The sequence below is a fragment of the Pseudomonadota bacterium genome (genome assembly GCA_023229365.1).
Taxonomy (GTDB): Bacteria; Myxococcota_A; Polyangia; order JAAYKL01; family JAAYKL01; genus JALNZK01.
In genome coordinates, this window is sequence record JALNZK010000008.1 from 1 (window position 1) to 57,671 (window position 57,671).

General features: G+C 69.4%; 45 protein-coding genes. 25 read left to right on the forward strand and 20 right to left on the reverse strand.

Annotated features, from left to right (window positions below):
* Positions 1-79: 79 nt before the first annotated feature.
* Positions 80-661 (reverse strand): DUF3782 domain-containing protein, encoded by a 582-nt coding sequence (locus M0R80_06500; protein ID MCK9459272.1) that lies wholly within the window; start codon positions 659-661, stop codon positions 80-82.
* Between the two features lie 167 nt (positions 662-828).
* Positions 829-3,306, reverse strand: coding sequence for a hypothetical protein (locus tag M0R80_06505; GenBank protein MCK9459273.1), 2,478 nt, complete (start codon positions 3,304-3,306; stop codon positions 829-831).
* Positions 3,307-3,502: 196 nt separating this feature from the next.
* Here M0R80_06505 and M0R80_06510 point away from each other — a divergent pair, with 196 nt between their 5' ends.
* The gene (locus tag M0R80_06510; GenBank protein MCK9459274.1) at positions 3,503-5,050 is read left to right on the forward strand and encodes an amino acid permease; all 1,548 of its coding nucleotides are present in this window, start codon (positions 3,503-3,505) and stop codon (positions 5,048-5,050) included.
* Between the two features lie 58 nt (positions 5,051-5,108).
* Here the strand turns inward: M0R80_06510 and M0R80_06515 are convergent, their stop codons facing one another.
* Both M0R80_06515 and M0R80_06520 read right to left on the reverse strand, forming a co-directional pair.
* A complete protein-coding gene (locus tag M0R80_06515) occupies positions 5,109-6,968 on the reverse strand; it encodes a HEAT repeat domain-containing protein (GenBank protein MCK9459275.1) in 1,860 nt (619 codons plus the stop codon).
* Between the two features lie 58 nt (positions 6,969-7,026).
* Positions 7,027-8,190 (reverse strand): hypothetical protein, encoded by a 1,164-nt coding sequence (locus M0R80_06520; protein MCK9459276.1) that lies wholly within the window; start codon positions 8,188-8,190, stop codon positions 7,027-7,029.
* 216 nt (positions 8,191-8,406) lie between these two features.
* Here M0R80_06520 and M0R80_06525 point away from each other — a divergent pair, with 216 nt between their 5' ends.
* The 6 genes from M0R80_06525 (at position 8,407) to M0R80_06550 (ending at position 17,231) form a co-directional block, all read left to right on the forward strand.
* Complete coding sequence (locus M0R80_06525) at positions 8,407-10,491, forward strand: ATP-binding protein (GenBank protein ID MCK9459277.1); 2,085 nt, start codon at positions 8,407-8,409, stop codon at positions 10,489-10,491.
* A 53-nt stretch (positions 10,492-10,544) separates the two neighbouring features.
* The gene (gene mutS, locus M0R80_06530) at positions 10,545-13,181 is read left to right on the forward strand and encodes a DNA mismatch repair protein MutS (GenBank protein MCK9459278.1); all 2,637 of its coding nucleotides are present in this window, start codon (positions 10,545-10,547) and stop codon (positions 13,179-13,181) included.
* Positions 13,182-13,366: 185 nt separating this feature from the next.
* Positions 13,367-14,983 carry a CTP synthase gene (locus M0R80_06535; GenBank protein MCK9459279.1) on the forward strand — a complete coding sequence of 539 codons (1,617 nt, stop codon included), beginning with the start codon at positions 13,367-13,369 and terminating at the stop codon, positions 14,981-14,983.
* Positions 14,984-15,198: 215 nt separating this feature from the next.
* The gene (locus M0R80_06540; protein ID MCK9459280.1) at positions 15,199-15,666 is read left to right on the forward strand and encodes a hypothetical protein; all 468 of its coding nucleotides are present in this window, start codon (positions 15,199-15,201) and stop codon (positions 15,664-15,666) included.
* A 21-nt stretch (positions 15,667-15,687) separates the two neighbouring features.
* The gene (locus M0R80_06545; GenBank protein MCK9459281.1) at positions 15,688-16,881 is read left to right on the forward strand and encodes a hypothetical protein; all 1,194 of its coding nucleotides are present in this window, start codon (positions 15,688-15,690) and stop codon (positions 16,879-16,881) included.
* 113 nt (positions 16,882-16,994) lie between these two features.
* Entirely contained in the window at positions 16,995-17,231 is a 237-nt protein-coding gene (locus M0R80_06550) for a ribbon-helix-helix protein, CopG family (GenBank protein ID MCK9459282.1), read from the forward strand.
* A gap of 7 nt (positions 17,232-17,238) precedes the next feature.
* Here M0R80_06550 and mltG read toward each other — a convergent pair whose 3' ends face one another.
* The 4 genes from mltG to M0R80_06570 all read right to left on the reverse strand — a co-directional run bounded on the left by mltG (position 17,239) and on the right by M0R80_06570 (position 20,249).
* Positions 17,239-18,309, reverse strand: coding sequence for an endolytic transglycosylase MltG (gene mltG / locus M0R80_06555; protein MCK9459283.1), 1,071 nt, complete (start codon positions 18,307-18,309; stop codon positions 17,239-17,241).
* Positions 18,299-18,709: a Holliday junction resolvase RuvX gene (gene ruvX / locus M0R80_06560; protein MCK9459284.1), complete on the reverse strand. Its 411-nt coding sequence runs from the start codon at positions 18,707-18,709 to the stop codon at positions 18,299-18,301. The genes mltG and ruvX overlap by 11 nt, the downstream gene beginning before the upstream one ends.
* A 7-nt stretch (positions 18,710-18,716) precedes the next feature.
* A complete protein-coding gene (gene tsaD, locus M0R80_06565; protein MCK9459285.1) occupies positions 18,717-19,721 on the reverse strand; it encodes a tRNA (adenosine(37)-N6)-threonylcarbamoyltransferase complex transferase subunit TsaD in 1,005 nt (334 codons plus the stop codon).
* Between the two features lie 69 nt (positions 19,722-19,790).
* Positions 19,791-20,249: a PilZ domain-containing protein gene (locus tag M0R80_06570; protein ID MCK9459286.1), complete on the reverse strand. Its 459-nt coding sequence runs from the start codon at positions 20,247-20,249 to the stop codon at positions 19,791-19,793.
* Positions 20,250-20,386: 137 nt separating this feature from the next.
* Between M0R80_06570 and M0R80_06575 the strand changes: the two genes are divergently transcribed.
* Complete coding sequence (locus M0R80_06575; GenBank protein MCK9459287.1) at positions 20,387-20,656, forward strand: DUF2934 domain-containing protein; 270 nt, start codon at positions 20,387-20,389, stop codon at positions 20,654-20,656.
* 25 nt (positions 20,657-20,681) lie between these two features.
* Positions 20,682-21,485: a hypothetical protein gene (locus M0R80_06580; protein ID MCK9459288.1), complete on the forward strand. Its 804-nt coding sequence runs from the start codon at positions 20,682-20,684 to the stop codon at positions 21,483-21,485.
* Positions 21,486-21,493: 8 nt separating this feature from the next.
* Here the strand turns inward: M0R80_06580 and M0R80_06585 are convergent, their stop codons facing one another.
* Positions 21,494-23,554: a sulfatase gene (locus M0R80_06585; GenBank protein MCK9459289.1), complete on the reverse strand. Its 2,061-nt coding sequence runs from the start codon at positions 23,552-23,554 to the stop codon at positions 21,494-21,496.
* A 24-nt stretch (positions 23,555-23,578) separates the two neighbouring features.
* Positions 23,579-24,853 carry a sigma-70 family RNA polymerase sigma factor gene (locus M0R80_06590; GenBank protein MCK9459290.1) on the reverse strand — a complete coding sequence of 425 codons (1,275 nt, stop codon included), beginning with the start codon at positions 24,851-24,853 and terminating at the stop codon, positions 23,579-23,581.
* Between the two features lie 160 nt (positions 24,854-25,013).
* On the opposite strand from M0R80_06590, the gene M0R80_06595 reads away from it, so the two are divergent.
* Positions 25,014-26,864: an ABC transporter ATP-binding protein/permease gene (locus M0R80_06595; GenBank protein ID MCK9459291.1), complete on the forward strand. Its 1,851-nt coding sequence runs from the start codon at positions 25,014-25,016 to the stop codon at positions 26,862-26,864.
* Positions 26,857-29,310: a hypothetical protein gene (locus M0R80_06600; GenBank protein MCK9459292.1), complete on the forward strand. Its 2,454-nt coding sequence runs from the start codon at positions 26,857-26,859 to the stop codon at positions 29,308-29,310. The genes M0R80_06595 and M0R80_06600 overlap by 8 nt, the downstream gene beginning before the upstream one ends.
* Here M0R80_06600 and M0R80_06605 read toward each other — a convergent pair.
* The 4 genes from M0R80_06605 to M0R80_06620 all read right to left on the reverse strand — a co-directional run bounded on the left by M0R80_06605 (position 29,304) and on the right by M0R80_06620 (position 32,946).
* Positions 29,304-29,939, reverse strand: coding sequence for a hypothetical protein (locus M0R80_06605; GenBank protein MCK9459293.1), 636 nt, complete (start codon positions 29,937-29,939; stop codon positions 29,304-29,306). The two genes, M0R80_06600 and M0R80_06605, sit on opposite strands and share 7 nt — an antisense overlap.
* A 64-nt stretch (positions 29,940-30,003) precedes the next feature.
* Positions 30,004-30,612, reverse strand: coding sequence for a hypothetical protein (locus M0R80_06610; protein MCK9459294.1), 609 nt, complete (start codon positions 30,610-30,612; stop codon positions 30,004-30,006).
* Between the two features lie 127 nt (positions 30,613-30,739).
* Positions 30,740-32,578 (reverse strand): excinuclease ABC subunit UvrC, encoded by a 1,839-nt coding sequence (uvrC, locus tag M0R80_06615; GenBank protein ID MCK9459295.1) that lies wholly within the window; start codon positions 32,576-32,578, stop codon positions 30,740-30,742.
* A 53-nt stretch (positions 32,579-32,631) separates the two neighbouring features.
* Positions 32,632-32,946 carry an integration host factor subunit beta gene (locus M0R80_06620; protein ID MCK9459296.1) on the reverse strand — a complete coding sequence of 105 codons (315 nt, stop codon included), beginning with the start codon at positions 32,944-32,946 and terminating at the stop codon, positions 32,632-32,634.
* 189 nt (positions 32,947-33,135) lie between these two features.
* Between M0R80_06620 and M0R80_06625 the strand changes: the two genes are divergently transcribed.
* The 11 genes from M0R80_06625 (at position 33,136) to M0R80_06675 (ending at position 45,435) form a co-directional block, all read left to right on the forward strand.
* On the forward strand, positions 33,136-35,649 hold the full coding sequence (locus M0R80_06625) for a HEAT repeat domain-containing protein (GenBank protein ID MCK9459297.1): 2,514 nt from the start codon (positions 33,136-33,138) through the stop codon (positions 35,647-35,649).
* Positions 35,650-35,677: 28 nt separating this feature from the next.
* Entirely contained in the window at positions 35,678-37,192 is a 1,515-nt protein-coding gene (locus M0R80_06630; GenBank protein MCK9459298.1) for a glycosyltransferase 87 family protein, read from the forward strand.
* A gap of 62 nt (positions 37,193-37,254) precedes the next feature.
* Positions 37,255-38,211 carry a hypothetical protein gene (locus M0R80_06635; protein ID MCK9459299.1) on the forward strand — a complete coding sequence of 319 codons (957 nt, stop codon included), beginning with the start codon at positions 37,255-37,257 and terminating at the stop codon, positions 38,209-38,211.
* An 18-nt stretch (positions 38,212-38,229) separates the two neighbouring features.
* Positions 38,230-38,991, forward strand: a complete 762-nt coding sequence (locus tag M0R80_06640) for a Stp1/IreP family PP2C-type Ser/Thr phosphatase (protein MCK9459300.1) — start codon at positions 38,230-38,232, stop codon at positions 38,989-38,991.
* A 15-nt stretch (positions 38,992-39,006) separates the two neighbouring features.
* Positions 39,007-40,701, forward strand: coding sequence for an AarF/UbiB family protein (locus M0R80_06645; protein MCK9459301.1), 1,695 nt, complete (start codon positions 39,007-39,009; stop codon positions 40,699-40,701).
* A 168-nt stretch (positions 40,702-40,869) separates the two neighbouring features.
* The gene (locus M0R80_06650; GenBank protein ID MCK9459302.1) at positions 40,870-41,352 is read left to right on the forward strand and encodes a roadblock/LC7 domain-containing protein; all 483 of its coding nucleotides are present in this window, start codon (positions 40,870-40,872) and stop codon (positions 41,350-41,352) included.
* 17 nt (positions 41,353-41,369) lie between these two features.
* Positions 41,370-41,957, forward strand: a complete 588-nt coding sequence (locus M0R80_06655; protein ID MCK9459303.1) for a GTPase domain-containing protein — start codon at positions 41,370-41,372, stop codon at positions 41,955-41,957.
* Positions 41,958-41,971: 14 nt separating this feature from the next.
* Positions 41,972-42,796 (forward strand): OmpA family protein, encoded by an 825-nt coding sequence (locus M0R80_06660; GenBank protein ID MCK9459304.1) that lies wholly within the window; start codon positions 41,972-41,974, stop codon positions 42,794-42,796.
* 4 nt (positions 42,797-42,800) lie between these two features.
* On the forward strand, positions 42,801-43,721 hold the full coding sequence (locus M0R80_06665; GenBank protein ID MCK9459305.1) for a hypothetical protein: 921 nt from the start codon (positions 42,801-42,803) through the stop codon (positions 43,719-43,721).
* Between the two features lie 4 nt (positions 43,722-43,725).
* Complete coding sequence (locus M0R80_06670; GenBank protein ID MCK9459306.1) at positions 43,726-44,517, forward strand: SDR family oxidoreductase; 792 nt, start codon at positions 43,726-43,728, stop codon at positions 44,515-44,517.
* A gap of 9 nt (positions 44,518-44,526) precedes the next feature.
* Positions 44,527-45,435 (forward strand): hypothetical protein, encoded by a 909-nt coding sequence (locus tag M0R80_06675; GenBank protein ID MCK9459307.1) that lies wholly within the window; start codon positions 44,527-44,529, stop codon positions 45,433-45,435.
* Positions 45,436-45,439: 4 nt separating this feature from the next.
* Here the strand turns inward: M0R80_06675 and M0R80_06680 are convergent, their stop codons facing one another.
* The 3 genes from M0R80_06680 to M0R80_06690 are packed head-to-tail and all read right to left on the reverse strand — an operon-like array spanning position 45,440 to position 49,340.
* A complete protein-coding gene (locus tag M0R80_06680) occupies positions 45,440-46,012 on the reverse strand; it encodes a hypothetical protein (protein ID MCK9459308.1) in 573 nt (190 codons plus the stop codon).
* 30 nt (positions 46,013-46,042) lie between these two features.
* Entirely contained in the window at positions 46,043-46,366 is a 324-nt protein-coding gene (locus M0R80_06685) for a DUF3467 domain-containing protein (GenBank protein ID MCK9459309.1), read from the reverse strand.
* Between the two features lie 16 nt (positions 46,367-46,382).
* Positions 46,383-49,340 (reverse strand): tetratricopeptide repeat protein, encoded by a 2,958-nt coding sequence (locus M0R80_06690; GenBank protein ID MCK9459310.1) that lies wholly within the window; start codon positions 49,338-49,340, stop codon positions 46,383-46,385.
* An 89-nt stretch (positions 49,341-49,429) separates the two neighbouring features.
* Here M0R80_06690 and M0R80_06695 point away from each other — a divergent pair, with 89 nt between their 5' ends.
* Positions 49,430-50,470 carry a hypothetical protein gene (locus tag M0R80_06695; protein MCK9459311.1) on the forward strand — a complete coding sequence of 347 codons (1,041 nt, stop codon included), beginning with the start codon at positions 49,430-49,432 and terminating at the stop codon, positions 50,468-50,470.
* Positions 50,471-50,497: 27 nt separating this feature from the next.
* Here the strand turns inward: M0R80_06695 and M0R80_06700 are convergent, their stop codons facing one another.
* Positions 50,498-51,901: a hypothetical protein gene (locus M0R80_06700; protein ID MCK9459312.1), complete on the reverse strand. Its 1,404-nt coding sequence runs from the start codon at positions 51,899-51,901 to the stop codon at positions 50,498-50,500.
* A 75-nt stretch (positions 51,902-51,976) separates the two neighbouring features.
* Here M0R80_06700 and M0R80_06705 point away from each other — a divergent pair, with 75 nt between their 5' ends.
* Complete coding sequence (locus M0R80_06705; protein MCK9459313.1) at positions 51,977-52,396, forward strand: secondary thiamine-phosphate synthase enzyme YjbQ; 420 nt, start codon at positions 51,977-51,979, stop codon at positions 52,394-52,396.
* 45 nt (positions 52,397-52,441) lie between these two features.
* Entirely contained in the window at positions 52,442-53,221 is a 780-nt protein-coding gene (locus tag M0R80_06710; protein ID MCK9459314.1) for a hypothetical protein, read from the forward strand.
* Here the strand turns inward: M0R80_06710 and M0R80_06715 are convergent, their stop codons facing one another.
* Both M0R80_06715 and M0R80_06720 read right to left on the reverse strand, forming a co-directional pair.
* A complete protein-coding gene (locus M0R80_06715; GenBank protein MCK9459315.1) occupies positions 53,222-55,444 on the reverse strand; it encodes an ATP-binding protein in 2,223 nt (740 codons plus the stop codon).
* Positions 55,444-57,654: an ATP-binding protein gene (locus tag M0R80_06720; protein ID MCK9459316.1), complete on the reverse strand. Its 2,211-nt coding sequence runs from the start codon at positions 57,652-57,654 to the stop codon at positions 55,444-55,446. The genes M0R80_06715 and M0R80_06720 overlap by 1 nt, the downstream gene beginning before the upstream one ends.
* Positions 57,655-57,671: the final 17 nt, after the last annotated feature.

A 57,671-nucleotide genomic window follows, 5' to 3' on the forward strand; every position in this document is an offset into this window, starting at 1 on the left:
GGAGTTTCTTCGGCGCCGCCAAGAAGAGCCTCGAAGAGGCGTACCGCGTCCTGACCGCGTAACGCGACACTCGCCTTTTTTACCACGCCTTGGGCTGAAAATCGGCGGAGTTGAGGAATACGGCATCGTCGCCGGTCTGGCCGATCACGAACATGCCGCGTCTTTCGGCGTAGCGTGCCGCGTCTTCGGGAATCACCATCGCGGCCACTGCGGCGAGGAGGCGCGTGTCCCTGTACTGCGGGAACAGGAACTTGAACCTCTCGAGCCGCTCGACGTGCTCGTCGACGTCGTTCGTCGCGAGCTTCGATTTCACCTCGACCACAACGGCATGGTCGTCATCGACGACCAGGAGATCGATCTGCCCGGCGACCCCGTCGCGCTTCCCCTCGAGGTCGCGCAGCGTCTGGTGCACTTCGATCCCCTTTTCCTGGAACATGCGCACGAGGCCGGGCCGCACGATGCCCTCGACGAACTCGCCGAGCCGATTGCCGAGACCGCCGATCTGCTGACCGAGCGCGTGGAGGCGTCTGTCGATTTCGGCGCGCGAGGCCGCCATGCTCCTGTCCGTTTCGGCGCGCGAGGCCGCCATCTGCTCCGCGAGCCGCCGGTCCGTCTCCCTGAACAGCTGCTTGATGTCCTCGAACGAAACTTGGCTCTCCATCCGCGTCCTCCCCGGTCAGTATATCGCCCGGCACCACGCCGCGCACGGTTGATATCGGACGCTCGCGGCAAAGGTTGCAGGAAATCGACGCGGCGCGCGCGGATCGGGGCGGGAAGGGTCCGGAAGAGGCCTACCGATCGCTGACCGCGTAGCCTGTTCGCGACAGACTACAGCTTGGGTTTCTTTTTCGCGCCGCTCGCCGAGATCTCCAGGAGCTTCGGCGATTCTCTACGGAACTTATCGATCTCCTCGTCCGTCACCGGCGCGGACGGGTAGAGCCAGATTTCGAAGGGGGCGCGTAGCTCCGCGCGAGCGCGCACGGGGAGCATCTCCAACGAGAAGTTGACGCCGCCTACTTTGGGAACGATGTGAGCATCTCGATCGCGCCACGGCGTCTCGAGCGGCGCGGGCTCCGCACTGAGTTCGGCGAGCCGCTGCGCGATCAACGCCTGATCGGTGGGTTTCCCGGCGCTGCCGAAGTACCAGAACAGCCAACGCGCCCAGTCCCCGCTGTCCAGGTTCTCGTCGAACGGGATCCAATCGCCGGCCGCGCGCCGCACGTCTCCGACCGCATCCGCCGTCGTCCCGCGTGCGAGATGCATAGCGGCCAGGTTCGCCGCGATTTTCCAGGCGTCATCGATGGTCGGCGCGCTCGCGCCCTCCCATGCGGAGATCGCCGCGCCGACCTGATTGGCACGGGCGCTACAGTACGCCCAATTCGAGACGAACCTCGCGCGCTCGGCATCGGTCAGCTCCGCCTCGAGGCAGGTGTCTATGGCATCAACGGCGCGCAGCCACGCGCTCTCGCCGCCGCGCAGCACCGCCTTCAGGGTGGCGGCGTCCGCGCGCGGGCAGACGAGCGCGGCGCGGGCTCGGAGAGAGGACGTGGAAACCTCCTCCATCCGGCGCTCCGCCTCGTTGAGAAGCGGCTCGTCTCCTGCGACCGCTGCGAGGTACAGGAGCGCCTTCGCCTGCCACCCTGCGACGATCGACTCGTCTTCGGTCGACACGGGCGCGTCGCGCCGCATCAGCGCTTTCCACGCCTCCCTATCCTCGCCGAGCCACGCGAGCGCCGCCGCGAGCTTCCACGCGTCCGTCTGCTCGGGATGCTCCTCCACGAGCGCGAGCACCCTCGGCGCTGCCTCTCGCAGCACGGGCACAATCTGCTCCACAGACTTGCTGTCCAGCGCTGCCATCACGAGAAGGAGGTCCGCTTCCTCAGAGAGGACCGCGGCGCGCCCGGGCGAGATCGCGCGGTACTCCTCGACCAATCGCCGGATCTCTCCCAAGTCCATGAGCGACAAGATTGTTTGCGCGTCCGCCTTCAGCTCGCCCGATGAGCTGAAACGCGCACTGCGCCACGTCCGTTCCGCCGTCACGGCCTGGCCCGCCCACTCGAGCCAGATCGCGGTCTCGTAGAAATCGGCGTCGCGGTGTGCGTAGTTCGACGCGCGCTCGATCGTCTGCAGGAGCGCCGGAGGCATCTTCTCGGATTCCGAGAGCTGCGCCGTTGCGAATGCGGAGATTGCGCCGAGCGACATCTCGAGCGTCGCCACCCGCGCGTCATTCGGGAATGCGCCACGAAGCTTTCCCACGAGCGCGGCGGCGCGCTCTGGGCGCTCGAGCCGCAGGAGCAGCCAGGCTCTCCGGATGTCGCGCTCCGCGGGCTTGTCGAAAGGGGGCATGGCGGCGAGCTCGACCGCCGCAGCGCGCAGGTTCGCGGCGCCTCCCAGATGATCGACCATAGCGGTGCCGAGCAGATTGGACTGCGGAGAAGTCGGGTCCACGCCGCCGCGGCGCATCGCGGCGTCGCCGCGGGGAACGTCGAGGCCGAGGTAGTAGAAGCACGAGAGCCAGACCCACCATGAGGTGTCCGCCCCGTCGCCGAGGAATCGAATCTCCGCCTCGGCCCAGGACAACGCATCCTCGAGCTTCCTTTCCTGATAGGCGCGTTCCGCGCGATCATAAAGCACGTTCCGAACCGAATCTCCGGGCTCACCGGCGCGCAAGATTTCGGCGGCGGCCGCGTCGCGCAGCTCCCCCGCGCGACTCCAGAGCCTCAGTACGAGCGCGAGGACCGCAGTCCCTTTCGCGTCCATCCCGCCGTCTCGCTTTTCCTCGTCGGCGTGTCGCGAGTCCATGATGAATCCCGGCGCAGCCAACACGGCATCGTAGAAGTTCAGCAATCGCACGATGGCGGCCGCGCGCAATTCGGGCGCCGACTCTTTGTCGAAGGCGATCTCTTCCACGGCGGAAAATGCGCCCAACCCTCTGGACCACGGCAGGAAATCGTTGGGCGTCGTTTCGAAGCGTTGCGCGAATTCAGAAAGCCCCGCGGTGGCGCGCCGAAACCGCTCGTCGGCGGTCGTGCCCCCGACCGGTTCCACGTGGATGTTGCTGCCGACAATCCCTTGGATCTCCGGCCAGAACGGATCAAGACGCTCTTTGCTCACGCGGCCGGCGAGCGCGCTGAGGTCGAGGCTCCCCGCGCGCGGGACGTCGTCGCCCGGTGGGGAATCCGGAGTCGCCGAAGCAGCTGCCGAGGTCGCCGTGCCGCCACCGCACGCGGCGATCAGCCAAGGGACGAAAAGGACGGAAGCGACCAAAGGGATAGAAGCCAGACGAAACCGTTTCTTCATGTTCATCGTGTCCACGCCACTCCGTCGGAGACTCGGTGGACAGTATCATGATCACCTTACGGACGCAGCGCCTTGAGCTCGCGAAGGCCCGCTCGGTGCGTGCCGATCGAGATCGCATCTTCGACGCGTCCTGATCCCGGACGCGCGAATTTGTGATACCGTCCGCCAACGACAACAGCCGGCGACCAAGGGAGGACAACGGATGAGCGGTCTTTTCCGAAAGAAGTCGATCACCGATCTGCAACACGAGGCCGAGGGCGACACCGGCATGCGCCGCGTGCTCGGCCCCGTGAACCTGACCGCCATCGGCATCGGCGGCATCATCGGCGCCGGCATCTTCGTCCTCACGGGCCACGCCGCGGCGGCGTACGCGGGCCCCGGGATCGTGTTCTCGTTCATGATCGCGGGCATCGCGTGCGGGTTCGCCGGGCTCTGCTACGCGGAGTTCGCCTCGATGATCCCGATCGCCGGCAGCGCGTACACCTACTCGTACGCGACGCTCGGCGAGTTCTTCGCCTGGTTCATCGGCTGGGATCTCGTGCTCGAGTACGCGATGGGAGCGGCCACGGTCGCCGTTGGCTGGTCGGGCTACGTGTGCAGCTTCCTGCGCAACTTCGGGATCCACGTGCCGCCCGAGATCATGGCGTCGCCCGGAACGGAGTTCGTCTTCCTGAGGCCCGAGGTGATCGAGAAGGCGAACCTCCACATGCCGTCCGGCTGGCAGGCGCTCGACTCGGTGCAGGCCGACCTCGCGAACGCCGGGATCGGCCTCGCGAGCGTCGACCACGCGACGGCGTTCTTCAACCTCCCGGCGGTGTTCGTCATCGCCTTGGTGACGCTCATCCTCGTCATCGGGATCAAGGAGTCCGCGAGCATCAACGCCGCGATCGTCGTGCTCAAGCTGGCGATCATCATCACCGTGATCGGCGTCGGCGCCTGCTACGTGAACGCCGACAACTGGGAGCCCTTCGTCCCGGAGAATTCGGGGAAGCTCGGCGAGTTCGGTTGGACCGGCGTCCTGCGCGCGTCGGGGGTGATCTTCTTCGCCTACATCGGGTTCGACGCGGTCTCGACCGCGGCGCAGGAGGCGAAGAACCCCAAGCGGGACATGCCGATCGGCATCCTGGGGTCGCTGGTCGTTTGCACGATCTTGTACATCCTCGTGTCGCTGGTCCTCACCGGCGTGGTTCACTACTCCAAGCTGAACGTGGCGGATCCGATCGCGGTCGCGATCGACGCGATGGGGATCCCGTGGCTCGCCAAGGTGGTGAAGCTCGGCGCCATCGCGGGGCTCACCTCGGTCATCCTCGTCCTGCTCCTCGGCCAGCCGCGCATCTTCTACTCCATGGCGAAGGACGGGCTCCTGCCCAAGGCGTTCGGAAAGCTCCACCCGAAGTTCGGCACGCCGTACATCACGACGATCGTAGCCGGGTTCGTCGTCGCCATCGTCGCGGCGCTCGTGCCGATGAGCATCGTCGGAGAGCTCGTCTCCATCGGCACGCTCGCGGCGTTCGTGGTCGTGTGCGCCGGGACGCTGGTCCTGCGCTACAAGCAGCCGGACCTGCCCCGGGCGTTCAGGACGCCGTTCGTCCCGGTGGTGCCGATCCTCGGGATCCTCTGCTGCCTCACGATGATGGTCTTCCTGCCCGCGGACACATGGCTCCGGCTCCTCGGCTGGCTCGCCATCGGGATGGTGATCTTCTTCGGCTACAGCCGCCGGCACAGCAAGCTCGGCAGGACGAAGAACTGAATCGAGGGGAGGGCGGGGTGCGGGAAACGGCGCGGGCGGGGCGCGGGAACCGGCGCCCCTACTTCGTGCGGGCCTTGACGTGGCCGCCGAACGCCTCGACGAGGCGGGCGCGATCCTTGTAGGCCTGCTGGGACGCGAACTTGTGCCGGACCTCGTCGGCGCGCTTGACGAGCGCGGCGTCGCCGTTCGGCGTCAGCCTGTCGAGCGCGAAGATGTTCGCCTCGAGGGCGGCCATCACCGGGTTGTCGAGCTCCTTGGAGAGCGTCTCGACGACCTGCTTCGACTTGGCCTCGTCCCCGCGCGCCAGGCGGTACGCGGTGTAGATCGCGACCTCGATGCTCGGGTTGCTCCGCTCCGTCGCGGCCTTGAGGAAGCAGTCGAGGTCCTGGCCGCACGCCTTCGCGAACTTGATGCCGTCCATGTACGTCACGATGCGGGTCTTCAAGGTCTCGCAGTCGGCCTTCGCCTTGGTCTTCTCGGCCTCATCCACGTCGTCCGGGATGCGCTCGCGCACGATCTTGACGCAGTCGATCTTGTCGTGCTCCTCCTTCATGATCGGCAGGAACTCCTCGCCGCACATGAGGGCCGCGTAGTAGTAGGTCTTGTCGCGCATCGCCTCGCCGCGGGTCTTGGCGACGTCGAGCAGGATCGGGCAGGCCACCTTCGGCGGCTGGAGGTAACCGAACGCGCGGAAGTAGCCGACCGCCTCCTCCATCGTGATCCCGAGCTCGGGCACGGCGTCCTTGCCCTTGCCGGGCTTGATCACGAAGCGCTCCTTGATGATGTCGAGCACCGGGTCGTGGCCGACCTGCGACAGCGCCACGATCGCCCAGTTGCGCCGCCACGTGGCCCACTGCTCCGCGTTGAACCCCTGCGCCTCCGCGGCGTTCTCGGCCGACTTCTTGTCGAGATCGTCCGGCTTCATGTGGTTGGCCTCGGCCATGAGGAACTCGACCACCTTGGGCGACGAGTAGTTCATGATGCCGAGGAAGTCGATCGCCTGCTGGATGTACCACACCGGGACCTTCAGGTTCGGGTCGGTCTTCCGCTCCTCGGCGAAGTAGTCGTTGAACGCGGAGTCCTGCCCGTGGCCGAACTTGATGATCGCTTCCGCCACGGCCTCGCGGTCCAGGATCTGCTGGAGCGACACGAAGGCGAACGGGCCGAGGCCGACCTTCTGGACCTCGCCCATCATGGCGATCGCGCGGATGAGCGTCGGGATCGCCGCCGCGTCGCCGATCTGCCCGAGCGCCTTGACCGCCTTCATGTTGATCCGGAGATCCTGCTGCGTGTCGCGGGTGTCCACGACCTTGCACAACGCCTCGATGATCTTGGCGCGATCCGGAACGTCGGGATGCTTGAGGATGATCTGGATCAGCGCCGAGACGCAAGCGTCGTCGAGCTCGTTCTCGCGGTTCGAGAACGGCGTGCCGCCGCGCAGGAGCCGATCATTGACCATCGCCTCGTGCGTCGAGAGGAGCTTGGGTACCGCTTCCACGACGCCGTATTTCGCCAGCGTCTGGGCGCACACGACGAAGATCGCCTGCTCCTTCGTCACATCGACGTCGAGACCTTCGAGGAAATAGGCGTTGACCTTCGGATCGTCCATCGACGCGAGGATCTTGATGATCTCGAGGCGGTTGGCCCGATCTCTCTTGAACTCCTTGAACGCCTCGCCGAGCGGCTGCGCGATCTTGTCGGCGAACGCTCGGACCGGCGGTGCGTTGACGTCGTTGTTGTTGGCCTGCCGCAGGGTGCTGAACATCTCCGAGATGCGCTTGAGGGCGTGCTCACGTTCCGGGCGGTCGTACAACTTGTCGACCCAGTACATGGGATCCGTGTCGTCCCCGCAGCCGAAAATCCCGAAGCCGCCGGCGGCCAATGCCAATACGAGCAGAATGCCAGAGAAACTCTTCATGCACCGACCCTCGCTGTTGGGCGCGCCGAAAGCGCCGGTTGCAAAAACTCAGAGCGGTTCACTTCGCCTTCTCGGCGCCAGCGGCCTCGGCCGCCGGCGCGCCCTTCTGATCCTGGATGACGTAGTCCTTGAACTCGGCCTCGGAGTCCGGCGGCGCCACGGCCGCCGGCTCCTGGGACGCGAGCTCGTTGATCATGCGCGTCAGGCTCGTCTGCTCGTCGCGCATCATCTTCGCCTTTCCGCGCAAGTCTTCCAGGCGCACCACGTACTCGTTGAAGGCCGCCTTCCCCTGCCCGGTGAGCAGCCCGGTCTTCGCCTGCGGAGCGATGACCACGACGTACTTCTCCGGGTCCTTGGTCAGCGCGCCTTCGTCGCCCTCGGGCGGCGGCGCGTAGACCTCGCGCGTTTCGCCGTCCTTCGGGTTCGGGCTCGAGCCGACGGGGAGGGTCACCTTGCCGTCCTTCTCCGCCGGCTTGCCGCCGATGTAGGTGACGCTCGCGACGAGATCCTTGCCGCTCCTCTTGAACAGGATGCCGTAGTTGGCGGCGATGTTCCCCATCAGCTTGTCCTTGAAGCCCTTGAGGACCGCCTCGTCGGCGAGCGTCCGCTCGCGGTGCGCGCTCAGCGCGTGGAAGAGCATCGACCACTTGACGCCGTAGTTCGACAAGCTCGCCGCGGCCTTCTTGCCGAAGTTCCGGTAGGCGCGCTCGGTGAAGATCTGCGGCTTGATCGGGTTGGTCTTGAAGTTCGCGTTCAAGTACTCGATGTGCTTCGGATCGTACTCCCACTTGCCGGCCTTGTGGATCGCGCCGTTGATCACCGCGTCGAGCTCGTCGAACAGCTTGGCCGAGCGGTCGATCTCGTACTGGACGATGAGGCTGTCCCGCAGCGACTCGTTCAGCTGGACGCGGTTGTTCCAGGCCTTGCCCATGTTGAACCCGACGAACACCAGGCCCAGCAGGACCAGGACGAGGACGACTATCCGCGGCACCCGCGACGAAGCGCCGGGCATGCCCGCGGCCGCGCCGTCGGAGTAGTCGTACTGCAGGGCGAACTCGACGACCTGCTGCGGCGCCGCGGACGGCCTCGCCTGGCCGGGGAGCGGGACGGAGGCCCCCATGCCCGGGAGCCCGGCACCGCCCGGCTTGCCCATCCCAGGGAGCGGGGCGCCGCCCGGCTTCCCGACTCCGGGTAGGGGCGCCGATCCCGGTTTCGGGCCCATCCCAGGGAGCGGCCCGGGGAGATTGGGTTTGCCTTGGGGTATCTTTTGGTCGCTCAAAGTGTACCTCCGTGCGCCGATTGCTGCGATTGTAGGACCACGAAGACACGAGAGATTACAGATAGTCGTTTGCCGATGTCAAGGGACCACGCGGGCCGCGCGCGCGGTCGCGCGTATGGTATCATCGACCATCCGGAAGCCCGAGAGGGGGGGGCGGCCATGGACAGCGCCGAAAGGCTCGAGCGCGAGCTCGCAGAGGCCGAGGAGCGGTACTCCCGCCTCGCGCAGGCCGTCACCGATTACATCTATTTCGTTCGGGTCGAGCGAGGTCGCCCGGTTGCGACGCGCCACGGGCCGGGGTGCGTCGGCGTGACCGGCTACGCGAGCGAGGACTTCGCCGCCGATCCGCACCTGTGGATCCGGATGGTCCCCCGCGGGGATCGCGCCAGGATCCTGGATCAGGTGCGCGGGCTCCTCCGGGGATCGCAGGAGGAGGAGATCGAGCACCGCATCGTCCGCAAGGACGGCGCCGTGCGCTGGGTGAGCAACACGCCCGTGCCGCACCGCGACCCGGACGGCGTCCTCGTCGGCTACGACGGCCTCATCCGCGACGTCACGGAGCGCAAGCGCGCCGAGGCGCTGATCTCGGCGGAGCGCGATCTCGGGCTGGCGATCGGCGAGGCGGCGTCGCTGCGCGAGGCGCTCGACAGGTGCCTCTCCACCGCGATCGAGGTCTCGGGCGGGGATTGCGGCGGCGTGTACGTCGTCCGACAGGACGGCGGGCTCGATCTCGTGGTGCATCGCGGGCTGTCCGAGGCGTTCATCCAGTCCGTCACCAGCTTCGCGCCCGAGTCGAAGAACGCCCGCATCGCGCACGCCGGCACGCCGGTGTACGTTCCCTGGAAGGAGCTCTCCACCGAGATCAAGGAGGACAAGGTCGGGGAGGGGCTCCGGGCCCTCGCCGTCGTTCCGATCCGTGATCGCGGCGAGATCGTCGCGTGCCTGAACGTGTCCTCCCACGTTTTCGAGATCGTCCCCCGCTGGGCACGCGCCGCGCTCGAGGACGTCGCCGGGCGCATCGGCTCCGCGATCGGGCGTGCCCGCGCCGAGGAGCTGCACCGGCTCGCCGAGAAAGAGCGGAAGACCCTCGAGGAGCGGTACCACCACGCGCAGAAGATGGAGGCTGTCGGGAGGCTCGCGGGCGGCGTGGCGCACGACCTGAACAACATGCTCACGCCGATCCTCGCGTACACCGAGCTGCTGGAGGGCGCCTTCGAGCCGGACGACTCGCGGCTCCAGCCGATCCGCGAGGTGCACGCCGCGGGCGTGCGCGCCAAGAACCTGGTCCGCCAGCTCCTCGCGTTCAGCCGCAAGCAGACGCTGCGGTTCAAGGTGATAGAGCTCAACGATGTCATCGCCGGCCTCGAGCCGCTCCTGCGGCACACGGTGCGCGAGAACGTCGCGCTGCGCGTCGACCTCGCGCCTTCGCTCCCCGTCATCAACGGCGACGTCGGTCAGATCGAGCAGGCGATCATGAACCTCGTGATCAACGCGCAGGACGCGATGCCCGGCGGCGGCGAGCTCTCGATCGAGACGCGGGGCGTCGATCACGACGGCGCGGGCTTCGCGGCGCGCGCCGATGTCCCGCCGGGCCGCTACGTGCAGATGGCGATCGCGGACACGGGGATCGGGATCGACGCCGCGGTGATGGAGCGCCTGTTCGAGCCGTTCTTCACGACCAAGGCCGTGGGGAAGGGGACCGGTCTCGGCCTCTCGACCGTCTACGGCATCGTCAAGCAGCACGGCGGCACCGTGGTGGTCCGCAGCGATCCGGGAAGGGGGGCGACGTTCACGCTGTACTTCCCGGCGCTCGAGGACGTCCCGCCCGCGCCGCCCGCCGCGGACGCCTCGCCCGCCGAGCCCCGCGGCCCGCGGGTCGAGACCGTGATGGTGGCCGAGGACGACGCCATGGTCCGCGATCTCGCGGCGGGCGTCCTCTCGCGGGAGGGCTACACGGTGCTCACCGCGGCCGACGCCGGGGAGTGCATGCGGATCCTGGCGGCGCGCGACGGGGCGCTCCACCTCCTGCTGACGGACGTCGTCATGCCGGACATGAACGGCAAGGCGCTCTTCGAAGTCGCGGCGACGATCTCCCCGGGGCTCCGCGTGATCTACATGTCGGGCTACTCCAACGAGGTGATCTCCGAGCACGGCGTGCTGCTCGAGGACATCGACTTCCTCCAGAAGCCGTTCACGGTCAGGCAGCTCGTGGAGCTGGTCCGCGAGGTGCTCGACCGGAGGTAGCGGCCCGCGGGGCGAGTATACGCCCGACCCCGGCGCGTTATACAAACGCCGCCATGGCCGCCCCGTCGAAGTCGAAGGACCCGTCCGCGACGCCCTCGATGCGCCAGTACCTGGCGGTGAAGGAGCAGTACCCGGACGCGATCCTGTTCTTCCGCATCGGCGACTTCTACGAGATGTTCTTCGAGGACGCCGTGCTGGCGTCCGCCGCGCTCGATCTCACGCTCACGAGCCGCAACAAGAACGACCCGGATCCGATCCCGATGGCCGGGGTGCCGCACCACGCGGCGCTCGCGTACGTCTCGCGCCTGATCGAGCAGGGGCACAAGGTGGCCATCTGCGATCAGCTCGAGGATCCGTCGAAGGTCAAGGGGCTCGTCAAGCGCGAGGTGGTCCGCCTGATCACGCCCGGCGTCGTGCTCGACGAGGAGAACCTGGACGCCAAGGCGAACAACTTCCTCGCGGCGGTGGTCCCGCTCGACGACGAGGCCGGGCCGCTCGCGGCGGCGGCGGTGGCGGTGATCGACGCCTCGACGTTCGACTTCCGCGGCACCCGCGTGATCGGGCTCGGCGCGCTCGCCGGCGAGCTGTGCCGGCTCGAGCCGCGGGAGATCCTGGCGCCGAAGGCCGCGGCGGAGGGGATGCGGGATCTCGGCGCGCTCATCCCGCGGTGCTTCGTCACGCCCGGCGACGACGCGCTGTTCGAGCCCGCGCGGGCGTTCGAGGCGCTCGCGGAGCTCGTCGGCGCCGACGAGGCGGCCCGCATCCGCGCCGAGGATCCGCTCCTCGCGCGCGCCGCGGGCGCCGCCGCGGCGTATGTTCGGGCCACGAGGCCGCGGGACGCGCTGCCGTCGGTGCGGTTCGCGTCGTATAAGGTCTCGGATCACATGGTGATCGACGAGGCGACCAAGTCGCACCTCGAGCTCGTGCGCGCCGCGGACGGCGAGAAGAAAGGGTCGCTCCTGTGGCTGCTCGACAGGACGCGGACCGCCATGGGCGGCCGGCTGCTCCGCCGCTGGACCAACTACCCGCTCACGGACGTGGCCGCGATCCGGCGGCGGCTCGATCGGGTGGAACTCCTGTTCCACGGCGCGGCGTTCCGCGGCGACGTGATCGAGGCGCTCGGCGCGATCGGCGATCTCGAGCGGATCGCGGCGCGCATCGGCATGCGCGTCGCCACGCCGCGGGATCTCGGCGCGCTGCGGGCGTCGCTCGCGGCGATCGCGGACCTGGACGACCTGGTCACGTCGTGCCCGGCGCAGGACGCGGACGAGGTGCTCGGCGGCCCGCTCGATCGCGCCCCGGATCTGATCGGGGCCCTCTCGGGCGCGCTCGTCGACGAGCCGCCCGTGTCGACGCGCGACGGCGGCGTCTTCCGCGAGGGGTTCGACCCGGCGCTCGACGAGCTCGTGCGCACGGCGCGGGACGCCAAGGAGCTGATAGCGGGGCTCGAGGCCAAGGAGCGGGCGCGCACCGGGATCGGCTCGCTGAAGATCCAGTACAACCGCGTGTTCGGCTACTACATCCTCGTCACCAAGGCGCACCTCAAGGGCGTGCCGCCGGACTACGTGCGCAAGCAGACCGTCGTCGGCGGCGAGCGGTTCGTGACCGCCGAGCTCGAGGAGTGGGAGTCGAAGGTGCTCTACGCCGACGAGCGGCGCAAGGAGCTCGAGCAGGAGCTGTACGCCCGGCTCGTCGACGATCTCGGCGCGCACATCCCGCGGCTGTTCGCCCTCGCGCGCCGGGTGGCGGAGCTCGACTGCGCGGCCGCGCTCGCGGACGTCGCGCGGGCGCGGGACTTCGTGCGGCCGGAGGTGGACGCGGGCGACGTCGTCGAGATCGCGGACGGGCGCCACCCCCTCGTCGAGGCGATCGCGCCGGAGACGCCGTTCGTGCCCAACGACGTGCGGCTCGATCCGGACGGCGAGCGGCTGCTCGTGATCACCGGCCCCAACATGGCCGGCAAGTCCACGGTGATGCGGCAGGTGGCGCTCACCGTCGTGCTCGCCCAGATGGGATCGTTCGTCCCCGCGGCGCGCGCCCGGGTGGGCGTCTGCGATCGCCTGTTCACGCGGGTCGGCGCGTCGGACAACATCGCCCGCGGCGCGTCGACGTTCATGGTCGAGATGCGCGAGACCGCCGCCATCCTGCGCGGCGCGACGAAGGCGAGCCTCGTGATCCTCGACGAGGTGGGGCGCGGCACGAGCACGTACGACGGGCTCTCCATCGCGTGGGCCGTGGGCGAGTACCTGCACGACGCCGTGCGCTGCAAGGTGATGTTCGCGACGCACTACCACGAGCTCGTGGAGCTCGCCGAGCTCAAGGAGCACGCGGCCAACTACCACGTCGCGGCGCGCGAGTACGGCGAGGACGTCGTCTTCCTGCGCAAGCTCGTCCAGGGCGGCACGTCGCACTCCTTCGGCATCCAGGTGGCGCGCATGGCCGGGCTCCCCGAGACCGTCGTCCAGCGGGCGCGCGACGTCCTGCGCGGCCTCGAGGCGGATCGCCCGGCGCCGGCCGGGATGCCCGAGACCGTGCGCCAGGGGGGGGGGGCGCCGCAGCTGGATCTGTTCGCCGCGGCCAAGCCGTCGGAGGTGGAGCGGGCGCTCGGCGACATCGACCTCGATCGCGTCACGCCGCTCGAGGCGCTCGCGCTGCTCGCGTCGCTGAAGAAAATGATCGCGCCGAAGTAGCCCTCACCCCGGCCCTCCCCCGAAGGACATCCGGACGCCGGGGGAGGGAGCGATTTGATTTCGATCGCACATGGCATTGACAGACCGAACAATTGTTCAGTAGTCTCTAATCCCGTGTTTCACACGGGCCCGCCAACCATTTTTTTCGACAACGCCGCCGCCTCGACGGAGGAAAGGGATCCCCGATGAGCCCATCCCGTAAATCGACCAAGATGATCTTCGTGACCGGCGGCGTCGTGTCGTCGATCGGAAAGGGGCTCGCGGCGGCGTCGCTCGGCGCGCTCCTGGAGAACCGCGGCCTCAAGATCACGCTCATGAAGCTCGACCCGTACATCAACGTGGATCCGGGCACGATGAGCCCGTTCCAGCACGGCGAGGTGTTCGTCACCGACGACGGCGCCGAGACCGATCTCGACCTCGGCCACTACGAGCGGTTCACCACCGTGCGGATGTCGCGCAACAACAACCTGACCACGGGCCGCGTCTATTTCAACGTCATCAGCAAGGAGCGGCGCGGCGAGTACCTCGGCCGGACCGTGCAGGTGATCCCGCACATCACGGACGAGATCAAGCGCTTCGTCCAGGAGCGGGCGCAGGGCGTGGATCTCACGATCGTCGAGATCGGCGGCACGGTCGGCGACATCGAGTCGCTGCCGTTCCTCGAGGCGATCCGCCAGCTCAAGGTCGAGCTCGGGGTCGGCAACGCGATCTGCATGCACGTGACGCTCGTGCCGTACATCGCGGCGGCGGGCGAGCTCAAGACCAAGCCGACGCAGCACTCGGTGAAGGCGCTGCAGGAGATCGGCATCCAGCCCGACATCCTGATCTGCCGGACGGAGAAGCCGCTCGAGCCCGATCACCGCCGCAAGATTGGCCTCTACTGCAACCTGCCGCAGGAGGCGGTGATCGAGGCGCGCGACGTGTCGTGCATCTACGAGCTGCCGATCGCGCTCAAGCGGGAGGGGCTCGACGATCTCGTCGCGCGGCTCCTGAACATCTGGTCGCGCGCGTCGGACCTCGACGAGTGGGAGGCGGTCGTCCGGCGGATCACGAGCCCCAGGTCCGAGGTGACGATCGGCGTGGTCGGCAAGTACGTGCACCTGCGCGACTCGTACAAGAGCCTGAACGAGGCGCTCGTCCACGGTGGCATCGCGAACGACTGCCGCGTGAGCCTCGTGCACGTCGACGCCGAGGCCGTGGAGAAGGACGGGGCCGCGGCGCACTTCGCGGGTGTCGACGGGCTGCTCATCCCCGGCGGGTTCGGCGAGCGCGGCGTCGAGGGGAAGATCGCGGCGATCCGGCACGCGCGGGAGAACGGGGTGCCGTTCTTCGGCATCTGCCTCGGCATGCAGGTGGCGGTCGTCGAGTTCGCCCGGCACGTCTGCTCCGTCGCGAAGGCGAGCTCCGAGGAGTTCGCGCCCGAAGGGCCGGACTCCGTGATCCACCTCATGGCGGATCAGCAGGGCGTGACGGACAAGGGCGCGACGATGCGGCTCGGCGCCTACCCGTGCGTCCTCAAGACCGGCACGAAGGCGCGCGCGGCGTACGGCGCCCCGGAGATCTCGGAGCGCCACCGCCACCGCTTCGAGGTGAACAACGCGTACCGCGAGCGGCTCGAGAAGGGCGGCATGATCCTGTCTGGGCTCAGCCCGGACGGATCGCTCGTCGAGATGATCGAGCTCGCGGACCACCCGTACTTCGTCGGCTGCCAGTTCCACCCCGAGTTCAAGTCGCGCCCGCGCGAGCCGCACCCGCTGTTCACCGCGTTCATCGCCGCGGCGCTGAAGAGGAAGAAGGGCTGAACCGTCTCCACTCCCCGCACCCGCGCAGGATCTGCGCGGGCTGGAGAAGAGAGAGCTCGGGTGCTCGGGAACCCGCGCAGGATCTGCGCGGGCTGGAGAAGAGAGAGCTCGGGTGCTCGGGAACCCGCGCAGGATCTGCGCGGGCTGGAAGGAGAAAGTCCACTCCGTCCATGGTAGAGTGGAGCAGCGATCGTTCTTCACCGGGGGAGGTCCACATGCGGCTCGCCGTTCTGCTGGCTTGGATCGCGGCGCTCTGTCTCGCCGGTTGCGGCAAGGACGGCGGTAGCAGCGAACCCGACGCGAGCACGGACACTGATACCGATTCCGATTCCGACACGGATTCAGACACCGACTCAGATAACGATACCGACACGGATACAGATAGCGACACCGACACGGACACAGACACCGATACCGACACAGACACGGACACTGATTCAGATACTGACACAGACACGGATATCAACACGGACACAGACACGGACACAGACACGGACACGGAAGCAGACGCTGGTCCGGACGAGCACTACCGGTGGCACACGTTTTACGGCATCGACTCGGTTTCTCCAGTCGCCACTGCTTCCTATGACATCAAGGTCGATGGGAGCGGGAACCTGTACTTGACGGGAGATTCGTACGCTTCGTGGAACGGGCCGGGCGGCGAGAGCCCGATACACGCATAATCAGGGAATCGGGACGTTTTCGTGCTCAAGCTAGATCCGGACGGCGTTTACCAGTGGCACACGTTCTACGGAGCCGTTGATACCGACGTTGGCATGTCGCTCGTCCTCGATGCGAGCGGGAACACCTTCGTGACGGGCTACTCCTCCGCATCCTGGAACGGACCAGGTGGCGAGAGCCCGCTCCATGCACATTCCGGAGGAATCGACGACCTGTTCGTGCTCGCGGTGAGCTCCGAGGGCGCGTACCAGTGGCACACGTTTCTGGGGAACGGGAGCGGATCCACTTGGGGCACTTCCGTCGCGAGAGAAGCGAGCGGCGCGCTCTACGTATCGGGTTTTTCCGACAACTCGTGGAACGGTCCTTCCGGCGAGAGCCCGCGGAACGCCTTTTTCGGCACGGGCAATTGGGAAACTTGTGTAGTCGCGCTCGATTCGGACGGCGCGTACCAGTGGCACACTTTTTACGGTGGTAGCGGCTACGATTCGGGCAAAGCGATCGCCGTAAGCGCGACCGGTGATGTCGTCGTTGTAGGATTTACCATGTCCTCATGGAGCGGGCCGAGCAGTGAGAGCCCACTCCACGCGTACTCAGGGGAATATGAGTCATTTATTCTTAGCCTCGACACGAACGGCGACTACCAGTGGCATACGTTCTACGGAAGCGCGAACGGGGATCAGTTGAATTCGGTCGCTATCGATGGAGATGGCGACATCTACGCAACAGGCGACTCCACCACTGCTTGGATAGGACCGGGCGGCGAGAGCCCGATACACGCATATACGGGCTCTGATAACAGCAACATCGTCATCCTTGCCCTCGATTCGAGCGGCGCGTACCAGTGGCACACGTTCTTCGGGTCCAGCCCCTACAACGCCGGCAACGGGATCGTGTCGGGCGGGAGCGGCAACCTTTTCGTCACCGGTGTGTCGGGATCCTGGAATGGCCCGAGCGGAGAGGATCCGCTCCACGCGCACTCCGGCGGCGACAGCGATCTCTTCGTCCTCGGTTTGACGGAGAGCGGCGCGTACGCGTGGCACACGTTTTACGGGTCCTCTTATGTCACAAACGCCTATGCGATTACCGCCGATGGCACTGGCGGTTTGTTTGTAGCTGGCTGGTCTTCCACCTCGTGGCTCGGCCCGAGCGGAGAGGATCCGCTCCACGCGCACTCCGGCGGCGACGGCGATCTCGTCGTCCTTGGGCTCGGGATCTGAGAGCTCGTCCACTGCGTCCATTTTGTCCACTTGGTCCATGGCCCGGCCCGTTGGACAGGATGGACGCAATGGACGGAATGGACGGAGTGGACGGGGTTGGTCATACTCTTGGCATGAGAATCGCCGTGTCACTCCCCGACGATCTGTTCGAGAAAGCCGACCGGCTCGCCCGCAAGATGAAAAATTCGCGCAGCCAGCTCTACGCCGTGGCGCTCGCCGAGTTTCTCGCGCGGCACGATGCCGAAGAAGTCACGGCTGCGCTTGATCGCGTCTGCGGGACGGCCAGTGACATGCACGACCCGGCTGCATCGTCGGCGGCACGTCACGTGCTCAGGCACATCGAATGGTGATCTCGCCCTACAGCCCCTTCCTGTACAGCTCCACCGCCTTCTGGTGCTCCGCGAGCGTGGCCGAGAACCTGTGGCGGCCGTTCCTGCCCGCGACGAAGTAGAGGTACGGCACGTCGGCCGGGCGCAGCGCGGCGGCGAGGGCGTCCGCGCCGGGCGCGCAGATCGGGCCGGGCGGGAGGCCGGGGTGCTTGTACGTGTTGTACGAATTTTCGGGATCGTCGAGATGCCGCCGCGCGAGCGCTCCTCTGAAGCCCGCGCACGACGGCGCCTTCGGGGCGAGGAACGGCGCGCAGCCGTAGGCGACGGTCGGATCCGCCTGGAGCAGGCGCGACGGGAAGTCGGGGCGCGTGAGGCGGTTGCGGTACACGCCGGCGACGATCGGCATCTCGTCCGCGGCGCCGGTCTCGGCCTGCACGATCGACGCGAGCGTCACGGCCGCCTTCAGCTCCGCGCCCGCGGGCGGATCGAGCGCCGCGAGCCTCTCCTCGAAGCGCGCGTGCATCTTCCGGATCGCGCCCCGGGCGCCGTCGTCCGCCGCGAAGAAGTAGGTGTCCGGGTAGAGGAACCCCTCGGCGCTCGGGGCCGGGATCCCGAGCTCGGCGAGGAGCGCCGGATCCTTCGCCGCGGCGAAAAGCTCCGCCGTCATCGCGACGCGCGCGGCGGCGAGCCCGTCGGCGATCTGTCCGAGATCGAACCCCTCGGGGATCGTGACGCGGATCCCGCGGCCCTCGTCGCTCGACGCGATGATCTCCAGGACCTCGTGCGGCGTCATGTCGCCGCGCAGCGTGAACCGGCCGGTCCGGACGAGCGGCAGCCGCTTCGTCGCGCGCAGCCACAGGGCGAAGCTGCCCGGGCTCGCGACGACGCCCTTCTCGGCGAGCAGGGACGCGATCAGCCTGGGGCCCGCGCCGGGCGGGATCGCGACGACGACCGGATCGCTCGACCCCGGCCCCGGCGCCGACGGGAACCGCCACAAGAGCTCCACCGCCGCGGCGAGGAGCACGGCCAGGGCGGCCGCGGCGAGCGCGAGGATCGCGGTCCGGGCCCTGGTCTTCGCGCGCCGCGCGTCAGCGCGCATCGAGGTAGCCCTGCAGGATGAGCGCCGCGGCGATCTTATCGACCACCTTGCGTCGGTCCGCCCGCCGCACGTTGCCCTCGATGAGGACGCGCTCGGCCTGCGCCGTCGTGAACCGCTCGTCCCACAGGACGATCTCGGCGCTCACCGCCTCGCCGAGCCTCGCCGCGAGCTCGCGCGCGCGGACGCCGCTCGAGCCCCGATCGCCGCCGCTCATGGAGAGCGGCAGGCCGATCACGATCGTGTCGACCTCGTGCTCGGCGCACAGCGCGCGGATCCTGTCGACCACGTCGCGCCCGCCCTGGACCGCGAGGACGACGAGCGGCTGCGCGGTGATCTTGAGATCGTCGGACAAGGCGACGCCGATCCGGTGCGATCCCACGTCGAGGCCAAGCGCGCGCATCGTCACCTCACAACGGCCACGCCGCGCGCGGCGCGAGGTCGAGGTGGCTCCTTTCGCCGCGTGCGAGCGCGAGGAGGCCCGCGTAGGCGATCATGGCGGCGTTGTCCGTGCACCGGCTCGCGGGCGGGGCGTAGAGCTCGAGCTCGTTCTCGCCGCACACCTCGATCGCGTGGCGCCGGAGGCCGACGTTGGACGCGACGCCGCCGGCGAGCACGACGCGCGGGACCTGCTTCTGCCGCGCGGCGAGCACGACCTTGCGCACGAGGATCTCGACGACGGCCCGCTGGAAGCCCCGCGCGATCGCGGCGATCTCCTCCTCGGTCGGCCGGCGGCCGAGCCGCGCGACGTGTTGCGCCACCGCGGTCTTGATCCCGGAGAAGCTGAACTCGAACGACGTGCGCCGCCGCAGGGCGGAGGGGAACTCCACGGCCGGGCCCTCGGTCGCGGCGAGCCGGTCGATGACCGGGCCGCCCGGGTAGCCGAGCCCGAGCAGCTTCGCGACCTTGTCGAACGCCTCGCCCGCCGCGTCGTCCCGGGTCTCGCCGAGGCAGGTCACGCGCCGCTCGTCCTCGACGTGGTAGATGCCGGTGTGGCCACCCGACGCGAGCAGCGCCATGTACGGGAGCTCCGGGCGCGGCGCGCCGCCGTCGGCCATCCGCGCGACGAGGAGGTGGCCGAGGAGGTGGTTCACGCCGACGAACGGGAGCCCGCGGGCCGCGGAGATCGTCTTCGCCACCTGCAGCCCGACGACGAGCGAGCCCACGAGGCCGGGCCCCGCGGTCGCGGCGATCCCGTCGATCCCGCCGAGAAGGGTCCCGGCGCGCGACAGCGCCTCCGCGATCACGGGCGCGATCTTGACCATGTGGTTGCGGCTCGCGAGCTCCGGGACCACCCCGCCGTACGGCTTGTGGATCGGGATCTGGCTCGCGACGACGTCGGAGAGCGCGCGATCCCCGTCCACGACCGACGCCGCGGTCTCGTCGCACGACGTTTCGATTCCGAGGACCCTCATCGCTTCCGGCGATAGACCATGCGCCGCGGGCGGTCAATCTCGAACGGGCCCGCGGGAGCTCCGCAGCGCTCAGAGCCTGGGCAGGAGGTACATGCGGACCGTGTCCTCGGTCAGCGGCGGCGGCGGCGCGGTGAAGGGCGACGGGTTCGCCGCGAGCTCCTTGCGCCACTTGATCTCCTGGAGCATCGCCGCGAGGATCTGCCGCCGGCGGTGCTCGACGAGATCGGCTATCATGACGCGGTGCGCCCGCGCCATGGTGCAGAAGCGGATGCCCGCGCCGAGCGTTCGGGTGCCGACCGCCTCGAACATGATCTCGCCCGTGGCCCACACGCTGTCGTTCGCCTCGGGGATCGGGATCTCGAGCTGGACCAGGCGCGGGCCGCGCATGCCGGAGGTGGCCGGCTTCACGGTGTAGATGCCCGTGTCGCTGACGTTCACGATGCTCGCCGCGAACGGGTTTTCGGAGACGATCTCCGTAATCAGCCGAGAGTCCGGGACTCTGCAAGAAACGCGTCGGTCTTGGGTCATGTCGTCCTCCCTGATTCGAATACCTACATTTGTACACAATGTAACCCTAGGTGCGACATGTGTCAAAAAAACGGTCGACAACTCGGCGTCCATGGACATACTCCTCCTCGACACTTTCCAGATTTTCGGGGGATGACATGACCGCAAAGACGCGCAGAACGACCGAGACGAAGCCCGCCAAGAAGCCGGCGGCGAAGAAGACCGAGCCCGCGAAGGCCTCGAAGCCCGCGAAGCCCGCGAAGGCGCCCGAGGCGCCGAAGCCCGCGAAGGTGCCGATCACGCAAGAGATGATCGCACAACGCGCCTACGAGATCTGGCTCGCCGCCGGACGCCCGCACGGGCAGGATCACGAGATCTGGATGCGCGCGGAGGCGGAGCTGCGCGCGGACTCGGGCGCTCGGCGCTGATCCAGCGGATCCGGAGAACGGCTTCATGAACCACGTGAGGTGTATCCTCATCGCGGCGATCTTCAGTGCGGGGGGCTGCGCGACGACCGCCGTCGACACGGGCTCCAGCGGCGGGGACGCGGACTCCGATTCGGACTCGGACACCGATGGCGACACGGATTCCGACTCGGACACGGATGCCGACACGGATTCGGACTCGGACACCGACGGCGACACCGATGGCGACACGGATGTCGATACGGATACTGATATCGACACCGACACGGATACCGATACCGACACGGACGCGGACGCGGACACCGACACGGACGCGGACACCGACACGGACACGGATACCGATACCGACGCGGACACGGATGCGGACGCCGAGGTGACGGTGGATCTCACGCCGCCGACCGGCACTCTCTACGACAGCACGGACGTGCCGCTGTGGGAGACCAAGGGGTATCAGCTGACGCCCACGGCGGACACGCACGTCGTGGGGCTCGAGTGGTGGATCAACCAGCCGTCGAGCGGCTGGATCGCGGCGCGTCTCTACAGCTCGAGCGCAGTGCTGCTCGCGTCCGGGACACAAGAGTGGGGCTCGAACGTCGAGCAGTGGTACAGGTCGGACATCGACGCGACGCTCCTCTCGGGGGCGACGTACTTCCTCGTGTTCTACAATTCGGCGGCCGGCACCGCCCTGTTCGATCGCAAGGACGATCCGAGCGAGCCGTACAGCGCCGGGAGCACCTTCACCGGCCTCTACAGCTGGTCGAACGACGGCGACGCGTTCCCGCTCGACTCGAACTCCTGGGCCCCGTTCATGCGGGTGGTCATCCAGCCCTAGGCCCCCACCTAGCGCGGCGTCTCCTGATCCGGCGAGAGCGTGTAGCGCCGCTTGGCGGCGCGCACGCGGGAGTAGGCGTGCACCTTGCGCGCGGCCTCTTCCTCGAGACCGGGCTCGCCGGCGAGGCGCTCGCGCTGCTCGAGCGGGTCGTTCGACAGGTCGAAGAGGGAGATTCTGTGCGTGATGAAGTCGTAGTTGATCTTGTCGCGTTCGTAGACGAGCGACGCCATCATCCGGTCGTGGCCGACGAGCTCGATCACGACCGCGCCGTCCGTGGCGCGCAGCATCGGCCCGATCTCCTCCCGGACGCGCGCGGCCGCGGCCCGGGCGAGCGGCTCCGGGCCCCGCTGGGCGAGCCAGGGGAACAGGTACATCGTGGAAACCTGCTCCCGGACGGCGCCGCCCCGCGCGCCCGGGATCCGGACCACGAGCGGGACGCGGGTCGACTCCGAGTAGACCGTCGCCTTGTGGTGCGTGCCGCCGTGCTCGCGGAACTCCTCGCCGTGATCCCCGGCGAACACGAGCACCGTCCGCTCGAGCAACCCCGCGTCGCGGAGCGCGTCGACGATCCGGCCGAGCTGCTCGTCCATGAACCGCAACTCGTGGCGGTAGCGCTCGAGATCGGTCCCGGCCGGCATGTCGCCGTAGCGGGCGAAGTAGTCGGAGTGCGGGCTGGCGAGGAAGATCCAGCCGAAGAAGGGGCGAAGGGCGCGCGCGCGCTTTCCGATCTCGGCCACGGCGAGATCCGCGACGCGGGCGTCGGTCTCCTTGCTGTCCTCCCCGGCGCCGCTTTCGTAGACGTAGCCCTTCGAGGCGAACCCCTGCTCGAAGCCTCTGATCGCCTTGTGGAAGACGTACTTGTGATCGTGGCTCACGAGGAACGTGTCGTAGCCCGCGCCCGCGAGCAGCTCCGGCACCGTCTCCTCGTCGGAGGAGAGCCGGCCGTGCCACGCCTTCTGCCACGTCTCGAGGCGGATCATGGACGGGTAGGTCATGCACAGGACGCTCGAGATCGCGTGCAGCGTGCCGCTCGACGGCGAGTAGGCGCGCGAGAAGGAGTAGGCGCCTTCCCCGGCGAGCGCCGCGAGGGTCGGCGTGGTGCGAAGACCGGGATCGTGGAGCGACGTCTGGTCGTAGCGTGTCGCCTCGGCCGTTATGAACAGCACGTTGTAGTCGCCGAGCGCGAAGCCCTCGGGCAGGGGCGGGAGGTTCGACGCCGTTCTGAACAGGGAGGTGTCCTCCTCGGGCGGCAGAGGGGCCTTCAGGGCGTCCTCCGACGCGGGATCGAAGCTGAAGAAGACGCGCCTCGCCTCGCCGAGCGTGTTCGTCCCGGCCGCCGCGATGCGGGCTCGCCCGACGAGATCGGAAGGCGCGAGCGCCGCGGGCAGCGCCAGGGCGATCCCGATCGCGAGCGCGGCGAACACGACCCGATTCGGCCTGCGCGGCGACACGCGGGCGGCGAGCGCGAAGAGGCCGAGCTGGAGGAGCGCGCCGGCCCAGAGGAGCAGCGCGAGGTGCAGCGTCGGGTACCCGCCGCGGAAGAGCGAGAGGTTCGCCGCGTGCGCGGCCGCGAAGCCGCCGATCCCGACGAGCGGCCAGAGCGCATCGAGGGCGCGCCGCAGCGTGCCCTGTCCCCCGCCCGGCCGCGCGGCGAGGAGGTGGCCGAGCGCGAGGACGGCGGCGAGGACGGCGGCCGCGGCGAGGAACGGCGGGTGCCAGCGGAACGGGCGATAGCCCGCGAGCATGACGTGGGTGATAGTCGCGAGCGCGGCGGCGGCGAGGGCGACGAGGAGCGTGCGGGCACGACCCCGCGCGAACGCGGCGGCGGCGGCAACGAGGGCGAAGATCCACACGGGCGCCATCAGCGTCAGCGTCCACGACAGGGCGACGCGCAGCGCGGCGCCGAAGGCGGGGACCCCGGGGGAGGTCGCCTGCCGGGAGATCACGATCGCCTCCACGAGCGCCACGACGATCCACGCCGCGGCCGCGGCGGCTATCTCCCGGATCGCGACGCCGCGCCGTGCGTCGGGGCTCGCGTTTCCGGGGGCGGCTCGGGCGGTGGTCGGCATCGCGCGGCCATTATGGAGGGATAGCTAGGCGGCGTCGAGAGAGAGCTTGCGCCTGAGCTTGCGCAGCGCCTGCTCCTGGAGCTGACGGATGCGCTCCCGGGAGAGGCGGTAGTGATCGCCGATCTCCTTGAGCGTCATCTCCTCGCCCTCGTTGTCGAGGCCGTACCGCCAGCGGATGATCGTCCGCTCCGTGGGTGACAGGATGTCGAGGACGGCCTCCATCCCTCGCTGCCACGACGCGAGGAGCGTCTCGTCGAACGGGTCCCTGCCGCCCTCGTCCGCGAGGAGGTCGATGTACTTGCGGTTGTCCGTGCCGGAGATCTCGCGATCGAGCGACGTCATCGACGCCATCCTGTGCCGCTGGACGCGGGCGATCTTGCGCGCGTCGAGGCCGGTCTCCTTCGTGAGCTCCTCCGCCGTCGGCGCGCGCCCCATGCGCAGGGTGATGTTCTCCATGGCGCGGCCGAGGCGCTGCTGCGCGTCGAGGGCGTGGACCGGGACGCGCACCGCGTGACCCTTGTCGGCCAGGGCGCGGCCGATGGCGTGCCGGATCCACCACGACGCGTACGTGTTGAACCGGAACCCGCGCCGGTAGTCGAAGCGCTCCACGGCCTTGATGAGCCCCAGGTTCCCCTCCTGGATGAGGTCGATGAGCGGCATCTGCCCGCGGTCGTAGCGCCGCGCGATCGAGACGACGAGGCGCAGGTTCGCGCGGATGAAGTCGTGCTTCGCCGCGGAGATCCGCCGCGCGTCGACCTCGCACCTATCGCGCAGCCGCTCGAGACGCGCTTCGCAGCGCTTCCCTCCGGCGGCGTGGAGCACCACCCGGTGGGCTGCGCCGATGAAGTCGCGCCGCAGATCGGCCTCGTGGATCGAGGGCGCGATCCGCTCGACGATCCGTTCGTGCTCCGCGATCGCCCGCGGCGAGGGCTTGCCGTTGACGCCTCGGCGCTGTGCCGCTCGCGCCGACTTGGCGAGCGCCTCGAGGCCGTCGATCCGCTCGCCCGGTTCGAAACGGAGCTCCACCGCGCGTACCACGTCGGCCACCAGATCCGGGTGCGCCAGGATCGCCTTCCAGCGATCGATTTCCATCTCCGCGAGCGCCCGGGCCCGCGCCACCTCCTCGTCCGAGCCGAGCACGTCGTGCTCGGAGAGATCCTGGAAGTAGCGCGCGAGCATCGGATCGTGCTTGCGCGAGGACCACCTCTGCGCGTCGCGCGCCTCCCTTCGCTCGCCGTCGATGGGCCCCGCGGCCCGCCTGTCCTCTGCCCTTCTCGAGTCCGTCGCGTTCTTCCTCATGGTCGACCTCGGCCCCCGCTGTGACGACGCGCGCCGCGCGCGCCTATACTGCTAATCATCCGAAAGCGCCCGGGCAACGTCACCCCATGAAATCCGGCCGCCTTCTCTTCTCTATTGCGACCGGCGCCGTTTTTTCTTTAGGGTCGATCGGACGAATGCGATGAACGGATCGAGGAACGACGACGCGACGCGCGAGGCTCCGCCCGGACGGATCGGGGTGGGATCGCTCCTCGCGCTCGCCCGTCCGGCCTCGCCGCTGCTCGCCGCCGCGGCCGCGTGCATGGCGGTCAGCGCCGCGGCCACCGCCGGCTACGCGTACCTCGTCGGACCGGTGCTGCGGTTTCTGTTCGGCGAAGACGCGGCGTTCGCGGCGCCAGTTGCAGGCGCGCCGCACGAGGCGTTCGGCGAGATCGGCGCGGCGCTCGCCGGGATCGCGCCGTGGCAGCTCGCGGCGGTGCTCGTCGCCGCGGCCGCGATCAAGGGGTTCGCGTTCTTCGCGTCGAGGGTCGCCTCGTCGCGCGCCGGACAGCGCGTCCTGTTCCGGCTGCGGAACGACGTGTACCGCTCGCTGCTCGCGCTCGATCCGTTCGGCGAGGAGTCGCGGCGCGCGGGCGCCATGGTGTCGCGGTTCGCCGTGGACGTCGAGGCGGTCGAGCAGGCGCTGACCGACGGCTTGATGGGGTTCGTGCGGGACGCCCTGCAGATCGCGGCCCTCGTCGTCCTCATCCTCGCCCTCGATCCGGTGCTCGGCGCGCTCGGGCTCCTCGCGTTCCCGCTCGCCGCACTGTCGATCGTCCGTCTCGGGCGGGCGCTGCGGCGGCGCAGGCGCGACGTGCACGAGGCGTTCGAGGCGCTCGGCGAATCGGTCTCGGAGACCGCCGCCGGGCTGCACGTCGTCCGCGCCTTCAGGGCCGAGCCGCTGATGCGCGCGCGATTCGAGGCCGCGAGCCTGAACCTCGCCGTGCGGGCGGTCCGCGCCGCGACTTTGCGGGCGCTCTCGAGCCCGTTCAACGAGATCCTCGGCGCGGCCGCGCTCGGCGCGACCTTGATGTACGCGAACGCCCGCATCGCACAGGGCGCGCTGACCGCCGGGGAGGTCGCGTCCTTCTTCACCGCGCTCGCGCTGCTCTACCAGCCCGTCAAGGGGCTCGGTCAGGATCAGAGCGCGGTGCAGTCCGGGCTCGCGGCCCTCGACCGGCTGGCCGTCCTGCGCGAGGACGAGCGCCGCTCCGCCGCCCGGCCGGCCGCTCCTTTCACCGCGCACCCGGGACCCTTTTCCGTCGAGATCCGCGGCCTCGTCGCCGGCTACCCGGGGTGTCCGGAGGTCCTCCGGTGCGTCGATCTCGTCGTGCCGAAGGGCGCGCGCCTCGCGATCGTGGGCGGCTCGGGCTCCGGGAAGACGACGCTCCTGAACGCGCTCGGCGGCCTGCTCGAGCCGCGCGGCGGCGAGCTCCTCGTGGACGGCGTCCGCGTGGATCCCCGCTCCTTCGCCGCGAGCGGCGCCGTGGCGACCGTGCCGCAGGAGCCGTTCCTGTTCGACGACGGCATCGCGATGAACGTCCGGATCGGGCGGCCGTCCGCCTCGGACGAGGAGGTGATCGCCGCGTGCCGCGTGGCGGGCGTGCTCGGGTTCGCCGGCGAGCTCCCGGGCCGGCTCGAGGAGCGGATCGGGCGGCGGGGCGCCCGGCTCTCGGTCGGCCAGCGGCAGCGCGTCTGCCTGGCCCGCGCCCTCCTGAGCGCGGCGCCGCTCCTCCTGTTCGACGAGATCACCGCGTCGCTCGACGGCGCGACCGAGCGGGCGCTCGTGGAAGGGCTCGACGGCTACCTCGGCGAGAGGTCGGTGGTGGTCGTCACCCACCGCCTCTCCACGGCGCGCTGGGCATCGCGCCTCGCGCTGCTCGAGGGCGGTGTCATGCGCGCAGAGGGCCCGGCCGGGCAGCTGCTCGAGAGCGATCCGCGCGTCAGGAGCCTCTTCGAAGGGGCGCCGCGGGAGGAGGACTGCGTTGCGTGAACGAAATGGAATCGCCGCGTGGATGGGGATCGCGTCGGCGCTGATCCTGGCCGTTGCCGGCCCCGCGCGGGCCGCCGCGACCGAGGCCCGCTTCCCCGATGGCCGGGCGTTCTTCGACCGCGGCGCGCTCCGGCTCGAGGTGGGCGGCGCCGAGACCTGGTCGCGCCCGATCGAGGGCGCCCCCGCCGGGGCGGCGCTCGAGATCGCGTCCCACGCGCTCGCCGGGGGTGCGACGGCGGTCGACGTCCGCTTCCTCGACGCGGGCGGGGCGCCCGTGTTCGAGGTCGTCGCCGTGCGCGACGTGGGCGCGAAGGCGCTGCGCATCGTGTGGAGCGGATCCGTCGCGGCGTCCGGCGATCCCGGCGAGCTTTCGAGCTCGGCGATCCGGTTCGAGGATCTCACCAGCGACGGCCTGCCGGAGATCCTGCTCGGCACGGAGTTCGATCCGGTCCGCGTCTGCGGGCGCGCGGAGCCGCCCCTCCTTTTCCGGCAGGCGTACGATCCCGGGGCCCGGCGGTTCCGGCAGATCCTGGCCAAACGGCCGGGGATCCTCCCGACGGCGGATCTGGCGGGCGCGGCGGGGAAGGACGATCTGCGGCCGATCGTCGAGGTCGCGAGCGCCTCGAGCGCGTCGCGCGTCATGGGCGACCGCGGCGACACGATCATGCTGACGCCGCCGTTCGCCCTCGTCGACGGCGATCCGGAGACGGTCTGGAGCCCGGGGCTCGGCGCGTCGTCCGGGGAGTTCGCGACGCTCGCCGTCGCCGCCGAGGAGTACGGCGTCGTCCGCGTCGGGATCGCCGTCCCGATGACCGGGGGGAAGCCCGCGTGGGCGCGCCCGAGGTCGTTGCTGCTCGTCACGGACGGCGAGGTCTACCGCCTGCGCTTTCCCGAGATCGAGGGCGCGGCCCCGGGTGCGATCTGGTTCGAGCTCCCGGCCCCGGTCCGGACCCCGTGCCTGACGATCGTGGCCGAGGAGGCGGAGGGGGCGCGCGACAAGGTCCCGCTCGCCGTCGGGGAGATCATCGTGCTCACCGAGCTCGACGCGGGCGGCGGGCTCGAGCGCCTGGTGCGGGATCTCGACGACGCCGCGAAAGGGCAGCGGGCGGCCGCGCTGCTCGGGAGGATGGGCGCGAAGGCGCTCGCTCCGCTGCGGGCCGGGTGGCCGACGCTCGGCGAGCCCGGCCGCAGGCGCGCGATCCGGGCCGTCGCGGACAAGGCCCCGGCCGAGGGTGCGGATCTCCTCGCCGAAGCCTGCGTCGGGAGCGACGGCGTCGCCGCCGCGTCCGCGAGAGAAGGGCTCGCGCGCGTTCCCGCGGAGGGCGCTGCTGCGCTCGGGAAGCTCCTGCCCGGCGCCGACGGGCGGAAGTTCGCGGCGGCGATCAAGGGCTTGGCCGCGCTCCGCGTGCCTGCGTCGGTCGACCTGATGACCGGGGCCGCCGGGAAAGGCTCCCGCGCGCGGCGGGAGCTCGTGCGCACGGAGCTCGGCAAGCTCGCGCGCAGCGAGGCGGCGCTCGGCGAAAGGCTGCGGGGCGCCATGGAGATCGCGGCGGCCGGTGCCGATCGGGAGATCCTGCTCGACCTGCTCCGGGCCGCGGTCGCCGCCGGCGTGGCAGCGGATCGCACCGAGGCGATCGCCTCCGAGATATACGCCGATTCGACGCGCTTCGAGGATCGGTACCGCGCGCTCGAGGTGATCGCGAGGCGCGGGTCGGCCGCGTCGCTGCCTCTGCTTCTCGAGGCTGCGGGGGACGCCGACGCGAAGCTGCGCGCGGTTTCGATATCGGGGCTGGCGGCGTCCGCCCGAAAGGACGAGGCCGCGGCGAGGGCCCTGCGCGCGGCGATCTCCGATCCCGAGGTGCCGGTCCGATTGGCCGCGATCGCCGGCATGCGCGACGCCGGCGCGCACGACGAGGGAGAGGCGCAGCTCGTCGGTGCCGCCGGGACGGACCCGTGGCCCGTCGTCCGAGCGGCGATCGCGGCGCTCGCACCGGAGCTGTCCAGCGAAAGCGCGGCGGAGATCCTGTCCCGCGCGCTGCGTGATCCGGCGGCGCAGGTCAGGCTCGAGGGCCTGTCGAGCGCGGCGCGGGTCGACGGCGACACGATCGACGGGCTCGTGGTCGAGCGGCTCTCCGCCGCCGGCGAGGAGCCCCGCGTGCGCGCGGCCGCCGCCCGGGCCGCACGGGCGAGGTGCATCGAGTCCGCGGTGCAGCCGTTGTACGAGGTGCTCCGCAAGGGGGCCGAGCCGCTCGCGGAGCTGCGGGACGTGGACGCGGCGGTCGCCGCGGCCGGGGCGCTGGGCGCCATCGGCGGCGCGAGATCGGAGGAGCTCCTGCGCAAGGCCCGGCAGCGCTCGAACCCGACGACGGACGCGGCGATCGACGCGGCGCTCGCCCGGTTCGGCCAGGAGTGCGGTTCAGGCGACGGGGACCGGCCGGGTCAGTAGCACGTGTCGCAGGCCCAGACGAAGAGGACGTGCTGGCAGCAGTCCGTCGGCGGGGAGCACGCCCCGGCGAGCCCGCAGTTGCACTCGCCGAGCAGGCACTGGTTGCCGACCTCGGTGGCCAGGCAGTCGTTGCCGCAGACGCCGCAGTGGGCGGGGTTGTTCAGCGGGTTCACGCAGACGTTGTCGCAGCACGCGATGTACGGGTAGTGGGTGATGCACTGGAGCTCCGACACGCACGAGATGCCCGGGTCGGTGTCTGTGTCGGTGTCCGCGTCCGTGTCCGTGTCCGCGTCGGTGTCTGTGTCGGTGTCCGCATCCGTGTCCGCGGCCGGGAGGTCGCAGCAGACCGCCCCAGAGGTCGTGCACTCGTAGGTGCCCTCGACGGTGCCGCCCTGCGCCGTGCAGACGGTCTCGCTGATGCAGACGAAGGGGCACGGATCGGCGTCCGAGTCGGTGTCCGAGTCGGAGTCGGTGTCCGAGTCGGTGTCCGAGTCGGAGTCCGTGTCCGTGTCGGTGTCGGCGTCCGAGTCGCCGCCGTCCGGCTCGCTCGTGGCGAGGCTCGCCTTCGCGCAGCCGAGCGCGAGGGCGGCTCCCGAGACGAGGAGAATCCAAGTTGATGCCCGCGACATGTCCACCTCCTACCCTATGAGTAGACCTTCATGGGCGCTTCAGACGGAATAATAAGCAGGATTTTCATTCCTCGAGCTCGTCCTTCAAATACGTGAGGATGACCTCGTCCAACGATTTGTCGCTGATGAGGCTCTCGCCGAAGCTCCCGGCGGTGTCCGGCGTCTCGAAGATGGAGCGCCCGCGCGCCGCCTCTTCCCGCTCCGGGTTGGGTATGCTGTCGCGCATGGCCGCCGGTGCGATCACGCGCACCCCCATGGAGCTCGCGATCTCGGTCACGGTGGGGCGCCCCTCGTCGTCCTGCACGACGGCGTCAGGCTCGACCTCGTCCCGTTGCGGCTCCTCGACCTGGCCGCCTTCCGGCGTCGTGGTCCCGATCTGCACGCCCAGAATCCGCGCGGCGATGGCGTCGTGCGTTCCGTCGCGCAGGTCGACGAACATCGCCTTGTGCTGGTCCTTCATCATCTGGCGGACGCGCTCTTCCCAGTCCCCGGCGCCCACGAGCTCCCCGTAGGATGCCTTCTTCGTCGCCAGGATGGTGCCCGACGTGAACAGGTGCGTGATGATGTGCGGGTGATCGACGCCCGAGTCCTCGGTCTGGATGTGAAACAGGTGCCCCGCGTGCTTCACGTTCGTGTTGTAGCCGAGGAGCGGTGAATTCGTGCGGTTTCCCATTCCGTGTTCGACACAGCGGCAACGCCTCGTGAAGGCCGTTGGCTCGGTGTCGAAATTCTAGCACACGTGCGCGCGGTGCTGCCAGAAAAGGTAGCATGGGCCGCGGCCGGCCCGCCCCCGCGGTCGCCTACCCCCCGCCCTCGAGCGCCTCCCTGATGCGGCGCGCGAGGGCCGCCCCGACTCCCGGGACCCGGGCGAGCTCCTCCTCGCTCGCCTCGCGGATGCGCGCGATCGAGCCGAGCCGCGTGAGCAGCGCGCGGCGCGTTTTCGGCCCGATCCCGGGCACGCCGTCGAGCGCGGAGCCGATCGTCGCGCGGCGGTGCAGCTTGCCCTGGTACGAGTTCGCCAGGCGGTGCGCCTCGTCGCGCGCCGCGGCCAGGAGGAACAGCGCCGACGTCTCCGCCCGGAGGGGGAGCGGGTTCGCCCGCCCGCGCAGGAAGATCCGATCCGTGGACGCCACGCCGTCCCCGGCGCGCTCCTTGGCGATCGCGACCACCGGCTGCTCGGCGAACCCGAGATCCGCGAGCACGGCGGCCGCCCGCGCGAGCTGCCCGCGGCCACCGTCGACGACGAGGAGATCGGGCGGCGCCCAACCCGGCTCCCCCCTCGCCGCGCGCGTGAAGCGCCGCCCCAGCACCTCGGCGATCGCGGCGAAATCGTCGCCGCCGCCCGCGACGCGCAGCCTGAACGTGCGGCCGGCGTTGCGGTCTACCGCGCCGTCCACCACCGCGCCGAAAGCGCCGACGGTGTGCGATCCGCCGAGGTGCGCGATGTCCACGCACTCGATGCGCCTCGGCGGCGTCGGGAGGCCCAGGCGGCGCTGCGCGCTCGCGAGCCGCGCCGCGGTCGCCTCGGCGTCGCCCCGCCGCGCCTCGAACGAGTTGCGCGCGTTGAGGGTCGCGAGCCGGATCTGGCCGAGCCGCTGTCCGCGCTTCGGGCACAGGATCCGGACCGACGATCCGCGCGCCTCGGCGAGGAGCTCCGCGACGGCGGCCGCGTCGGGCAGGGCGACGGGCAGGAGGATCTCGTTCGGCGTGCGCAGGGCGCGCGCGTAGCGCTGGACGAGGAACGACGACAGGAGGTCCTCGTCCGGGAACTCCTGGTCGTCGAAGTGGTAGTCGTCCTTGCCCGCGAGCCGTCCGCCGATCACGACGAGCACCGAGATCTGCACCTCGCCGCCTTCGCGGTGGAACCCCACCACGTCCTGGTCGACGTCGTGGAAGTCCACGATCCTCTGCGTGGCCAGCGTCGCCTCGACCGCCGCGATCTGATCCCGCAGCACCGCCGCGCGCTCGTACGCCAGATCCTCGGCCGCGCGCAGCATCTCGCGCTCGAGCGCCGCGAGGAGATCGTCGCGCCGCCCCTCGAGGAACAGCCGCGCGTACTCCACCTGCCGGCCGTACGCCTCGCGGTCCACGGGCAGCGTGCACGGCCCGAGGCAGCGCTTGATCTGGTGCTGGAGGCACGGACGGGTCCGCGCCGCGAACGACCGGTCCGAGCACGATCGCAGCTTGAAGTGGCGGTTGATCAGCTTGAGCGTCTGCCGCGCGGGCGCGGCCGAGTGGTAGGGGCCGAAGTAGAGCGCCCCGTCGTCGGTCGGCTTCCGGACCGTCTCGAGGCGCGGCCACGCGGCGCGCGGATCGAGGCGCAGGCAGAGGAACTGCTTGCCGTCCGTGAGCCGCATGTTGTAGCGCGGGAGGTGGCGCTGGATCAGGCTGTGCTCCAGGAGGAGCGCCTCCTTTTCGGAGCTCGTCACGATGCAGTCGATGGTCGAGAGGCGGTCCCGGAGCCCGCGCACGAACTCGCGGGCGTCCGAGGTCGCGGGGGCGAAGTACTGACGGACCCGGTTCCGAAGGCTCTTCGCCTTGCCGACGTAGACGACCCGATCGCGGAGGTCTCGCATGAGGTAGACGCCGGGCAGGGCGGGGAGCGCCTCGAGGAGCTGCGCGAGCTGTTCTTCTTGCATCGGCCGAGGTTCCGGGTGCCGCGCGTCGCGTTCCGCGCGGCCGAGAGGCGTCGTCAGGAGGGCTTGCCGGTCGCGTCGCCCCCGCCGTCCAGCGCCGCGTTCACCATCTCCTTGAGCTCCTTGCCGACCTTGAAGAACGGGAGACGCTTGGAGGCCACGTGCACCGGGTCCCCGGTCCTCGGGTTGCGCCCGTTGTACGGCTTGTACTGGCGCACGGTGAAGCTGCCGAAGCCACGGATTTCAATGCCCTCTCCGTTCTTGAGAGCGTCGGTCATCGCATCGAAGATGCAATTGACGACCATCTCGGCGCGGCTCTTCGTGACGTTCGTCTGGCTCGCGACAGCATCGATGAGTTCCGACTTCGTCATGGTTCTCCTCGTCTCTTGGAAGAATGATTGGTAACAGAGAACGTTGCCCCGGTCAATAGGTACGGCTCGGCTCAAACGCCCGACTTAATTGACTTTTAGTCACGCGTGATCGGCGCGGCAAACAACGATTGATTCGAAGGATTGACATGAGCTAGATTACCTGAAATCCGGAAGCCAAAGGAGCGAGTGATGAAAGACGAGAACTTCTCCGATTCGGTTGAAGGCCAGGACGAGCCGACGCCCGACGAGAGCGCTTCCCCACTCGGGAGCGGGCCGATCGACCCGATGCTGGACCCGCCGGATGGAGAGTACAAGGCGGCCGGCGGCAATGCGAAGGTCGTCATCGTCCTCCTGATCCTGTTGTTGGGCGGCGCCGCGCTCGCCTATTATTTTTATAACGATAACAAGCAATTCGAGGAGTGGAAGAAGAAGCAGGACGACGCCACCGCGCTCGCCAAGAAGGGCGACGACGCCGGATACAAGGCCGCCCTGCGCGCCATCGCCCAGGAGTGCGATCGCAAGGACATCCTGCTGGATGTCGTGTACTCCATCGGCGTCGAGAAGGACAAGGAAGCGGTGCCGCTGCTCGTCAAGTTGCTCGAGCGCGGCGACGGCGTGAGCGAAGAGGCCGCCATGGCGCTCGCGACGATCGGCCCCCCCGAGGGGAAGGCGGGAGCGGACGCGATCTTCAAGCAGATGCAGGCGGTGAAGGACGTCGCGAAGGGGCGGTACGCGTGGGCGCTCTGCGCGCTCGGCGACGAGCGCGGCATGACGGATCTTCTCGAGGCCGTGGGCAAGCAGATCGCGAACACCAAGACGATTCACGGATGGGATCCGGCGGTCATCGCCCGCATGGCGACGACCGACCGCCTGATCCAGATGGCCGACTCCGAGAACGACATCGTGCAGTTCCACGCGGCGCAGGAGCTCGGGTTCCGGAAAGACAAGGACACCATCCCGGCGCTCATCAAGCTGATGGAGTCGAAGGGACGCAACACGGTCGTCGAGGCGGCCGTCGCGCTCGGCCGCAGCAACGATGAGCGCGCGCGCAAGGCGCTCGTCGACAAGCTGCGCGGCGACGACGGTCTCGTGGATCTCATCCTGACAACCGTGACCGCGTCCGTGGGCGCGCCGGGGCTCCAGGCGATCTACGAGGGGCTGCCGGATATTGAGACCAAGTTCAAAGTCATAAACAAGTTCAAAGAGTTGCGCGATCCGCGCGCCGCCGACTTCCTCGTGAAGGTGCTCAACGAGAAGCTGCCGGATACGACGGCCAAGCAGAAGCTCGACGCCGACAACATCCACAACCAGGCGCTTTGGGCCCTCGAGGATCTCGGCGATCCGCGCATCGCGGACAAGATGTACGAGAAGACGGCCTGGGTGCCCGCGACCGACGCGCAGATCCCGGATCCGGGGCTGCGCTATAGGCAGAACGACATGTACCGCCGGCTCGCCAACGGGGTGCCGTCCTGGTTCGCCAAGGTCAGGCCCGAGGGCGCGGCCGACTACCTGCAGAAGATCTACGACGCGAACCAGCCGTACGCCAACACGCCGGAGTGCGCGCAGCGGGTGAAGGTCGACATCGGCCCGCTCATGGACGCCATGGGCCGCACCGGCGATCAGCGCTTCTGCGACCTGATCAAGCCGTTCCTCGATCAGGACGAGAACTTCCACTACCAGGCCGCGTCGCTCGCGATCGCGCGTCTCAAGTGCCCCTTCGCGACCGAGGAGTTCGTCAGGCGCATGGTGATGACGAAGACGGAGCGCAAGGAGGAGCTGTTCTCGACGTCGATCGAGACGCGCGAGTACAGCATGGAGACGCGCCTGCAGGAGCGGCGCAACTCGATCATCGGGTCGCGCTACGTCGGGGACGCCAAGGCGAGCGAGACGCTCATGTCGATTGCGCTCGATCCGATGGACGATCCGGAGCTCCGCACCGAGGCGGCGATCTCGCTCGCGTACATGGAGGACGAGAAGACGCTCCCGATGATCCTGGAGAAGGTCAAGGACAACCTGACCGAGATCGGCGCGCGCACCATCCTCGTGGAGGGGCTCGCGCACAACCCGTCGTCCGAGGCGATCCCGGTCCTGTTCGACATCCTCGAGAAGGAGACGGACGTCACGCTGATGCGCGCCGCGGCGATCACGATAGGCGAGGCCGCCGATCCGGCCAACGACGCGCGCCTGAACAAGCTGCTCGACGATCCCAACGAGGATCGGCAGCGCGTCGCGGCTTTCGCCGTGCTGCTCGGCGGCAGCACCGAGCGCGTCGACCGCGTGATCGAGATCCTGCTCAAGGGACAGGAGACCCGGCTCCTGCTGAAGGAGTGGTTCGAGGCGCGGCAGCCGCTGCTCACCGACGAGATGTTCGAGAAGAAGCGGATTTTCAGGCGGCTCGCGGTCGCGCAGGCGGTCATGGCGCAGAGCGAAAACAAGGGCGAGGCGATCAACTGGGGCTGGCGGTACCTCCTCGATCGCCTGAAGAACGGCTGGGACAACTCGCCGGGCGGCCTCAACGCGAGGGAGATCCGCGACCGCCTGGCCGACGCGGTCCGCAAGGACGCGGGCTACCGGCAGCTCGCGGCCGACACGCTCGCCGGCCTCATCGAGCGCGGCACGCTGCTCGCGCTGCAGGGCGAGGACGGACCGCAGTCCGCCGTCGCGCGCGCCACGCTCGACAAACTCTCCGCCAAGTCGCAGTAGCCGCACGCTCCGGAGCTCTCCCACGGTTGTGTCGGGAAGGGGCGCGCGGATCGTCGCCGCCGCGCTGTTCGCGTGCCTCGCGGGTCTGCTCGCGGCGCTTGCCGCAGCGTCGCACGGTTCTCCCTCGCCGGTGTGGCGGCTCGTCGCGATCGCGATCGTCGCGCACGCCCCCTACGCCGCGCTGATCGCGATCGCCGCGCGCGGCCGCGAGGAGCCCGGGGCGATCGTCGTGATCTGCGCCGCAGCGGCGCTCCGGCTCGTGCTCGTGTTCGGGAGCCCCGTGTTCTCCGACGACGTGTACAGGTACGCCTGGGACGGGCGCGTCGTCGCCGCCGGGCTGGATCCCTACGCCCGCCCGCCGAGCGACGAGGCGCTCGCCGCGTTTCGCGACGAGGGCTTCGCGCGGATCAATAACCCCGAACTGCGCACGATCTACCCGCCCTTCGCGCAGCTCGCGTTCGGCGCGATCGCGTCGATCTCGCCTGCGGTGACCGCGTTCCGGGTCGCCGCCGCCCTGGCCGACCTCGGCGTCGTGTTCCTGGTGATGACGATCGCGCGCCGCATCGCGCGATCGGACCGCCGCGCCGCGGGGCTCGCCGGGATCGCCTACGGGCTCAACCCGCTCGCGTGCATCGAGACCGCCATGTCCGGCCACCTCGAGCCGCTCGCCGTGCTGCCCGTCGCCGGCGCGTTCGCGCTTCTGCTGGGCGCCGACGTTCCGGCGCGGGCGGCCGCCGCTCGTCGGATCGCGGCCGGGGCCGCGCTCGCCGTGGCGTGCTGCACCAAGCTCGTGCCGCTGCTGATCGTCGTGCCGCTCGTGCGGCGCCTCCGCGCCGCGGCGTTGATCGTCCCTTTGGCGCTCGTCGCGGGCTACGCGGCGTTCTGGTCGCCGGATCTCGGCGCCGTGCGCACGCTGGACACCTTCGCGAGGAGGTGGGAGGGAAACGCGGGCGGCTTCGCGCTGATCAAGAGCGCCTCCGAGGGGATCATCGGAGCCGCGACCGGCGCCGGACGCCCGGACGAGATCGTGCACGTCCGGTTCCTCGATCGACCGGCGGCCGCCCTCCAGGGCGGCTTCTTCTCGTTGCACAAGGACGGGGAGCTCGATCCCTCGCGGCCCGGCGCGTTCACCCTCTCGGATCTCGCGCTGGCCGCCGCCAAGATCATCGCCGCCGCGCTGCTCGTGGGCGTCGTGGTCTGGGTGTGCCGGCGCCGTGCCGCCCCTCCGATCTCGGCGCTGTGGGTCTTCGGCGCGTTCCTCCTGCTCACGCCCGTGCTGCACCCGTGGTACCTCCTGTGGATCCTGCCTTGGGCGGCCTGCCTGCGGGCTTGGCCGTGGCTCGCGTTCGGTGCGGCGCTGCCGCTCGCCTACCTGCCCCTCGACAGCTGGTGGGCCGCCGGGACATGGGACGCGCCGGCGTGGATCCCCGCCGTCGAGCACGGCGTTCTCTGCGCGGCCGGGCTGGCTTCCCTTCTCGTGCGGGAGCGAAGAAGGAGAGCCCTGTTGACCGGAAAAGGCGATAGAAGTAGAAATCCACAGTGATGATCGACGCGGACGTCGTCCGATAGGAAGAACCGCGGGAAGCCGGAAAAAGGAGATTCGGGATGGCCAAGACCGTTTTTGGAATTCCAGGCGCGCAGGACAAGGCGGAAGGCAGCGCCCCGATCGCGCCGGGTGGCGCACCGGGCGCGAGGCCGAGCGGCGAGCTCGCGTCGAAGCCGGTGACAGCTTCCCCGAAGCCGATTCCCGCGCCGAGCCCGGCGGCCGCATCGAGGCCGGTGCCGGCCGTCGCATCCCCGGCCCCGATGGCGCGGCCGGCGGTGCCGATGGCCGCCCCCACGCCGGGCGGCGCCCCGAAACCGGGCGGCGCGGCGAGGACGATGTTCGGCATGCCCGCGATGAAGGTGCCGGTCCAAGCGCCGGCGCCCGCGCCAACGCCGGCCGCTCCCGCTCCCGCTCCCGCTCCCGCTCCCGCGGCCGCAGCACCCGCCGCGGTGCCGGAAGACGCGTACAAGGCGACGATGCTCGGCATGCCCGCGGTGGAGGTCGATCCGGCGCGCGACACCTCTCCGAGCGGCGCGTCCACGCCGAGCGGCGTGCCCACGATGGCGCAGCAGGCGGTCACGGATCCCGTCGCCGCGGCTCAGGTCGCCGCCGCCGGCCTCGCGGAAGACGCCGGCATGCCCGCGGTCGCCTCGCCGTCGGCGACGGCGCCGCTCCCGTCGCAGGACAGAGAGCTCGACGACGGCATGGACGACGAGCCGGCGCCGAAGAAGAAGATGAGCAAGCTGATGCTGTGGCTCATCATCGGCGGCGCGGTGCTGCTCACGCTGATCGCCGCCGTGTTGGCGGTCTACTTCCTGATCATCAAGCCGGCGTCGGAACAGTTCGATCAGCTGATGGTCCCCGGGGTGCAGCAGCCTCTTCTGCAGATCCCGACCCAGCCCGGCGCGTTGCCGCAGGGCACGGGGATCCCGACCATTCCGACGGTACCAACGGTGCCGACGGTGCCGACCGCCCCGGCCGTCCCCGCGACGCAGCCGGCGCCGGCGGCGCAATGAGAAGGTGAACCCGTGAAGATACCCGTACAGGTCGCCGGCGAGACGAACGTCGGCATGAAGCGCAACCACAACGAGGACACGTTCTCGGTCGTCGAAAACGAGAACCTGTTCATCGTGTGCGACGGCATGGGCGGCCACGCGTCGGGAGAGGTCGCGAGCCAGATGGCCGTCGAGACCCTGAAGAACTTCTTCCGCGACACGCGCGAGGACGCGGAGCTCACCTGGCCGTTCAAGATGGATCGCTCGCGGCGCTACGAGGAGAACCGGCTCATCACGGGGATCAAGCTCGCGAACCTGCGGATCCACGAGGCGTCGAAGCGGGAGAGCAAGTACCACGGCATGGGCACTACGATCACAGCGACGTACTTCGTGGAGGACGGCGTGTACCTCGCGCACGTCGGGGACAGCCGGATCTACAGGCTGCGCGACGGGGCCATCGAGCAGATCACGGAAGACCACTCGCTCCTCAACGACTACATCAAGATGAAGAAGCTCACCCAGGCCGAGATCGACAACTTCCCGCACAAGAACGTCATCGTCCGTGCGCTGGGCATGAAGGAGTCGGTGAAGGTCGACACGTTCTTCGACCAGCCGCGCTCCGGCGACGTGTTCCTGCTGTGCTCCGACGGCCTGAGCGGAGAGGTGCCCGACGACAAGATGGCCGTGATCTTCAACAGTAACCCCTCCGATCTCCAGGCCGCCTGCCACGAGCTGATCACCGAGGCGAATCGCAACGGCGGCCACGACAACATCACCGTCGTCCTGGTGCGCACGCCGTAGGCGGGCGCTGCGATCTTGGGCCGCGACACGCCGAAAACAGCGACCGCCTACGCGACGACGCGGTTCCTGCGCGCCTACCTCGCGACCTTCGTCGTCCTCGCCTCGTACGCCTGGCTGAACGTGAAGGCGCGCCTCTTCGGGGGGCGGTACCGCGAGGATCACGTCGAGGAGGTGCACCGCCGCAACGCGCGGCGCATCGAGGCGGCGATCCTCGAGCTGCAGGGGCTGTTCATCAAGGTCGGCCAGCTGTTCAGCATCATGACGAACTTCCTTCCGGAGGAGTTCCGCTCCGGGCTCGCCAACCTTCAGGACTCGATGCCGGCGCGCCCGTACGAGCAGATCGAACGCCGCATCCGCGAGGAGCTCGGCGGGGCCCCGGAGGAGGTGTTCGCCGAGTTCGAGCGCGCGCCGGTCGCGTCGGCGTCGCTCGGGCAGGTGCACCGCGCGAAGACGCGCGACGGGCTCGTCGTCGCGGTCAAGGTCCAGCACCTCGGGGTGGAGGAGATGGCGCGCGCCGACCTCCGTACCATCTTTCGCATCGTCCGGATCGTGCGCCGGTTCTTCCGGGCGCGGGGGCTCGAGAACTACTACCACGAGATCAAGGCGATGGTCCTGGACGAGCTCGACTTCCTCAAGGAGGCCGGGAACATCGAGGCGATCGCCGAGAACTTCAAGGACAACCGGCGGGTCGTCTTCCCGCGGGTCCACAGGCAGCTCTCGACGTCGCGCGTGCTCACGCTGGAGTGGGTCGACGGGATCAAGATCGCGGACACGCAGCGGCTCAGGGAGGCCGGGCTGGACCCGGCGACGGTCGCGCGGGATCTCGTGAAGGTCTACTGCCAGATGATCTTCATCGACGGCCTCTACCACGCGGATCCGCACCCGGGCAACGTGCTCGTCCGCGGCGACGGCGCGATCGTGCTCCTGGACTTCGGCGCGACAGGACGGCTCGAGCCGCAGATGCGCCAGGGGATCAGCTCCTTCCTCGAGGCGATCATCAAGGGCGACGAGGATCAGCTGCTGCGCTCGCTCAGGATGATGGGCTTCCTGCGCGTGGGCTCCGAGCAGTCCGACGCGGCGGCGCGCATCATCGAGCACTTCCACAGGAAGTTCCAGGACGAGATCCGGCTCGAGAGCTTCTCCCTGTCGGCGGTCAAGCTGGACACGCGCAAGGGGTTCGAGGCGCTCGCCGACCTGCACGAGATGAACGTGGGCCTCCGGGAGGTGTCGGACGCGTTCCAGATGCCCCGCGAGTGGGTGCTGCTCGAGCGCGCGGCGTTGCTGCTCGCGGGCCTGTGCACGCACCTCGATCCCGGAATGAACCCCGCCGACACGATCCGCCCGTACCTCGAGGAGTTCGTGCTCGGCAAGGATCGCGACTGGTCCGAGATGCTCTTCGACGTCACGCGCGAGAAGCTGTTCTCGTTCCTGTCGATGCCCAGCCTCGCGGAGAAGGTCGTCAACAGATCGCTCGCCGGCAAGGTGAGCTTCCGGGTCGAGGGGATCCAGAGGGCGTCGGATCAGCTGTACGCCGCCGCGCACCAGCTCATGTACACCCTCCTCGCCTCGGTGAGCGCCGGCGCGGCGATCTACTGCCACAGCCACGGCGAGACCGAGCTGGCGCGCTACGCGGCCTGCGTCGCGGGGGGGTTCGGCTTCCTGACGGTGATCTCGATGCTGCGCGCGAGGAGGCACGGCAGGCGGCGATGATCCGTAACGCCGCGGCGACGTTGGGAAATCGCCCCGGGGCGCGGCTTTGCGGCCGTGTTTATGGCTTGATGGGGCGAGACATGTTTGATACTGATACTTGCTTTCTGTTGGACTAAAATCGTCGCGGCGCTTGCCACCGGACGGACGCTGTACCGCAGGAGAAATTATATGGCCGACGGGCAGATGGTCATGTACGAGGAGGAGTTCAACCAGATCCAGAGGGTCTGCGACAAGCTCGTGCGCGACGCCAACGCGATCGTCGTCTTCATCGTCGACAAGAACGGCCAGCTGATCTCGACCTCCGGCGCCTACGAGAACCTGGACACCACCTCGCTCGCCTCCCTGACGGCGGGCAACATCGCCGCCACCGGCGGCATGGCCAAGTTGCTGAAGGAGAACGAGTTCGCCACGCAGTTCCACGAGGGGGAGCGCCAGAACATCCACATCCAGATCGTGGGGCAGCGCGTGATCCTCGTGGTGATTTTCGACGAGCGATCCTCGCTCGGGTTGGTCCGGCTCCGCGTGCGCAAGGCCACCGAGGAGCTCAATTCGATTTTCGAGTCTCTGCTCAAGAAGATGCAGGATCCCGACGCGTCGACGCCGTTCGCCGAGATCACGGACGACGACATCGACAACTTGTTCAACGATTAGGCAGAGGATCGCGGCAGATGTCGTTCATCAACTACTCATCTCGTGAAATCAACTGCAAGATCGTCTATTACGGCCCGGGCCTGTGCGGAAAGACGACGAACCTCCAGTACATCTACAATCGGACGAACCCCGAGGCCAAGGGAAAGATGATCTCGCTCGCCACCGAGACCGAGCGGACGCTGTTCTTCGACTTCCTGCCGTTGTCCCTGGGCGAGATCCGGGGTTTCAAGACGCGCTTCCACCTGTACACGGTGCCGGGGCAGGTCTTCTATGACGCCTCGCGCAAGCTGATCCTCAAGGGGGTCGACGGCGTGGTGTTCGTCGCGGACTCGCAGATCGAGCGCATGGAGGCGAACATCGAGTCCGTCGAGAACCTGCGCTTCAACCTGCAGGAGCAGGGATACGATCTCGACAAGATCCCCTACGTGGTTCAGTACAACAAGCGCGACCTGCCCAACGTGGCCGCGGTCGACGAGCTGCGCTCGTTGCTGAACACGGGAAACGCGCCGGACTTCGAGGCGGTGTCCACCACCGGCCAGGGCGTGTTCGACACCCTGAAGGCGATCGCGAAGCTGGTGCTCACCGAGCTGAAACGCGGGAGCTAGCGAGGAGGTCAGTCATGAGTCAACGCCACGCAATCCGGGTCCTCTGCGGGTTCGTCGCTTCGGCGCTCGTCGTCGGGTGCGGGATACCCGAGGAGCAGTACAACGCCAAGGTGATGGAGGCCGATCGGCTGAAGAAGGAGCTCGCCCAGGCGGCGCTCCAGCAGCAGGCGCTGGAGGCGCAGCTCGACACGGTCCGCCAGGAGAACCGGACGCTCGCGGGCCGCCTGTCGGAGCTCGGCGACGACGTCGCGAAGCTGCTCGGCGAGAAGAGCGCGCTCTCGACCGACCTCGAGCAGACGCGCGATCGCGAGGCCCGGCTGAAGAGGGAGCAGGAGGCGCAGCGCGCGCGCATGGCGAAGTACCGCCAGGTGATCGAGAAGTTCAAGTCGCTCGTCTCCTCGGGCAAGCTGAAGATCCGGATCCAGCGCGGGCAGATGGTCGTCGAGATGGCGTCCAACATCCTTTTCGACGTGGGCAAGGCGGATCTCAGCGAAGAGGGCAAGATCGCGCTCGGCGAGCTCTCGAAGGTCCTCATGACCATCACGGATCGCAACTTCCAGGTGGCCGGCCACACGGACAACGTGCCGATCGAGTCCAAGAGGTTCCCGTCGAACTGGGAGCTCTCGACGGCGCGCGCGGTCACGGTGGTGAAGTTCCTGCAGCAGGGCGGCGTCGATGCGGTGCACCTCTCAGCCGCGGGCTACGCCGAGTTCATGCCGGCGAAGTCCAACGACAGCGAGGATGGGCGATCGGCCAACCGCCGCATCGAGATCACGCTCATGCCCAACCTCGACGAGCTCCCGGACCTGAGCGGGCTCGAAGGCGAAGTCTCCGAGTAGCCGGATGGCGGATCCCGATACTCCGTTTCGCACGGTCGGGATCGACATCGGATCCAACACGTTCAGCTTCGCCGCCCTGGAGCGGGCGGGCGGCCGCGTCGAGGTGACGCGGGACGCGTCGATCGCGGTGCGCCTGTCGGAGGGGCTCGCGCCGGGCGGGCGCCTGAGCCCGATCGCGGTGGCGCGCTGCCTCGGGGCGTTGGCCGAGGTCGCGCCGCGGTTCGGGATCCCCGGCGTCCCCTTGCGGGTGGTCGGAACCCAGGTGCTCCGGATGGCGGCCGACCCCGAGGTGTTCACCCGGCCGGCGCGAGACGTCCTCGGCGCGGAGATCGAGGTCATCGACGGCGCCGAGGAGGCGCGTCTCGTGTTCCGGGGCGGCACGCTGGGGCTCGCGGGCGGTCCCTGGATCGTCGTGGACGTCGGCGGCCAGTCGACGGAGCTGTGCTGGCGCGATCCGTCGGGCGCGCTCGTCCCTTCGAGCATCCCGATGGGCGTCGTGGGGCTGACCGAGCGCTTCTTCACGGGAGATCCGCCCGGCGCGGACGAGCTCGAGGCGATGAGGCGCTGCGTCGAGGCGGCGATCTCGGAGGCGATCCCCGGGCGGCTCGAAGGCGAGGTGCTCGGCGTGGCGGGCACCGCGACCAACCTGGGCGCGCTCGAGGTCTGTCCGGGGGAGTGGCGCCGCGAGCAGATCCACGGCGTCGCGGTTTCGCGGGAGCGCCTGCGTCACTGGCTGGGCGTCATGGCGGGGATCCCGACCGACGAGCGCTCGCGGCGGTACGGTATCGGATACGCCCGCGCCGACGTCTTCCCGGCGGGGCTCGTGCTCCTGGACGCCGTGCTGTCGCGCCTCGGCAAGGAGGTCGTGCGGGTCTCCGTCAACGGGCTGCGTGTCGGCGCGGCGCTGTCGATCCTCGGAGGTTGACGAAATGGATCTGGGGCTGGAAGGCAGGAAAGCGATCGTGTGCGGGGCGAGCCGTGGCCTCGGGTTCGCGGCCGCCCGCGCGCTCGTCAGGGAAGGGGCGCGCGTCGCCGTCGTGGCACGGGGTGCCTCGGCGCTCGAGGCAGCGGCCGGAGAGCTCGAACGGGAGGGCGGCCCGAGGCCGTTCGCCGTCGCCGCGGATCTCGTGGTGCCCGGGGATCGGGAGCGGGCCGTGCGGGAGGCGCGGGCCGCGCTCGGCGGCGTCGATGCGCTCGTGCTGAACACCGGCGGGCCGCCGCCCGGACCGTTCGAGAGCCACGGCATCGAGAACTGGCACCTCGCGATCGAGCTCGCCCTCGTGAGCGCGGCGCACCTCGCGGCGCTCGTGCTCCCCGAGATGCGGGAGCGGCGGTTCGGGCGGATCGCCCAGATCGTCTCCATCGCCGGGCTCGAGGCGGTCGACGGGCTGATCCTGTCGAACGCGTCGCGGCCCGCGGCGCTGGGCTTCGCCAAGGCGCTCGCCCGTGAGGTGGCCGGGGACGGCGTGCTCGTGAACAGCGTGTGCCCCGGCGTGTTCCTCACGGATCGCATCCGCGAGCTCGCCCTGGAGCGGGCCCGCTCCCGCGGGATCACGGAGGACGCGTTCCTCGCCGAGTTCTGCGGCGACATCCCGATCGGGCGCCCCGGGGATCCCTCCGAAGTCGGGGATCTCCTCGCGTTCCTGTGCTCGCCGCGAAACACGTACATCACCGGCGCCGCGATCCCGATCGACGGGGGAAAGACGCGGCGGCTCTACTAGGAGAAGAACATGCGGAAACCGAAAGCGATTGCGATCGTCACGTCCCTCACCGCGGCGCTGGTCGCGGGGTGCGGCGGCGCCCAGCCGGAGTCGACCGCTCCGGACGGCGTCTCCGGCGCCACGGATGTCGCGCCCGCGCCGCGGGACGCTGGGCCGGAACCCCCGGCCGGGGAGGCGGAGCAGGCGGGACATGTCTGCGAGGCTTCCATCGGCGCGCCGGGAGAAGTGTGGCCGCGCCTCGAGGCGATCCGCGCCCTCCCGGAGGAGGAGCGGGCCGCGAGGTGCGGGCTCGATCTGGTCCCGATCATCTCGGCGTGGCGCACGCTCCCGGTCGACATCCTCGGGCCGGTCGTCGAGCGCGCCGCGGGCGATCCGACGGCGCTCGACGCGTGGGTCGCGAGCGCTGGCAAGAGCGCGCCCGGGGCCGCGGCGGGCGTCGTGGCGATGGACGTCATCGGCCGGTTCGCCGTGGGCGGAGATCCGAAGGCGATCGAGGAGCGGCGCGCCTATTGGGGCGGCGGCCCGGCCGCCGGAGTCCCGGAGATCGCGGCCGTGCTCGAGGAGGCGAAGGCGCTTCCCAAGCTGCTCGCCGAGGTGAACGCGATGCACGAGCTCCGCTGCCTGCTCGAGGTGAACGCGCTCGGCTTCGCGATGAAGTGCAAGCCGATCCACCCCGCGACGACCCCGATCACGTTGAACTGGACCTCGGCGGTGCGCGACGGCGTGCTCGAGAAGCTCGAGCTGACCGACTGCTTCGGCAAGAGCTGCCCGAAGCTGAAGGCGACCTCGACGAAGCTCCTGACGCGCTACCGCGCCCTCGTCGACGAGATCCGGAAGCTCGAGAGCCCCGTCTATCGCGAGCGGCTGTTCGCGCTCGTCGTCCTCCCGCCGTTCAGCTCCCGATCCGACGGGCAGTGATCCGTCAGGGCAGGAAGAACTCCGCGTCGAGCCACTCGGTGCCGGTCGCCACGCAGGCGCCGCCGCCCTCGGTCGTGGGCGTCCACACGAGGTGCTGATCGATTTCGAGCTTCCCCAGGCAGGCGTCCGCGTCCTCGCACATCGACTGGACGACGGCGCCGAAGACGTGGGTGTCGTCGGGAGAGCCGTCCGCGCAGCGGAAGCCGCCGCTCGCCAAGGCGCACTCGAGCGTGTCCTCGAGCCTGCCGCCGGAGACGTGCTCGAAGTACTCGAGCCCCTCGAGGCCGTTCCGCGCGGCGTAAGCGCCCAAGCCCATGTAGAAGGCGCAGTCCACGGTGCAGCGCTGCACGCCCGCCGCGAAGGCGTCGTTCTCCACGGTCCCTTCTGCGGCCGGCCACTCGCAGGCGAGCTTGTCCTCGCAGTAGTCCTTGCACGCGTTGGGCGCCGACGCCCGCAGGTTGTCGATCGCGTCGACGAGATCCTCGTCGCACGCGGCGCAGGCGAGAGCTGCGGCCGCGAGCGCGGCGGCGATCACCGGGCCCCCTCGGCCCGCGCGTCGGTTGCGTTGCGTGCGCATCGTCTCACCTCGTTCTCCACCGACCCGGCGTCAGTGGTAGTTCCCCTGGACATTCGGAGCGGAGGAGGCGGGGATCTCCCCGAACCGCTCCTCGTAACGCCGCACGAGCTCGGCGAGCCCGGCCATCAGGCGCTTCGCCCCCTTCGGGTTCACGATCACGCGCGAGACGACGTGCGCTTGCGGGCGCTGCGGCTCCGCGAAGATGAAGTCGAGCACGAACTCGTTTTCGTTGTTGTGGACGATGGAGAGGTTCGAGTACACGCCCTTGGCCACCTGCGGGTCCGCGCCGATCTTGAGCGCGACCGGGCCCTTGGCGACCCCCTCCCCGTCCTTCTTCTCGCGGTCGTCCGCCATTCCGTCCTCCTGCGCCTCAGTCGTCGCGTGTCTCGAGGTCGTCCGTCATGTCCGGGATGGCCTCGCGCTTCTTTTCGCGGGGCGCCGCCGCCGCCGGCGGCACCGACTTCCGCCGCTCCGCCGCGGCCTCTGCGGCGTTGGCGGGCTGCCGGATGATCTCGCTGATCGTGCGCGCCACCTTGTCCCCGGCCTTCGACTGGATCCTGTGGAAGATGTTTCGCGCCTCCTCGAGCTTCGCGCGGCCGCCGTTCACGTCGCCGCGCTCGAGCAGGCGGTTGCCGTACGCGTGGAGCGATCGCGCCACCTCGAACTCGTTCCCGATGGCGCGGAAGATGACGAGCGCCTTCTCGAAGTACGTGATCGCCTCGTCCTCGGCCTCGACGTTCGACGTGTCCCACATCGTCGTGGCCGCGAGCTCGCCCAGGGCCCGCAGCGCGAGCCCCTCGAGCTCACGCCCGCCGACCTCCTTGGCGAGCATGAGGGACCTCTCGAGCTGGAGCCGCGCCGCCTCGAAGTCGCTCATCTTCTGCGAGAGGATGCCGATGTTGCGCGAGACCTCCGAGTGCAGCAGCCGGTCGTCGAGCGTGGTAACGACCTGCTCGCACGCTTTGAAGTGGCGCATCGAGTCGTCGAGCTTGCCCTGATCGCGCAGCGCCTCGCCGAGGTTGTTGTTCAGGATCGCCATCATCCGGCGATCACCGACCTCCTCGGCCAGGGACAGGGCGGCCTCCCAGCGCGCGATGGCGCGCTCGAGATCCCCGCGGTTGAACAGGACGATGGCGAGCGCGGACATCGTGTGCGCCATGCCGCCCTTGTCGCCCGCCGCGCGCCGCAGCTCGAGCGCCTCCTCAAGGAACCGCTCGGCCTGCGCGTAGGCCCCGCGCGCCGCCTCCACGTGCCCGAGGCTGTGCAGGCAGACCGCGATCGACGGCCTGTTGTCGAGCTTGCGCTGGATCGCGAGCGCCTGGTTGAGCAGCTTGAACGCGCGATCGTAGGAACCCTGCCGGCGCGCCAGCTCGCCGAGATCCCCGAGGCAGGCCGCGACCCCCTTCTCGTCGCCCGCGGCCTTGAACAGCGCCATCCCGCGATCGAGGAAGGCGCGCGCCGCAGCGGCGTCGCCGCGGGCCCTGTAGAGCCTGCCGATCTTGTTGAGCGCCGCGCCGGCCTTCCCGCGGTGGACGAGGATCCACGCGTGCCGCAGCATCTCCGTGTAGTAGAGCTCCGCCGCCTCGTACTGGCCCAGGAGCTCGTGCACCGATCCGAGATCGTGCAGCGCGTCGACAATGACGACGCGATCCCGCTCGTCGGCGAGCGAGAGCCCCTTCTGGAAGAGCTGGATCGTCTTCTGGTTCAGGTGGCGTTGGCGGGCGTCCCGCGCCGCGTTGATGTAGGCCAACGCCGCGCGCCGCTTCTCGCCGGCCGCCTCCCAGTGCTCCGCCTCCTCGCGGGCGAAGCGCGGGCCGGACTTCGCGCTCGCGTGGCTGAACCACTCCGCGACGAGGTAGTTGAGCTTCTCCGCCTCGGCGGGGTCCACCTCGCCCCGGATGTCGTCCCGGATGCCGGATCGCGCGAACGCGAACTTGATCGAGCCCTCGATGTCCTGGTCCGGGAGCTGGACGATGAACTGCCGTTCGACGAGGCGGGCGAGCGACGAGGAGATCGTGAACGCGTCCGAGTCGTCGGCCCAGATCTGGCCGGCGCCGATGTCCTCCTTGAGGCGCACGCCGACGCGCGTGAGCGCGACCACCGCCTCGTCCCAGAACACCTCGCCCACGATCGCCGCGCACTTGATGACCGACCGATCCCTCGGATCGAGCCGCTTGAGCCTCGCCTTGAGCGCGTCGATCACCTTCACCGGCATGTCGGCCATGGAGAGCTTCGACAGATCGGCCTTCCACGGCTCGGAGGAGGTGTCGACGACGCCGGTCTCGGTGAGCAGCGCGCACAGCTGCTTGAGCGATCCGGGGTTGCCGGCGACCCGGTCGATGGTCGCCTGGACGAGCTCCTCCGGCGGGTCGACGAGCCGGGGCAGGAAGTTGCGGAACAGCTGACGCAGCACGTCGTCGTCGAGCGGCTCGAGCCGCACGCGGACGACCGACGGGTTGTCGGTGATGTCCTGGATCTCCTCCGTGCCGCCCATGGCAACCATGAGGGGGATCGAGCCCAGGGCGTTGAGCACGTCCAGCTGCAGCGCGCGCGACTCGGGTGTGGCGTGGTGCAGCGCGTCGAGGATGAACACGGCCGGCCCCTCCACGGCGTCGGCGATGAGAAAGCGGACGACGGCCTCCTGGACGCGCTTCAGCAGGAGCGCCTGGTCGGACTCGAGCGCGCGGAGCACGGGGCTGTCCGGGAACGGCATGTTCGCGAGGTAGCCGAGGAGGTGCGCCGTCTCCGTGACGAGCGCGGCCGAGCCCGCGCCGAGGGTGTGGCCCACGAAGTTCGTGAGCTTGAGGCGCGTGGTCATCGGATCCTCCTCCTCCACTTCCCGCAGGCGGAGGCGCAGGAGGCCACGGATCGGCCCAAACAGATCGTCGTCGGCGTGGCAGTGCACGTGGAAGATCCGGTTCTTCGGGATCCTGCCCGTGAGCCGCTCGGCGAAGGCGTCGAGGAGCGTCGAGACTCCCATGCCGGTCTCGCCGGTGACGATCGTGCCGCCGACGGTGCTGTTCTCGACGCACACGTCGAAGCAGTCCATCAGCACGCGGAGCTCGGCCTGCCGGCCCTCGAGCGCGGTCTCGAACGCGTCCGCCGGCAGCTCCTCGGGCGTCGGTTCGGTCGGCGAGTGCGCCGAGCCCAAAGGCGCGCCGCACGCCTCGCAGGTGGCGGCCCTGGACGGGTTGGCGGCGCCGCACGCGAGGCACGGGACTATCGAGGTGCGCTCCGTCGCCTCCGCCTTGCAGACGTTGCACAGCAGCTGGTTCGGCTTGATGGGCACGCCGCAGCGCGCGCACGTGTTCGGCTTTTCCTTGCTCATGGGCTCCCTCTCACGAAATTGGAGTCGGAGTATAGCACGTATTCTGGTAGGATTTCCCCGCTTTCCGATGCACGAAGGAGCACCTCGAGATGCCGCGCTGGCTCATGGAGCTGCTGGGGTTCCTCCACCGCAAGTGGAGCGTGTTCCACGGCCTCATCGGGTGGCCGCTCGTCGGGGAGATCGACGAGAGATTCTTCGTCGTGCCCCCCGAGTTCGCGACGAAGCGGTTCGGCGAGACGACGCACCTCCCGACCGTGCTCGAGATCTACGTGAGCCACGAGCACCAGTGGCCGCTCGACATCGGGCGCCTCGTGGATTCCGTGTACTTCCACAGCCTCGATCCGGTTGTGTTCAACGTCTGCTTCGCGTGCGCGAAGCCCTCGCTGCTCAGGGGCGGCGACTACGCGAACCCGGAGTCGCACTGGTTCAACGTGTTCTTCGGCACCTACGAGATCGACGTGCGGTGCGCGGAGTGGACGCGGCCGTTCGGCTTCTCCTCCGCCGTCGAGGGGGAGCTCAACCCGGAGTTCGACGACCTCCTCCGGATCGGAAAGTCCGACTGGAACTACTTTTCCAATTTCATCTACGGTGTGCCGAAGGAGGAGTGCGCGCGCCACGACCAGGATCCGCCGATCGCGTCGACGCGGATCATCGAACCGAGGGTGTGCATCGGCGGGAAGGAGTACGTCGAGGCGGAGGTCGACGGGCTGGACGTCGTGAGCGGGTACGTTTCCGGGACCGACGGGCAACGGCTCCGAAACAACGTGTGCGGCTTCTCGTCCATGTGGCGCGCCGTGTTCGGCAGGCCGAAGAGGAGCGGCGGTTCGTGCGCGAGCTTCGCGGGCACCTCGATGCGGATGCGGTTCTACGCCCGCTGGGAGAAGGGCTGGGACTCGGATCTCGACTGCGAGGCGTACAAGACCTTCATCTACGGGGGCACGGTAAACCTCGGCTACGCGGGGCCGGTCGACAACGGCGAGTTCCTCGCGGCCCAGATGGAGGCGGTCCGGGCGGCTATGGTGCAGGCCCCGTTCCGCAAGCGCGAGCGGCCGGGGAGGCCGGCCGAGTGGAAGGCGAAGATCGCCGGGATGCAGGAGCGGGCCGCGAGGCGGAAGGCCGGCACGCCATAGACAGGCGCGGGGCTCGCCTCGCCCGTTCTACGGGATCACCTCGTCGGCGCCGATGTCCGGCGTCGAGTCGCGCGGATCGCCGTCGATGTCGTCGTCGCACAGCCCGGGCTCGAGGACCGCGCCCTGATCGATCGCCGCGGTCGCGCCGCTCGCGAGGTGGAGATCCGCGCCCTCGGGATCGGCGAACAGCGCCGCGTCCGCTTCGGCGAGGTTGGCCTCGTTCTGCGCCGCGGTCGCGCCGTCGCGCTCGTAGAACGGATCCGTCCCGACGTTGTTCGCCACCTCCACGGCGGCCGCTCCCGCGAACCTCCACTCGACGGAGGAGAACGCGCCCTCGGCCGCGAACACGGAGTTGTGGACAGCCCTCGCCCCGCACGCCGACCAGAGGCAGATGCCGCAGTCGGCGCCCGAGTCGGACGCGAACAGCTCCGCGCGCGACACGGCGATGAAGTTGTTCGCGATCACCCCGCCCACGTGGTCCATGTAGGCGCCATCCGCCTCCGGGCACGGGTCGTCGTCCCACGGCCTGCCGTCGCCCGAGTTGAGCATGCCGAAACCGACGCCGCGCGCGTTGTCCACGAGCACGTTGCGCACGACGATCGTGTCCCGGCAGACGTTCCAGAAGTGGATCGCGTGCTCCGAGAGGCCGCTCTCGCACCAGAACCCCTCGATCCGGTTGTCGCGGATCACCCAGCCGCGGGCCGCGTGGGCGTCGATCCCGCCCGTGTAGCAGCCGCTCACTTCCGGGCGCCCGGCGTCGGTGAGCTCGATCGTCGAGCAGGCGATCTCGCCGAAGTCCGGGTAGTAGGGCGCGTCGCCGGACGGGTTGATCTTGATCCCCTGCTCGCGCGGGTCGACGACGTGGACCCTGTAGATGCGCGTGTTCAACGTGTCCGCCGTGTCCGTCGCGATCACGTGGATGGGGTGCGTATAGGCGCGCCGGATCGTCAGCTCCGCGATCGTCACGTCCGAGGCCGCGACGGTCACGATCTCGGTCGAGGCGTAGCCGCCGTCGATGATCACGGCCTCCGGATCGCCGTTCTCCGAGCGGAGCGTGACGCCGGGCGCCGAGATCCACAGGTAGTCGCCGTCGAGCGCGTACACGCCGTCGGCGAGGACGATCGTGTCGCCAGCCGCGGCGCCGTTCACGATCGCCGGGAGATCCGCCGCGTCGTCGGCGGTCACGTGGACCACGTTCTCGCCCGCGCCGGGCGCGGGGAGCGGCTCGCACCCCGTGTCGGCGTCCGAGTCGGTGTCGGCGTCCGAGTCGGTGTCGACGTCGGTGTCGGCGTCCGAGTCGGTGTCGGCGTCCGAGTCCGCGTCCGTGCCGGAGTCCGCGCCCCCTCCGCCCGCGCCGTCGCCGCAGCCCGCGCACGCGGCGAGCAGGAGCGCGAGCGCCGCCCTGAGCCGAAGATCCGATCCGCTTCGCATGATTCCCTCCCTCGTTGTGGCGTCGTTCCGGCCGTTGGGCCATTATACAGCTGTCGTGCACGGGAGGAGGCGGAGATGAAGAGCCATCGGGAAGAGCTGTGGTTCGAGTCGCGCTCGCGGCGCGAGTACGTCAACATCACGGTTAAGGTGCAGGCCGCGATCGCGGCGAGCGGGATCCGGGAGGGGCTCTGCCTCGTCAACGCGATGCACATCACGGCGAGCGTGTACGTGAACGACGACGAGCCCGGTCTCATCCACGACTACGACGACTGGCTCGAGGGGCTCGCGCCGCACGAGCCGACGGACCGCTACCGCCACAACCGGAGCGGCGAGGACAACGGCGACGCGCACCTGAAGCGGCAGATCATGGGGCGCGAGGTCGTGCTCGCGGTGACGAAGGGCGCCCTGGATCTCGGGCCGTGGGAGCAGGTCTTCTACGCCGAGTTCGACGGCCGCAGGCGCAAGCGCGTCCTCGTCAAGATCATCGGGGAGTGAGATCGGGGCGGTGCTAGAATCTAAGGAGAGATAAGGGGGATCGCCGTGAAATCATTCCATCCAACCATCATTCTTCTGCTAGCCGCTGTGCTCGTCGATTGCTCCGACAGCGGCGAGCCGAACGACCAGATGGATGCATCGACGGATACCGATGCGGACTCCGACACGGACGTCGACACGGACACTGACGGCGATGCCGACACCGACGTCGATTGCGACACGAGTCCCGTCGACACGGAGTGGACTGGCCCGGGCAGCGGCATGTGCGACGGGGTCGACGGGATGCAGCCGGCCGGCGATGGCGGCGTTTCCAGCGTTTCAGTGGGGATCGAGGGATGCTTGGGCGGATTCTTTCATCGTTACGACAACCCTGCGTGCGCTGCGGAAACCGATATCCATTGCACGCTCCCCTACGGTGATTGCGACGAGGTCGACGGCGGCTGTCCGCCCGGAGAAGCCTGCGCCAACGACTTATGGGGTTGTGTGTGCGTCACGCCGTGCATGAACGACGACGACTGCGATCCCGGCGAGATCTGCCTCTGCGCGTTCACTGCTCCAGGCGGGCTCGTACCCGTGTCCGTCAGTAACGGGGCCCGCCGGTGCATTCCGGCGGATTGCCGGACCGACGCGGACTGCGCGCCGTACCGCTGCGGCATCGCGATAGGTGCGTGCGGCGGCGTGGCCGGAGCCCGGTGCCACACCGCGCTCGACGGATGCGAGGGATCGGATCCATGCCCGGATCCTTACTGCAGCGGTCCCGCTCACTGCTATTTCAACACCTCTTCGGAAAAGTGGATTTGCGCCGAGTGGCCGGACTGCGATTGATCACCGCGGCGGCTGCGAGGTGCGGTCCTTGGTCGCGTCGATCAGGCGCCGGAGCGCCGCGGCGAGCTCCTCCGGCGCGGACTCCCGCTCCGCCATGACGAACACGCCGAGCCGGCCGGCGGCGTCCGAGAGCTCGGGGGTCGGCCCGCCGCACGTCAGGAGGATCCGCGCGTTCGGGCGCTCCTCGAGCAAGAGCCCAGCGAGGTCGAGCCCGCTGCGGCCCGCGATCTCGGCCGCCGCGATCACGGCGTCGAACGCCCCGGGCGTGCCGCGGTAGTCGGCCAGCGCGGCGTCGAAGCTCGAGTGCGCGGTGACCCGGTAGCCGAGCGAGACGAGGAGCCGCCGCGTCCGCCGCCGCGACGGCGGATCCCCTTCGACGAGGAGCACGTGCTCGCTGCCGGTCGGGTTGGGGCTCTCGAGCGCGTCCCTCCCGCACGGCGGATCGATCAGGGGGAGATAGACCGAGAACGACGCGCCTTTCCCCTCGTCGCTGTCGACCGTGATCGTGCCGCCGTGATCCTGGGCGATGCGCAGCGCGGTGGGCAGGCCGAGCCCCGTCCCTTCGCCCCGGTTCGTCGCGACGAAGAACGGATCGAAGACGCGGTCCAGGTCGCCGCGCCGGATGCCGGGCCCGTCGTCGGTGACGGTGATGACGACCGACTCGCCCGGCTCGATAGAGCGCCGCGCGCTGCCGGCGTCCGCGCCGAGGTGCAGAAGCGCCGTGCTCACGGTGATCGTCCCCTTGCGGGGGCCGATCGTCTGCACCGCGTTCGTCGTCAGGTTGACGATCACCTGGTGCAGCTGCGTGGCGTCGCCCATGACGTACATCTTCTCGCTTTGCAGCGCCCGCCGAAGGCTGATGGGGACCGGGAGTGACGCCTCGACGAACGACAGCGTGCCGTCGAGGAACCCGCCGACCTCGAGGGGCTCGCGCCGCTCGACGCCCTGCCGGCCGAAGGCGAGGAGCTGGCTCACCGTTTCGCGGGCGCGCCGGGCCGCAAAGAGCACCTCGTCGAGATCGCGCCGGATCGCGTGGCGCTCCGGCAGGTCGTCCCGGGCCGCGGTCGCGAAGCCGATGATCGCCGCGAGCAGGTTGTTGAAGTCGTGGGCGATGCTGCCGGTCAGCGCGCCCATCGCCTCCATGCGCTGGATGCGCTGGAGCTCCGCGGTGCGGTGCTCCACCTCGGCCTCGAGCTCCGCCCGAGAACGCGAGAGCGCCTCCTTGGCGCGGATCTTGTCGGTCACGTCGCGGATGATGATGATGCGCCCGAGCCGCTTGCCGCCCCGCGTCGGCGTCGAGGCCGACAGCGACAGGCTGCGCGCGGCGCCGCCCGATCCGGCCACCGTCACCTCCGCGCTCGAGCGCTCGGCGATCTCCTGCCACCCCGGGACGATCGCCGCGGCCCGGGCGCCGGAGAACACGTCGCCCTTGAGCCCGATGAGCGCTATCGCCGCGGGGTTCATCTGACGCACGCGATCGTACCTGTCGAGGATGGCGATCCCGTCGCGCGCGTTCCCGAAGAGGTCAGCGGCGATCTTGGCGATGTCGACCGAGAGGAACCCGTGCCGGAAGATGGCGACGCTCACGAACGGGATGAGGATGAGGAACGACGACGACACGAACGGGAAGCTCCTCCCGCTGAGGGACTGGGAGGCGAGCTCGCCACAGGCGATGAACGCCACCGAGAGGAGGGCGCCTATCGCGATTGTCAGGAGCGCGTTGCGCAGCGCCGGATCCCGCGCGCCCATGACGCCGCGGACCATGATCCAGCTCGCGACCGCCAAGGTGAGCGCGGTCAGCCCCTTGCAGAACACGATCCAGTCTCCGTCCTCGACGATCACCATCCCGTCGGGACCGCGCGCGACCGAGGCGACGCCTTTGTCCGTGGCGACGTAGATCGCGACGACCGCGACGGAAACAACCGCTACCGCGAACCAGATGACGTCCCTCCGACGGCCGCGGAACGCGTAGGCGAAGTCGAGGAGGAGGGGCGGCACGACGATCAGGAAGAGGCCGGAGAGCCGCACGATCGCGACCTCGTGTCCCAGGGAGATCGGCAGGTAGAGCACCAGGCCGAGAAGCGACCAGAGGGCGCCGTCCAGCATCAGGAGCCGAAGCGAGTAGTTCGTCCGCGCCCGCCAATCGTAGGCGAGGAGGAGCGCCGCCAGGAAGAGGGACGCGCTGAAGCCGAGGACGAGGAGCACGACGTGCAGCTGCGCCATCACCGCGCCTCCCCGCCGCCGTCGATGAGGTGCCGGAGGGCCACGGCGAGCTCGTCCTTGGAGAGCGGCTTCTCGAGCGCGGCGTCGAAGCCGGCCAGGGAGGCGCGATCCCTCTCCGCGTGCGTGAGGTTGCCCGAGATCAGGATGAGGCGGGCCGAGGGGGCGACGGCGCGCGCTCGAACGCCGACGTCGATGCCCGAGACGTCCGGCATCGCCAGATCGGTGATGACGACGTCGTAGCCCTTCGGGTTGCGCTCGAGCTCCTCGATCGCCGCAACCGGATCCGTGAACGCGGTCACGGCGTAGCCGAGCGAGGAGAGGAGCCTGCGGCCCATGCGGACGACCTGCTCCTTGTCGTCGATGAACATCACGCGCTCGTCGCCGCCGCGGATCTGCGCGGCCACCGACGGGCGCGCCGCGTGATCGATCGAGGAGCGCGGGAGGTAGACGCGGAAGGCCGATCCTCGGCCGAGCTCGGTCTCGACGAGGATCGCCCCGCGGTGCTCGTGCACGATGCGCAGCGCGGTCGCGAGGCCGAGCCCGGTGCCCTCTCCTGTGCGCTTCGTCGTGAAGAACGGCTCGAAGATGCGCGCGTGCGTCGCGGCGCTCATGCCGGTGCCGTCGTCGGTGATCGAGATGCGGACGTGGCCGCCCTCCTCGAGGGGCGGGTTCTCGGCGGCGAACGCGGCGTCGACCTCGGTCCGCTCGATCTCGACGCGAAGCACGCCGCCCTTGCCCTCCATCGCGTGCAGGCCGTTCTTGGAGATGTTCATGATCACCTGGTGCAGCTGCGTCGGGTCGCAGTCCACCCCGTAGCCGCCCTTCTCCCAGGCGCGCACGATGGTGACCCCGGCCGGGCACGACACCCGCAGGAGCTTCAGCGCCTCGTCGGCCGCCGCGGCGACGTCGGTCTCGCGGCCGGTCCCCGAGACGTCGTCGCTGAACGCGAGCATCTGGCGGACGATCTCGCGGCCGCGCCGCGAGGCGAGCAGGATCTCGTCGAGGTCGTCGCGCACCGGATGCCCTTCCGGGAGCTCGTCGCGACCCGCCGTGGCGAAGCCCATCGCCGCCGCGAGGAGGTTGTTGAAGTCGTGCCCGATGCCGCCGGCGAGCACGCCGAGGGCCTCGAGCCGCTGGACGCGCTTGAGCTCCGCCGTTCGCCGTCGCGCCTCGCGCTCCAGCTCGTCGCGCGATCGACGGAGCACGCGCTGCGCCTCGCGCTCCTCGGTTTCGTCGCGCAGGAGCAGCAGGCAGCCCGGCCGCGGGACCCCCGCGAGCCCGATGGGCGGCGACATCGAGACGATGCGATCGCCGCCGCCGGCCTCGAGCGCGAGCAGCGTCTCCTTGTCGCCGGCGATCCGGGCCCCGGCGGGGAGCAACGTGTCGACGGGCGCCCCCAGGGGGGTCGCATCGCCGAGCCCGAACAGCCGCCGCGCCGCGCGGTTCATTCGGGTCACCTTGTCGTCGGCGTCGAGCAGCACGACGCCGTCGCTCAGATCCTCGAACAGCTCGTCGGCCACGCTGTCGACGGTGAACCCCAGGAACTGGAACCGGAGCGCCGCGATGTAGACCATCGGGAGGAAGAACATGGCGGTCGAGGAGCCGTACCGCGCGAACGCGAGCAGCCCGAAGGCGTTCGGCAGGAGGATGTTCGAGACCGCGATCGAGCCCAGCGTGAACGCGCTGCCGACGAGGAAGATCAGGAAGGCGCGCCGCTCGCTCCGCTCCGTCGTGACGAGGTAGCGGCGCGCGATGAGCGCCACGCCGAAGAAGCCGCCGAAGAGCGACGGCGCGCAGACGAGGGAGTGCAGGATCGGGTCGCGCAGATCGGCGACGCCCCACCACCGGATCTCGTAGCCGGTCGTGACGCGCGCGGTGAGCAGGTTGCCGGCGATCGCCGCGATCGTCGCGGCGAGGGTCGCGAAGAAGACCGCGTCCCGCTTGCGATCGAGCAGCTCGTAGACGAAGTTCAGGTAGAAGAGCCCGAGGGCGGACCACCAGGGGACCATCAGCCGCAGGATCAGCGTGCCGCGGTCCGCGAACGCCGGCGTGCCGAGGACGAGCTCGAGCGCCAGCCAGATCGCCCACACGCCGAGGAACATGAGGAACGCCCAGTTGACCGGGCTCTGGCGCCGGCGGCCGAAGACGAAGGCCGAGACGAACAGGTTCGTGACGAGCGCCGCGAACGGTATCAGGAACAGCCAGGTCATTGGGCGACGAGTATACG

Bases quoted from the DNA above. Each gene is read 5' to 3' on its own strand.
- M0R80_06500 (MCK9459272.1), bottom strand. From the start codon at position 661: ATGGAGAGCCAAGTTTCGTTCGAGGACATCAAGCAGCTGTTCAGGGAG.
- M0R80_06505 (MCK9459273.1), bottom strand. From the start codon at position 3,306: ATGAACATGAAGAAACGGTTTCGTCTGGCTTCTATCCCTTTGGTCGCT.
- M0R80_06510 (MCK9459274.1), top strand. From the start codon at position 3,503: ATGAGCGGTCTTTTCCGAAAGAAGTCGATCACCGATCTGCAACACGAG.
- M0R80_06515 (MCK9459275.1), bottom strand. From the start codon at position 6,968: ATGAAGAGTTTCTCTGGCATTCTGCTCGTATTGGCATTGGCCGCCGGC.
- M0R80_06520 (MCK9459276.1), bottom strand. From the start codon at position 8,190: ATGGGCCCGAAACCGGGATCGGCGCCCCTACCCGGAGTCGGGAAGCCG.
- M0R80_06525 (MCK9459277.1), top strand. From the start codon at position 8,407: ATGGACAGCGCCGAAAGGCTCGAGCGCGAGCTCGCAGAGGCCGAGGAG.
- mutS (MCK9459278.1), top strand. From the start codon at position 10,545: ATGGCCGCCCCGTCGAAGTCGAAGGACCCGTCCGCGACGCCCTCGATG.
- M0R80_06535 (MCK9459279.1), top strand. From the start codon at position 13,367: ATGAGCCCATCCCGTAAATCGACCAAGATGATCTTCGTGACCGGCGGC.
- M0R80_06540 (MCK9459280.1), top strand. From the start codon at position 15,199: ATGCGGCTCGCCGTTCTGCTGGCTTGGATCGCGGCGCTCTGTCTCGCC.
- M0R80_06550 (MCK9459282.1), top strand. From the start codon at position 16,995: ATGAGAATCGCCGTGTCACTCCCCGACGATCTGTTCGAGAAAGCCGAC.
- mltG (MCK9459283.1), bottom strand. From the start codon at position 18,309: ATGCGCGCTGACGCGCGGCGCGCGAAGACCAGGGCCCGGACCGCGATC.
- ruvX (MCK9459284.1), bottom strand. From the start codon at position 18,709: ATGCGCGCGCTTGGCCTCGACGTGGGATCGCACCGGATCGGCGTCGCC.
- tsaD (MCK9459285.1), bottom strand. From the start codon at position 19,721: ATGAGGGTCCTCGGAATCGAAACGTCGTGCGACGAGACCGCGGCGTCG.
- M0R80_06570 (MCK9459286.1), bottom strand. From the start codon at position 20,249: ATGACCCAAGACCGACGCGTTTCTTGCAGAGTCCCGGACTCTCGGCTG.
- M0R80_06575 (MCK9459287.1), top strand. From the start codon at position 20,387: ATGACCGCAAAGACGCGCAGAACGACCGAGACGAAGCCCGCCAAGAAG.
- M0R80_06580 (MCK9459288.1), top strand. From the start codon at position 20,682: ATGAACCACGTGAGGTGTATCCTCATCGCGGCGATCTTCAGTGCGGGG.
- M0R80_06585 (MCK9459289.1), bottom strand. From the start codon at position 23,554: ATGCCGACCACCGCCCGAGCCGCCCCCGGAAACGCGAGCCCCGACGCA.
- M0R80_06590 (MCK9459290.1), bottom strand. From the start codon at position 24,853: ATGAGGAAGAACGCGACGGACTCGAGAAGGGCAGAGGACAGGCGGGCC.
- M0R80_06595 (MCK9459291.1), top strand. From the start codon at position 25,014: ATGAACGGATCGAGGAACGACGACGCGACGCGCGAGGCTCCGCCCGGA.
- M0R80_06605 (MCK9459293.1), bottom strand. From the start codon at position 29,939: ATGTCGCGGGCATCAACTTGGATTCTCCTCGTCTCGGGAGCCGCCCTC.
- M0R80_06610 (MCK9459294.1), bottom strand. From the start codon at position 30,612: ATGGGAAACCGCACGAATTCACCGCTCCTCGGCTACAACACGAACGTG.
- uvrC (MCK9459295.1), bottom strand. From the start codon at position 32,578: ATGCAAGAAGAACAGCTCGCGCAGCTCCTCGAGGCGCTCCCCGCCCTG.
- M0R80_06620 (MCK9459296.1), bottom strand. From the start codon at position 32,946: ATGACGAAGTCGGAACTCATCGATGCTGTCGCGAGCCAGACGAACGTC.
- M0R80_06625 (MCK9459297.1), top strand. From the start codon at position 33,136: ATGAAAGACGAGAACTTCTCCGATTCGGTTGAAGGCCAGGACGAGCCG.
- M0R80_06635 (MCK9459299.1), top strand. From the start codon at position 37,255: ATGGCCAAGACCGTTTTTGGAATTCCAGGCGCGCAGGACAAGGCGGAA.
- M0R80_06650 (MCK9459302.1), top strand. From the start codon at position 40,870: ATGGCCGACGGGCAGATGGTCATGTACGAGGAGGAGTTCAACCAGATC.
- M0R80_06655 (MCK9459303.1), top strand. From the start codon at position 41,370: ATGTCGTTCATCAACTACTCATCTCGTGAAATCAACTGCAAGATCGTC.
- M0R80_06660 (MCK9459304.1), top strand. From the start codon at position 41,972: ATGAGTCAACGCCACGCAATCCGGGTCCTCTGCGGGTTCGTCGCTTCG.
- M0R80_06665 (MCK9459305.1), top strand. From the start codon at position 42,801: ATGGCGGATCCCGATACTCCGTTTCGCACGGTCGGGATCGACATCGGA.
- M0R80_06670 (MCK9459306.1), top strand. From the start codon at position 43,726: ATGGATCTGGGGCTGGAAGGCAGGAAAGCGATCGTGTGCGGGGCGAGC.
- M0R80_06675 (MCK9459307.1), top strand. From the start codon at position 44,527: ATGCGGAAACCGAAAGCGATTGCGATCGTCACGTCCCTCACCGCGGCG.
- M0R80_06680 (MCK9459308.1), bottom strand. From the start codon at position 46,012: ATGCGCACGCAACGCAACCGACGCGCGGGCCGAGGGGGCCCGGTGATC.
- M0R80_06685 (MCK9459309.1), bottom strand. From the start codon at position 46,366: ATGGCGGACGACCGCGAGAAGAAGGACGGGGAGGGGGTCGCCAAGGGC.
- M0R80_06690 (MCK9459310.1), bottom strand. From the start codon at position 49,340: ATGAGCAAGGAAAAGCCGAACACGTGCGCGCGCTGCGGCGTGCCCATC.
- M0R80_06695 (MCK9459311.1), top strand. From the start codon at position 49,430: ATGCCGCGCTGGCTCATGGAGCTGCTGGGGTTCCTCCACCGCAAGTGG.
- M0R80_06700 (MCK9459312.1), bottom strand. From the start codon at position 51,901: ATGCGAAGCGGATCGGATCTTCGGCTCAGGGCGGCGCTCGCGCTCCTG.
- M0R80_06705 (MCK9459313.1), top strand. From the start codon at position 51,977: ATGAAGAGCCATCGGGAAGAGCTGTGGTTCGAGTCGCGCTCGCGGCGC.
- M0R80_06715 (MCK9459315.1), bottom strand. From the start codon at position 55,444: ATGGCGCAGCTGCACGTCGTGCTCCTCGTCCTCGGCTTCAGCGCGTCC.
- M0R80_06720 (MCK9459316.1), bottom strand. From the start codon at position 57,654: ATGACCTGGCTGTTCCTGATACCGTTCGCGGCGCTCGTCACGAACCTG.